Raw genomic sequence first — 51467 nt, 5'->3', positions numbered from 1 at the left:
TTGCCGATGGCGGCGACGACTGGGGTTACGGTCAGCAGCGGGACCGCCGCAAGGTGATCTTGTGGTCGAGGTGGCCACTCACCGACATCGAGCGCATCACCACGGGCGGGGGAGCCGGCCGTGTGATCAGCGCACTCACCGCTGCGGCGAACGGGCCGATACGCATTCTCGCCGTGTGTATTCCGTGGTCGCGAGCCCATGTAAGCACCGGGAGGCGAGACGCCACGACATGGTCGGAGCATCTCGACTGTCTCGACCAGCTCGAGGCCTTTGTCGCCCGCTTCGACGCGACCGTTCCGACCGTTGTGGCCGGGGACTTCAACCAACGTGTCCCTCGAGGGAGGCAGCCGGTCAGTGTCGCCGCACGGCTCGCCGAAGTCCTCGACCGGTGGGTTGTCCACACCGCGGGTGACGTGGAGCACGGCCCGCTGATCGATCACATCGCGTCCGATCTGATGTGTACGGAAATGCGCACCTGGCCGGGGCACTCGGAGGGCCATCGTCTCAGCGATCACTCCGGGGTGGTGTGTCGGCTGGCTCTGTCACCGGACTCGCTGCCCTAGACACGCCGATCGCGCTCCGCGGAGCGCGATCACGCGGCGATCGGAGTTGTCAGTTGACCTTCTCGCCATTCCCAAGCCGCGTAGAGCACTTCGAGGGTGTAGCCGAGATCGAGTCGTCCACCGCCGACGGGCTCGACCGCGTCGGGTGCGATGTGGGCGTCTGGCCGCCAGTTCGCCGGCGCCTGCGTGGCCGGGGCGACCTCGATCAGCGAGCCATCGGTGCGGTGGAACGAGAACTGTTGTGCCCCCAGGGCGCGGATCGAGAACCCCCCGTGGTGCAACGCACGGTGATGCGTCGAGCACAGCATGATGAGGTTGTCGGGATCGGTGGTGCCGCCGTCTCGCCAGAACCGGACGTGGTGTGCATGCAGATGACGCGTCCGACCGCACCCCGGATGTCGACATCCGCGGTCGCGTTCGAACACCACCCGCAGCAGAGCACGCGTGGGCAGACGCCGCTTGCGACCCATCTTGAGGGCGACACCCTTGCGGCCTTTCCTGTGTGTGACCCGCCGGGTCGACCCGCCGCACGAGGCCTCGTCGACCTCAGCGCCGGTGATGGCCGGCCCGGCATCGAGATGCGCCTGAGCAGAATCAGCGTCGGCGTCTGTCTCACTGTGGATCACGACCTCCGCGCCGGGTGCGAACTCGGGCATCGCGATCACGGTCTGGGCGGTGTCGGCCATCGCGACCACCGCGTCAGCGATGTTCGACGGGACGTGGCGCCACAGATCGACCGCTCCACTCGCGCTCCGCGGAGCGCTGTCACCCGAGGTGTCGTCGGAGTCAGGGAGGGGCACATCGGGGTCGTCGGCGGTGCGGGTCCGTTCGTATTCGCTGCGCACCACACCGGCGAGGAATCGCGCTCCGTCGACGGGCGCGAGACGCATCGTGACCGCGAGCGTCCCGTCGTCGTTCCACCGCCATTGAGCAGTCGATTCGATGTGGCCACTACGTGATTCGTCCTCGCTCCGGTCGATGTGTCTGATCGATCGGACGATCTTCTCGACCTGTGCTGCGGTCGCCGACAGCGCCACCGACACCAGTTCCTCTTCGCGGTCCGGGGTCGCCACCCGCGTCAGAGCACGCACCTTCGAGTACGACAGCCGGCCCTCGGCGAACGCCTCGTGCATCTGCGGCAGGTCGTGCAGTGCATGGGCGATACGCAGATGATCCTGCGCCGCGCGCAGCGACAACCCGGTGCGCCACGACAACCAGTGCGCGCACGAATTGATGCCCTCCCCGGACCACACCCCACGGGTGTCGAACTCTCGCAGCAGATCGAGGAACCGGGCGGTCAGGGCCGCGATCTGACTGGCGTATCCCACGACGCGCTCGGTGAGAGCCCCATCTGACAGGCCGCCCGGGCTCGCGTGATCGAAGATGTCGTGAGCGTCGTCCCCGCTCTCCGCGGAGCGTTTCGACGCAATGGCTGTGACCGTCATGTTTTCCCCCGATGACATGCAGTTATGTACTGCGGTGATGGTATCGAGGACCACTGACAACCAGAGTGGCGCGCGCTCCGCGGAGCGCGGCTCCGGCGGGACCGTTCCGATCTACTCCGAGACGAGCCCGTGCCGGTAGGCGTAGGCGACCGCCTGGGCGCGGTCGCGCAGGGCCAGTTTGGCGAACACGTTGTTGATGTGGGTCTTGACGGTGGACTCGCTGACGAACAACGTCGCCGCGATCTCGCGGTTGGTCGATCCGTCCGCCATGTGCGTCAACACCTCTCGTTCACGGGTGGTCAGGGAGTCGAGTCCCGGGTCGTTCGCAGGGGCGGTGGCAGGATCGTCGGCACCGGCGCGGGCACCGCGAAGAAGTCGTTGCTGCACAGTGCGATCGAGCACGGACTGTCCGGCTGCCGCGGATCGGATCGCCGCGGCGAGCTCGTGGCGGTTGGCGTCCTTGGTCAGATAACCGCGCGCGCCGGCGTCGAGCGCACGGAAGACCGACTCGTCGTCATCGAACGTGGTGAGCACGATGACCGGCAACTCCGGGTTCTCGCCCAGCAGCGTGCGGGTGGCGTCGGCGCCGTCCATCACCGGCATCCTCAGGTCGGTCAGGACCACATCGGGTCTGTGTTCGCGCACCGCGTCGACCAGTGCGGCGCCGTCGGCGGCGGTGGCGACGATCGAGAGGTCCGACACCAGATCCAGCATCGCCGCCAGCGCGTCGCGAATGGTGGCCTGGTCATCGGCGATGACCACGCGGATCGGCTCGGTCGGATTCGCGGCTGCGGTCGGACCAGTGGTCACAGGTCGACCTCCACGCGCACGGTCCAGCTGCGCCCGTCGCCCACGACCGTGAGCCGCGCGCCGATCTCGGCCGCCCGCTCGCGCATTCCCGTCACACCGACACCGGCACCGTCGTCGAACACCTGATCTCCCGTCGTCGCGTTGACCACCTCGATGGTCAGTAGATCAGTCCCGAATTCGACGGTCACCGTAGTGGGCGCACCGGGGGCGTGTCTGCGCGCATTCGTCAACGCCTCGCCGACGATGCGTTCGAGGTGTCCGCTGGTCTGGCTGTCGATCGCCCGCGGTCGGCCGGTCACCGTGACCGTCTCGGTGCTGCCCAGCGACATCGCCTCGATGGTCGCGACGAGGTCGCGGCGTTCGTCGCGCAGCGCGTAGACGGCTTTGCGGGCCTCGACGAGCCCGTCGGTCACCAGGGTCTGGGCGACGGCCACCGCCTTCCGTCCGGCGTCGGCCCGACCGTCCTCGAGGAGCGCGTCGGCGAGGTTGAGCTGCATGTTCACCCCCGACAGCGAATGGGCGAGGACGTCGTGGATCTCGCGGGCCACCCGCGCCCGCTCGGCGAGCACCTGGGCTCGACTCTCCGACGCCACGGCACGCTCGGTCTGCTCCACCTTCTCCCTGGCGAGGCGTAGCGCTTCGCTGCGGTCACGGCGCGTCATCCCGATGAGCACGGCGAGTCCCACCATCAGGGCCCAGTAGGGGATGCCGTCGTAGTGGACTGCCGTGGCGAGAAACGCGGTCGCCGAGGTGATCACGGCGATGGTCAGTGCCGGCACCGGGGTGAATCGAAAGCCCGCCGTGCCGGCGATGATCGGCGCGAAGGCCGTTGCGGCACTGGACGAGTCGAACCCGAACAGCAGACCGGCCACCACCGCGCCGATGAGGGTGGCCACGAAGCTCTGCCGGAACGCCAGGACGTTCGACGGCAACAGCCGCAGCGACATCGCGAACGAACCCACGATCATCAGGATCAGCCCGTAGAGACCCGAGCCCGACAAGCCGAGCGGCGAGACGGTGAACCACGCCCAGACAACCACGACAACGTTGATCAGTGGCAGCAGCCGGACCATCGTCGCATCGGTGATCCCCGCGCCCTGGTGACCGTCGGCCGGTACGGGCGGGGCCAGTCGGGACAGGTTCGGAACGCGCATAGGTGAACACGATGCCATCGACCGGGCGCATTCGTCCTCCACCCGCGGGTGGAGGGATTTCTCCACCCGGGCTCCACTGCGGGGTCGATCCGCTTTCGGCCGCGTCGCAGCAGAGTTGATCTCGAGCGACACACCGGTCGCACCGGCCCACCGGGACAACCCAAGGAGTAACGATGTCCGACCTCACGCAGGCAGTCGAGATCAGCGGCGGAATCTTCGCCCTCATGATGGCCACCCAGTACGGCACAAGGCATTTCGGATGGCACAAGATCGCCCTGCCCATCCTGGCCGTGTCCGGATTCGGCTACTCCTACCTCAAGGACGCACCCACCGACCACAACTCGGTGCTGCTCTATCTCGTCGGCGCGGTGATCGGAATCGTGTTCGGTGCGTTGGCCTACGCGTCGACCGCGATGTGGGCCGACCGGACCACCGGGCAGATCATGACCCGCTGCGGCGGCGCGTTCGTCGCCGTCTGGCTCGTCGCGATGGTCGCGCGGATCGGATTCGTCTGGGCCGTGTCCGACATCCCGACGTTCCAGAACTGGGTCGGTGAACACATGATGTCGATGCACCTCACCGCCGAGGCGATCGCACCGTTCTTCGTGATCTGGGCGCTGACCATGGTGGCGGTCCGGGTCGTCGGTCTCGTCTCCCGGTCCCGGGCACTGCGCACGCAGTTGGCCGCCACGCAGGGTGCAGCGGTCTCGCCGGTCACCTCGCCGGTGATGATGACCCGCTGATCAGTGGTCAGATCGTCACGCGCCGCCGCGGTCCTCGACCGCGGCGTTCGCGCGTGGTCGGTCGAACTGGCGGGTGACAAACGATGCCGCGGCCCGGACCGCTCGAGCAGACTCCGGCGCGAACAGCGGGAACATCTGGAACACGTGGGTCTGATCGGGCCAGATCTGCAGCTCGCTGCGTCCGCCCGCCGCGGTCAGGCGGTGGTGGATGTCGCGGGCGTCGTCGGCCATCACCTCGAGAGACCCGGCCTGGATCAGCGTCGGCGGCAGCTCCATGTCCGGTGTGACGGGGATGGTCAGCCGTGGATGATCATCGGCGATGTCCCCGAGATACATCCGGATGACGTTGGCCCCGAGCCGCGCATCGATCATCGGGTCACGGTGTCCGCCGTTCTGCCGGGCCAGCGACAATCCGAAGGTCGGGTCGGACAGCGGCGAGAACAGCACCATGGCGCGGGGTTGGCCGATGCCGAGAGCGTGGTTGTGGGCGAGCAGATCGAGCGCCATGTGACCGCCGGCCGAGTCGCCGGCGACGACGATCTGGTTCTGCGAATAACCCTTGTCGAGCAACCACTGGTACCCCGCGATGGCGTCGTCACCCGCGGCGGGGAACCGGTGCTCGGGCCCGAGCCGGTAGTCGAGGCTGAACGCGGGGAGACCGGTGAGCGTCGACAGGCGTGACACCAGCCCGCGATGTGTGCGGGGAGAGCAGACGACGAAGCCGCTGCCGTGCAGGTAATAGATGATCGTGCCGCCGGGCGTGACGCCCCGACCGTGCACCCATTCGCCCCGCACGCCGTGCCGCTCGCGAACCTGCGAGACCGATGTTCCACGTGGAACCGGACTCAACCGGATCATCGACTGGTTGACGACCGGGCGATACGCCTTGATCATCGCGGGGGAGGGGGCTGTGCGGGCGTCCACCGAACGCAGCCCGAAGCCCGAGCTCAGAGCCGGTATGGCCAGCCCGAGATAGCTGTTGAGGGTGCGGGATCGGCGGGATCCGCGGGTCGAGTGCCAGGGCATGTCGGCGTCCTCGCCGACCGGTTCTCGGCCCGACTCGGGCCCGTGGGCGGTGAAGACCATCGAAGCGAATCCCTCTCGTCGCGCGGGACATCGTTCCCCGGACCCGCGTTTCGACGGTAACGCCGCGGGTCGGTACGTGCGGGCGATCGGCCGATAAAGTGAATCAGACGTCAGATGTCACAGACATCGGGTTGCGGACCTGTCGGGTGTCACGGAATCCCGACAGGGAATCACCGTCGAACACTCTCGCTCATCTGATCGCCTTGTAGGCGGCGGTGACGGCCACCGCCATGCGTTCGGCGGTGGCGCAGTCCGTGCCGTCGACCTTGACCGAGTCGACGAGGTCCTCCGTGTCTTTCTCGCTCACGTCGAAGATCTTCAACGTCGTCCACGACGTGGTCGCGATGCGGGGTTGATCGTCGCCCAGACGGACTTCCACGTTGCACTTGGTGTACTGGTTGATCCCCTCGCTGCCGGGGACACCGAGAACGCGCATCGAGCTGTAGCTGTCGTCGTAGAGGAGGGTGTCGGTGTCGGGTACGAGGCGAATGCCCACTGTCGCCTTGTTGTCCTCGTCCAGCATCGACCCGCCCGTCAGCGAGATCTGACACTGGGTGGTGTTAGTGAACTGGTACTGCGACTCTGCCGTGAGCGAGGTCGCCTTGGGGAACTTGTCCAGCACGCCGGCGATGGCCGTGCAGGGGTCCAGCCGTGCGCCTTTCGAGCGCATCACGCCGGTTGCGGGTGGGGTGGCCATCCGCAGTCGGGGAAGCGATGCGGTGATGACCCCTCGGATGGGGCCGCAGACGTCGACCGCCGGACCGAACAGTTGCGTCTGCCCGGCCTGCGAGGTCCGCAACCCCACGAGGAGACCGGTCGCCGACTTCACGCTGAGAGTGCAGCTGGCGCCCAGGCGGTCCGCGTAGACGCCGGTTCCGGCGATCATCTCGCTTGGTTTCCTGTTCGGCTCCAGGATGGCCCCGGTCTCGACCGTGAAGGAATCGATCCCGAGTGGGGTCTTCGTCGGATTGAGGTTGAACGCGCATCCGACCGGGCCGGTCAGTGAGGTCGGTCCTACGTAGAGCGGTGCCGAGAGGAAACGATTGACCGCTGCCGGATCCACGAAACCGCATGCGTCGATGGTCCGGTACTTGTCCATCAACTCGTAGCGCTGTCGTTGTTCGGCAGGCAGTTTCGCTCGGTAGTCGGGCAGAGCGGGTGCCGCCGCGACCGGCTGCCCGGTCTGCCCGGAGGCGGGGAGCGATCGGCCGTCGGGCGACAGGCCCGAACCCCCGCCACAGGCCGAGGCCATCAGGACAAGGCACACCGAAAGTGTCAGTACCGCGGGTCGCCGGCGCATGGCCCTCCTCATTTCTCGGCCAGTGTCGCGACGATGGGCAGCAGTTGGCGGGCCGTGTCGCACGGGCCGCCGACCACGACGATCGGGTAGTAGAGCGTCGGTTCCGTCGAGCCGCCTCCGGCGAACGATGTCGCTTTCCCGGCTGTGGTCGTGAAGACGCAGCCACCGTTCTGCTCCTGCGAGAAGACGGTGCGGCCCCCGATGTCGGAGGCTGTCAGTCCCTCGCGGTCGCTGGCCATACCGCCCTCGGTCCGCAGGGCGTAGACGACGTTGACGGCCACCGGTGACTTCTCCGTCCCGAGGGTCAGCGCACATTTGTTGACCCCGGTGTCATTGCTCGGCTGCCAAGCTGTCATTGATGTCCCCGCGGGTAGCTTCCTGGTGATCGCGCAGGGATCCCTACCCACGATGGGCGCCACCTGGGGCCCTTGTTTGCGGACGGGGAACTGTTTGCTCGACACCGTCTTGGCGGCCGGCGCCGCCAGCTTGCGTGTCAGATCACAGCCGGGGCGTGAGGCGTCGCTCGTGGACCGCTTGATCTGCAACCACACCGCGGTCGCCGGGCGGGTGATCCCGGGAGTGTCGCCACGCGCGGTGAATCGTGGGTCCGCCGGCGGTTGGATCTCGATCGACGCGGTGCAGTCCAGGCTCCCGTCCTCGAACACGACCGCCTGGTCGGACATGGTCTCGGTGAAGAACTTCGAGTTGGAACTGTCCTCATCCGGCGGCCGCACAGCGAACGAGATGTAGACATCGGCGTCGTACTTCTGGCCGACGTTGATCGACGCCTGACATGTGTTGATGGAATCGGGCTCCAGCGTCGCCGGGGATCCGATCGCGCGTAGCTGCTCCGGCGTGATGAACCCACAGGGGTCGGTGGACCTGATGAACGTCGCCTGCGCGATGCGGGGCAGGTCTCGGAATGCGACCGGTGAACCGTCCACCGTGACGAATCCGGGCTTCTCGGCGATCGGCACGGCGCTGCCACTAACCTGCGGTGACCAGAAGACCGCCAACCCGACACCGGCGGCGACCACGGCCACAACCACCAGGGCCGCGAGCACCACCGGTCCGCGCCTCGGGCGACCGTGGGGCGGGTACATCGTCATCACGACCTCGTTTCCCTGCTGTTGGCGTGGTTCGTCATCGCGTCGGGAAGCTCGAGACCGCCGAGGGGCACGCTTTCCAGGCGCCACCTTCCTTCCGGAAGTACACGGTGATGGGAGCAGCGGAGCCCTGGGAGACGGTCACGGCGGCATCGTCACCCGAGGTGCGAACGCCGGTGACGGTGGTCTTCGGTCGAACTGTGGGGGGTCCACCACGCGCGCCGAGTTCGGCGAACCGTCCGGCGTCTGCCTGACAGGTGGACGAGCGCAGAGCGTTGACGTCACCGGCGGCGAAGGCTGAGGTGTACGTCGTGACGGCCTTGTCGATCGCCCCGTCCTGGGACTCGCCTCCACCGGATGTCGCGGCGACGGTGATGCCGACCGCCCCGCCCACCACCGCGAGGACGACCACGATCAGGATGATCAGACGTCGAGTGCGTCGGCGTCGCGGGGGTCTATGGGGCGACATGGTGGACGGGCCGTACGGGGGTGTCGGTGGCCCACCTGGCTGATCCCACGCGTACGGCGACGGGCCCCACGCCGGACCGGGTGGACCATTCTGGTCACCGGGTCGCCAGGTCATCGGACGGCGTCCAGAGTCGCCTGCAAACCGGGCAGCGCATTGCCCATCGCGGTCGCGAAGTAGTCCCCGTTCGCGTCCGCTCGGTCGATCCAGGACTGCGATCCGCCGCTGAGGCCGGCGATCACCGACGAGGAGCGGATCAACACGCCCTGTGGGGTGGCCCAGGCCAGGTTCGCCCGCGCGGTGAGGATGAAGTACATGTACTGCGGCGGGAGCTTCAGGAACCCGTCGACGTAGAGCAAGCGTGTCGGCGTGGCGTTGAGCATCGGCACCACCGCGGGGCTACCGTCCGCGTTCGCCGGTACGGTCTCGTTCGCCCCGCTGATGGAGGGGTCCAGGGATCCGACCCAAGGTTTTTCGGCCTTGGGCAGCTGCGACGGATTCGACCCATCCGGTATCGCGGCTTGCAACACACCGAGCAACGGGAGCAGCTCACGCGGGGGCGCGAGTATCCCGTCGGGCGTCCGCAACGCGGGCTTGGGTTCGACGTAGTTCGCGGGTATCGCCTCGATCGCCGCGGCGGCACGGGACATGAAGTCATCCGGCGGACGGCGGACATCACCGGGCAGGTCCAGCGCGTTCAGGAAGTCGACACAGTCGTTGAGAGCCTTGATCAGGATGTCCTGGCGCTTACCGATCTCGGTCTTCTCACGGTTGTACCGGTCCGACGCGGCCTGTTGCGCGGGGAGTACGAACACATGCGGAGCGCTGTTGTGGGCATCGACCTCTCGCTTGACCGCAGCCACCGCGATGGCGTGCTCGCCACAGGGCGTGCCCGCGACGGGCACCGGTTTCTGAAGAGGAGGCGTCGGGGTGGGTGCGGCGGACGTGGTGGCCGGGGCGAGGGTGATCAGCAGCGCACCCGCAACGGCCAGACTCATTGCCGCACGGCAGACGAATCGCACCTGGGGTCGTCCTTCACATCCGGCGCAGACCGAAGGGCCGCGATCGGTCAACTTGTCACGCGTACGATAACGGCCCGGCGATCCTTACGCCAGCTCACCATCGCCCATGACATCCGTCATGTGCCATCGGTGACATCTGATCCCGTCGCCCTCGCCCTCGCAGGCGCACTGTCATGACCATGAACATTCCACTCGCACTCCGCGCCGAAGGATTGACGAAGTCCTTCTCCGATCGCCGAGGCGGTGTCGTGCGCGCCGTCGACGGCGTCGACCTCGCCATCCGTCAGGGGGAGGTCGTCGCGTTCCTCGGCCCCAACGGGGCCGGCAAGACCACCACGCTGGACATGATCCTCGGTCTGAGCACCCCCGATTCCGGACGTGTCGAGCTCTTCGGCCGTAGTCCTGCCGACGCCGTTGCTGCCGGCCGCATCTCCGCCGTGACGCAGACCGGCGGTCTGCTCGACGACTTCACCGTCGGCGAGACGGTCGCCATCGTCGCCTCCACGTACGGCGGCTCGGTCGATCCCGCCGAGGTCATGGCCCGCGCGGACATCGCCGGTATCGTCGGCCGGAAGGTCTCCAAATGCTCTGGTGGGGAACGACAGCGGGTGAAGTTCGCGCTGGCATTGTTGGGAGACCCCGACCTCATCGTCCTCGACGAGCCGACGGCGGGGATGGACGTCGAATCCCGCCGGGGTTTCTGGGCCGCGATGCGCGACGACGCCGGCAACGGGCGCACCATCGTCTTCGCGACCCACTACCTCGAGGAGGCCGACGACTTCGCCGACCGCATCGTCATGATCGCCGGCGGACGGGTGGTCGCCGACGGGTCGACCGCACAGATCCGCGCTCGGGCGTCGGGCCGAGTGGTGTCCGCCGCAGCCGACGCCGACCGGATCGACTGGATCATCGCCAACGCCCCGAACGTCACCGCCACGGAGGTGCGCGGCGGTCGCGTCTACCTGACCACCGAGGATTCCGACACCGTCGCCCGGTTCCTCTTCCACCACGACGCCGCCCACGATCTCGAGATCGTCGCCCACAACCTCGAGGACGCATTCGTCGCCCTCACCTCTGCCACCCCGGAGAAGACCCGATGACCACCCTCACCACACCCGCCGCCACGACCCGAGCCCTGCGCGGCTTCTCCCCGACGTACGTGCGGCTCGACGTACGCCGGGTCCTACGCAACCGTCGCGCCATGATCTTCACCCTCGCGATGCCGACGCTGCTCTACATCGTGTTCGGTGCCACCCAGAAGTACGGCTCGGACATGATCGGCCACGCCAACACCGCCGCCTACGTCATGGTGCACATGGCGGTCTACGGCTCGATCCTCGCGACGACGACCAACGCCGCCTCGGTGGCGCTGGAACAGCGGGACGGCTGGACGCGCACGCTGCGGCTGACGCCGTTGTCGCCGCTCGCCTACGTCGCGTCGAAGGCCATGGTCGCCATGTCCATCGCGGCACTGCCGCTGCTGTTGTTGTCGATCGTCGGCGCGTTCACCGGCGCCCGCGCGCCCGTGGCGATCTGGGTCGGCTCGATCCTGCTCGGATGGCTGGGGTCGTCGGTGTTCGCCGCGTTCGGCATGGCCATCGGCAGTGCGCTGAAGTCCGAGGCCGCGATGCAGGTCAGTGGCGGCGTGCTCACCCTGCTGGCGTTCGGCGGCAACGTGTTCGTCCCACTGCAGGGCGCGATGCTGACGTTCTCGATGTTCACCCCGATGTTCGGCATCAACGCGCTCGCCAACTACCCGATGACCGGCGGCGACACCGTCTACGGGGAGCACATCCCGCTGTGGGTCGCCGTCGCCAACATCGGTGTGTGGGCGGCGATCTTCACCGCAGCCGCGGTGTTCTTCTACCGCCGCGGCACCGAACGCCAGTGACCTGCGCTCGCATCGAGACCGAGATCGCACCCGCACCCATAGAGTCGCAGAGGTGAACACCGGCGTCCTGGCCCGCCTGAGGGCCCGCGGCAACGCCCAGCGAGACGTGCGCTGGGCGTTCGCGGCCGTCTGGCTGGTCTTCCTGGGCTATCCGGTCGCCGCACTGCTGTCGTCGGACAAGTCGGCGGGAGCCATCGCCTACGGCCTCGCGATCATCGCGCTGTTCGCGGGGATCTACATCGCGGCCTGCATCCGGGTGATCCCGTTCCGCCTGGACGACCCCGATCACCGCGAAGCCGCGGTGTTCCTCGTCGTACTGGTGATCGTGGTCGCCGCCTCGGTCCCGGTCATCGGCCAGGCGGCGATGGCCATGGCGCCGTACCTGATCGCGCTGTCGGTCTTCGGGCTCGGCCAACGGGCCGGGATCGCGATGGTGGTCGCGATCGTCGTGGTGGCCCTGCTGGGTCCGCAGGTGGTGCCGGGCTGGGACTTCGACGGAGGGATCGTGACGGCGATCCTGGTGTCCGGTGGCGCGATGCTGGTGGCGCGGAACCTGCAGATCCGCGAGCGCGAGCGTGAGTTCGCCGAACACCGCAAACGCGAACTCGACGAGCAGCTCGCCGTGATCGCGGAGCGGGAACGGGTGGCGCGCGACGTCCACGACATCCTCGGACACTCGCTCACGGTGATCACGCTGAAGTCCGAACTCGCCGGACGCCTCGTCGACATCGATCCCGATCGCGCCAAACTCGAGCTCGCCGAACTGCACTCGTTGTCGCGTCACGCGCTCGCCGAGGTGCGGTCCACCGTGGGTGGCCTGCGCACGCCGGATCTACGAACCGAACTCGCGTCGGCGCGCACCGCGCTCACCGCCGCCGAGATCGAGGCCGACCTGCCCACCGACCTCGCCGACATCTCGCCTGCGCGCAGCGCACTGTTCGCCTGGGTGGTGCGCGAATCGGTGACCAACGTGGTGCGTCACAGCGGCGCCCGTCGGTGCGTGGTCGACGTCGCCGACGGACACATCGAGGTCGTCGACGACGGCTGCGGCATCGACGAACACGCCTTCGGCAACGGTCTGCGCGGGCTCACCGAGCGGGTCGACGCGGCGGGCGGAGCGCTGAGCGTCCGGGCGACCGGGACGGGCACCGCGGTGCGGGTGACGCTCGGATGAGCACCCCGATCCGGCTGCTGCTCGCCGACGACCAGGCGTTGGTCCGGGGCGCGTTGGCAGCCCTGCTGGGTCTCGAGTCCGACCTCGTCGTCGTCGCCCAGGTCGGGCGCGGCGACGAGGTGGTCGCCGCCGCCGCCGCGTCGGCGGCCGATGTCTGCCTGCTCGACATCGAGATGCCCGGTGCCGACGGTATCGAGGTGGCGAGGCTGTTGAAAAGCGAACTCCCGCAGACACGGTCGCTGATCGTCACCACCTTCGGCCGCCCCGGCTACCTCCGTCGTGCGGTGGAGGCGGGTGCGTCCGGATTCGTCGTCAAGGACACCCCGGCGGCCGAGCTCGCCGACGCCGTCCGGCGGGTGCACGCCGGGCTGCGCGTCATCGACCCGACGCTGGCGACCGAGAGCCTCACCGACGGCGACAGCCCGTTGACCGACCGGGAGCGAGAGGTGCTGCGCGCCGCGCTGTCCGGGGCGACGGTGGCCACCATCGCCGGCCAGGTCCACCTGTCCGCCGGGACCGTGCGCAACTACCTGTCGAGTGCGATCGGCAAGACCGGTGCGAACACCCGCGCCGAGGCGGCGGCCACCGCGCAGCGTCGCGGCTGGCTCTAGGACGTCTACGCGCCCGACAGCGGCGACGAGAACGAGCAGGGTGCGATCGGAGAGGCCGGATCCAGTGCGTGCAGAACGTAACTGAGCGCCCGTCGGTCGTAGGTGATCGACAGATGGTCGGTGTAGTCCTGGCTGCACGTGCGCTGCAACTCGATGTTCGTCACGTCGGGCCCGGTGAGGAACGCCGAGGTGTACGGCGTGACCACCTCGTCGTAGCGGGTCTCGATGACGGTGTAGCGGACCCCGGGAACGGTGTCGCCGCCGGCGTTGAGCCGCCGCAGGAAGTCCGACCCGACGATCTGCTGGCGGATGGCGGTGCCCAGACCGAGTCGTAGTGTCTCGGGGACACCGGGGATCAGCCCGAGCCCGAGAACCGTCGTCCCGTGGTTCGACGGAGCCAGCCCGATGAGCTGATCGACCGAGGCGGCGCCGCCGAGGTTCTTGAGGTAATACCGCGGCATCATGCCGCCCTGGGAGTGACCGACGATGTCGACCTTCGCCACCCCGGTCGACGCCTTGACCCGGTCGACGAACCGGGCGAGCTGCGCGGCCGACCGCTCGATGGGACCGGTGCCACCGACCTTGCCCGCACCGGGAAAGCCGAGGTAGTCCGACCCGGGCTGTTGCCCGAAGTTGAACGCGTACACGCAATATCCGGCGTTGCGCAGCAACGGCGAGAGCGCCTGCCAGTCAATCGTCATGTTGAACAGCGTCCCGTGACTGAGGACGACCGGCCGGGGGTGCGCCGCTGTGGGTCGGCAGTTCCAGTCGTTGGCGCCCGGCGGCGAGCTGTCGGGCCGGTCGATCGCCACCGCGGTGGCCGCACCGAGCGAGTAGGTGACAGGCAGTGGACGGGCCGATGCCGTGGCGGCGAGCCCGGTCAGGGCCAGGGCTGCGATCACCGCGGTCGTACACAGGGTCACCACTGCGCGCATGCGAGCGCCTTTCTCTTTGCCCGTTGCCAACCGGGTCGATGGATCCTTTGCTCAACGTATGACCGCCCCGCCGCCGCTGTCTCCGGTTCTCGCGGATTGCGCAGTATCGTGGGGTACTCGGCCTCCACCCGCTCATCGCTGCAGCAGACGGCGCAGCAGATGGCGGTTCGTGGCTCGGCCCCGACCTCGACGATTCCTGGCTCCGATTTCAGCTCTGCGGGACCGTCGTGAGAAAATTGACCGATGATCTCGGACCGGGGAGACCCCTCGGCGGTTATCAACGGATGCCATGACCACAGGTGAGTGGATCCGCACATGTCAGCAACGGCGCTGACACTGCAGCGCGATCACCAGCTGATCGGCGTGTACGCGCTGGTCAGAGCCGAATGAGGCAGTCCTAACTGGGGCTCACGACACGCCAGTGCCGTAATCTCAGCCGCAGTGAGGCATGTTCGCGTCAGCGCGATGTAAGGGCGAAACAAATGAAGCAGGCTCCCCGCCCCATAGGGCAGCGTTACCCGAGTCCACAGGGTCTCTACCACCCCGCCAACGAGCATGACTCGTGCGGCGTGGCCTTCGTGGTGGACATGCACGGACGGCGTAGTCGCGACATCGTCGACAAGGCCATCACAGCCCTGGTCAACCTCGAACACCGTGGCGCCGCGGGTGCCGAGCCGAACACCGGTGACGGCGCGGGCATCATGATCCAGGTCCCGGACAGCTTCCTGCGTGCGGTCATCGACACCGAGCTGCCGCCCGAGGGGTCCTACGCCACCGGCATCGCCTTCCTCCCGCAGGGCTCGACCGACGCCAAGACGGCGTGCGAGTCGGTCGAGAAGATCGTCGAGGCCGAGGGTCTGACCGTCATCGGCTGGCGCGACGTCCCGATCGACGACTCGTCGCTCGGTGCCCTCGCCCGCGACGCCATGCCCACCTTCCGTCAGCTGTTCATCACCGGCGCATCCGGCGACGAACTCGAACGGCGAGCATTCGTCGTGCGCAAGCGCGTCGAGACCGAACTCGGCACCAAGGGTGCCGGGCAGGACGGTCCCGGTCGCGAGACCGTGTACTTCCCGAGCCTCTCGGGCCGCACGTTCGTCTACAAGGGCATGCTCACCACGCCGCAGCTGCGTGGGTTCTACCTCGACCTGCAGGACTCCCGGCTCGAGAGCGCCCTGGGCCTGGTCCACTCGCGCTTCTCCACCAACACCTTCCCGTCGTGGCCGCTGGCGCACCCGTTCCGTCGGATCGCGCACAACGGTGAGATCAACACCGTCACCGGCAACGAGAACTGGATGCGCGCCCGCGAGGCGCTGATCGACACCTCCGTCTTCGGCGCCGACACGGCCGAGAAGATCTTCCCGGTCTGTACCGAGGGTGCCTCGGACACAGCACGTTTCGACGAGGTCCTCGAGCTCCTGCACCTGGGTGGTCGGTCGTTGCCGCACGCCGTGCTGATGATGATCCCGGAGGCCTGGGAGCGTCACGAGAGCATGAAGCCCGAGCACCGGGCGTTCTACCAGTACCACTCCACGCTCATGGAGGCGTGGGACGGACCGGCGTCGGTGTGCTTCACCGACGGCACCGTCGTCGGCGCGGTCCTCGACCGTAACGGCCTGCGCCCCAGCCGGATCTGGGTCACCAAGGACGGACTGGTCGTCATGGCGTCGGAGGTCGGTGTCCTCGACATCGATCCCGCCGACGTCGTCCAGAAGCTGCGTCTGCAGCCCGGCCGCATGTTCCTGGTCGACACCGAGCAGGGGCGGATCGTCGACGACGCCGAGATCAAGGACGAGCTCGCGTCGCTGCACCCGTACCAGCAGTGGCTCGACGACGGGTTCCTCGCGCTCGACGATCTACCGGATCGTCCGCACACCCACATGCCGCACGACCGGGTTCGCCTGCGCCAGCAGGTCTTCGGGTACACCACCGAAGAACTCAACCTGCTCGTCACCCCGATGGCCAAGGCCGGCGCCGAGGCGATCGGGTCGATGGGAACCGACACCCCGATCGCAGTGCTCTCGCAGCGTTCGCGCACCCTGTTCGACTACTTCCAGCAGCGTTTCGCCCAGGTGACCAACCCGCCGCTCGACGCGATCCGTGAAGAGGTCGTCACCAGCATCGGCGTCACCATCGGCAAGGAGGGCGACCTCCTCAACCCGACCGCCGAGTCGTGCCGGCAGATCGAGCTCGGTCAGCCCATCCTCGACAACGACGCGCTGGCCAAGCTGGTGCGCATCAACGAGGACGGGAACTACCCGGACTTCCGCAGCGTCCAGATCCGCGGTCTGTACCCCGTGGCCGAGGGCGGCGACGGTCTGCGCGCGGCGCTCGACGACGTCCGGTCGCAGGTCTCGGCCGCGATCGCCGACGGGGTTCGCCTCATCGTGCTGTCCGACCGTGAGTCCGACGAGAAGCTCGCCCCGATCCCGTCCCTGCTGCTGACCTCCGCGGTCCACCACCACCTGGTGCGGGAGAAGACGCGCACCCAGGTCGGTCTGCTCGTCGAGGCGGGTGACGCCCGCGAGGTGCACCACATGGCGTGCCTCGTCGGCTTCGGTGCCGCGGCGATCAACCCGTACATGGCACTCGAGTCCATCGAGGACATGGTCGAGCGCGGTGTGCTCGGCGACATCGACTTCGCGACCGCGCAGAAGAACTACATCAAGGCCGCGGGCAAGGGCGTGCTCAAGGTGATGTCCAAGATGGGCATCTCGACCCTCGCCTCGTACACCGGCGCGCAGCTGTTCCAGGTCATCGGCATCTCGCAGGACACCGTCGACGAGTTCTTCACCGGACTGCAGAGCCACCTCGACGGCATCGGTCTCGACGAGATCGCCGCCGACGTCGCCTCGCGCCACACCCTGGCCTTCCAGGCCCGTCCCGAGGAGCGCGCGCACCGCGAGCTCGAGGTCGGCGGTGAGTACCAGTGGCGCCGTGAGGGTGAGTACCACCTGTTCAACCCGGACACCGTGTTCAAGTTGCAGCACGCGACGCGCACCGGGCAGTACAAGGTGTTCAAGGAGTACACGAAGCTGATCGACGACCAGTCGACGCGGATGGCGTCGCTGCGTGGTCTGTTCGAGTTCAACTTCGGTGACCGCGACCCGATCCCGATCGACAAGGTCGAGCCGGCGTCGGAGATCGTCAAGCGCTTCTCCACCGGTGCGATGAGCTTCGGCTCGATCTCCGCCGAGGCGCACGAGACCCTCGCGATCGCCATGAACCGGCTCGGTGGTCGGTCCAACTCCGGTGAGGGCGGCGAGAGCGTCGACCGCTTCGAGCCCGACGAGAACGGCGACTGGCGACGCAGTGCGATCAAGCAGGTCGCGTCGGGACGTTTCGGCGTCACGTCGCACTACCTGACCAACTGCACCGACATCCAGATCAAGATGGCGCAGGGCGCGAAGCCCGGTGAGGGCGGCCAGCTCCCGCCGCACAAGGTGTACCCCTGGGTCGCCGAGGTCCGTGGCTCGACGCCCGGCGTCGGTCTGATCTCGCCGCCGCCGCACCACGACATCTACTCGATCGAGGACCTGGCGCAGCTGATCCACGACCTCAAGAACGCCAACCCGGCGGCCCGCATCCACGTGAAGCTGGTCTCCGAGGTCGGCGTCGGCACCGTCGCCGCGGGTGTGTCCAAGGCCCACGCCGACGTGGTGCTCATCTCCGGTCACGACGGCGGCACCGGTGCCACCCCGCTGACGTCAGAGAAGCACGCCGGCGCACCGTGGGAGCTCGGCCTCGCCGAGACCCAGCAGACGCTGCTGCTCAACGGTCTCCGCGACCGCATCGTCGTGCAGGTCGACGGTCAGCTCAAGACCGGCCGTGACGTCGTGGTGGCCGCGCTGCTCGGCGGCGAGGAGTTCGGTTTCGCCACCGCGCCGCTGGTGGTGTCGGGCTGCATCATGATGCGGGTCTGCCACCTCGACACCTGCCCCGTCGGTGTCGCCACGCAGAACCCGCTGCTGCGTCAGCGGTTCACCGGCAAGCCGGAATTCGTCGAGAACTTCTTCATGTTCATCGCCGAGGAGGTGCGGGAGTTGCTGGCGCGCCTGGGATTCCGCACCCTGCAGGAGGCGGTCGGTCAGGTCGCCGCCCTCGACACCGCCAAGGCGCTCGCGCACTGGAGTGGTGCGAAGGCGGGCAAGCTCGACCTCTCGCCGATCCTGGCCGAGGCGGACTCGCCGTTCATGAACCAGGACCTGTACTGCTCGGGCCGTCAGGATCACGCGCTCGACAAGGCGCTCGATCAGCAGCTCATCGCGCAGAGCCGCGCGGCCATCGACAAGGGCGAGCGGGTGTCGTTCACGTCGGCGATCTCGAACGTCAACCGCACGGTCGGCACGATGCTCGGCCACGAGGTGACCAAGGTGTACGGGGCATCCGGCCTCCCCGAGGGCACGGTGATCATCGACTTCACCGGGTCGGCGGGCAACAGCTTCGGCGCGTTCCTGCCCAAGGGCATCACGCTGCGGCTCGAGGGTGACGCCAACGACTTCGTCGGCAAGGGACTCTCCGGCGGTCGCATCGTGATCCGTCCGTCGCGCGTCGCGCCCGAGGGGTTCGTCGCCGAGGAGAACATCATCGCCGGCAACGTCATCGGCTTCGGTGCCACCGGCGGGGAGATCCTGCTCCGCGGAGTGGTGGGCGAGCGGTTCTGCGTTCGTAACTCCGGTGCGGTAGCCGTCGTCGAGGGCGTGGGTGACCACGGATGTGAGTACATGACCGGCGGTCGCGTCGTGGTGCTCGGTGACACCGGCCGCAACTTCGCGGCAGGTATGTCCGGCGGCATCGCGTTCGTCTACGACCCGTTCGGCAAGCTGCCCGACAACCTCAACACCGAGCTCGTCGATCCCGACGAGCTGGATTCCGACGATCTGGAATTCCTGCACGGGATCATCGACAAGCACGGCAACGAGACCGATTCACCTGTGGCCGCAGCCATCCTGGCCGATTGGGACAACACCAAGAACAAGTTCATCAAGGTCATGCCGCGCGATTTCAAGAAGGTGCTCGCGGCGATCGAGTCGGCAGAGAAGGACGGCCGCAACGTGGACGAGGCGATCATGGAGGCTGCACGTGGCTGATCAGCGAGGGTTTCTCAAGCACACCGAGCGGGAACTGCCCAAGCGGCGTCCGGTCGACCTGCGTCTGCAGGACTGGCGTGAGGTCTACGAGGATTTCGATCGGACGGTCCTGCGCGAGCAGGCCAGTCGCTGCATGGACTGCGGGATCCCGTTCTGCCACATGGGTTGTCCGCTGGGCAATCTGATCCCGGAGTGGAACGACCTGGTCTACAAGGACCAGTGGGAGGACGGCATCGACCGTCTGCACGCGACGAACAACTTCCCGGAGTTCACCGGTCGGCTCTGCCCGGCCCCGTGTGAGGCGTCGTGCGTGCTCGGCATCAACCAGCCCGCCGTGACCATCAAGCAGGTCGAGGTCGAGCTCATCAACAACGCGTTCGACCAGGGCTGGGTGAAGCCCGTCCTGCCGACGGTGAAGACGGGCAAGTCCGTCGCCGTCGTCGGTTCGGGTCCGGCGGGAATGGCTGCCGCGCAGCAGCTCACACGGGCCGGTCACGACGTGACCGTGCTCGAGCGGGCCGACCGCATCGGCGGTCTGCTGCGGTACGGGATCCCCGAGTTCAAGATGGAGAAGCGCCACATCGATCGTCGGATGGAGCAGATGGAGGCCGAGGGCACGGTGTTCACCACCGGCGTCAACGTCGGTGTCGACATCACCGTCGAGCAGCTCCGCGCCGACTACGACGCGGTGGTGCTGGCCAACGGCGCGACCAACTGGCGCGACCTGCCCATCCCGGGCCGTGAACTCGAGGGCATCTACCAGGCCATGGAGTTCCTGCCGTGGGCCAACCGGGTGCAGCTCGGCGACGACGTCACCGACGCCGACGGCCAGCCGCCCATCACCGCCAAGGGCAAGAAGGTCGTCATCATCGGCGGCGGCGACACCGGCGCTGACTGCCTCGGTACGTCGCTGCGGCAGGGTGCCGAGATCGTGCATCAGTTCGAGATCATGCCGCGTCCGCCGGAGGAGCGTGCCGAGGCCACCCCGTGGCCGACGTACCCGCTGATGTTCCGCGTCTCCTCGGCCCACGAGGAGGGCGGCGAGCGCGTCTTCTCGGTCAACACCGAGAAGTTCGTCGGGTCCGACGGCAAGGTCACCGGACTCTCGGCGCACGAGGTCGTCATGAGCGGCGGCAGGTTCGAGAAGGTCGAGGGCTCGGACTTCGAGCTCGAGTGCGATCTCGTCCTGCTGGCCATGGGCTTCGTCGGACCCGAGCGCGAGGACTTCCTCGACAAGCTGGGCGTGGACTACAACGAGCGCGGCAACGTGGTGCGCGACGACAACTTCGCGACCACCGTCCCCGGCGTGTTCGTCGCCGGTGACGCGGGTCGCGGACAGTCGCTCATCGTGTGGGCCATCGCCGAGGGCCGCTCTGCGGCCGCCGGTGCGGACAAGTACCTCACCGAGCAGACCTTCCTGCCGGCTCCGATCCACCCGACCATGGCGCCGCAGCGCTGACCTGACACAGAGCCGGACACACGAACAGCTCAGACACACGAACAACAGAAGGGCCACCGACAGCATCGCTGTCGGTGGCCCTTCTGGTCGTAGGTGCCGTCTACGGAACGAGGAGATACGCGGTGAAACCGGACCCCTGCGGCACGCGGACGGGGTTGTTTGCCGCATACGGTGCCACGGCAAGCTGTGCCAAACCGGAACCCGTTCGGATGTCGCGGGTCACCGTCTGTCCGCGTTTCGCGCCGAACGCGGCCGGGATGAAGATGTCGCGGTACAGGGCCGTTGCGCTCGTCTGCGACGCGATGACCAGCACCCGACAGGTCGGGTTCTTCTTCCAGCCCGCGCCGTTGCCGATGAACCCGTTCGAGGTCAACGTCAGCCGCGTGATCCCCCGCTTCGGAGACGTGAATCGAGCGGCGACGGTACCGCGGCAGAAGTCGTGGTCGCCGAACGTGGCCAGGGTGCTGTTGTAGATGGTCAGTCCGCGGATGGGTGTCTCCTTCGGCGCGGCTGATGCCGGACCGGCAGCAGCCAATCCTCCGGTGACGACGGCGGCTGCCACCGCTGCCGCCGCTACAAGTGAACGAAAGTACGTGCGCATGAACATCTCCCCGAATCGGTTGGCAAGTCGGGTAGACCGTACTGTACGGATGTTACGCCAGGCGAATGAGGGTGCCGTTCACGTCGTCGCGGGTAGCTGGACCGCCAGGAGCTTGCCATCGCGGGCGACCTTCCGAGCGTGCTCGTCGAAGTCGGGTGCCGCACAGACGAAGAGGGTGCGTCCGTCCTCGCCGCCGAGGCCGCAGGCGAACACGCCGCTGCCGAAGTCGAGCTGGTCCACCACCCCCTGGCCGGCCACCACGTGGGCGATACGTCCGCCGAGCGCGTCGGCGACCCACAGCGATCCGTCGGTGTCGATGGCGCAGCCGTCCGGGGCAAGCCGTATCCCGCCCATCACCGACGCCATGTCGGTCATGTCCGGGAGGTCGCCGAACGTCGCCCAGTCGCGACGCTCGCCGAGGTCGCCGGCGTCGTCGATGGCGAACACGCTGATCCGGTTCGCGAGCGTCTCGTCGACCAGCAGCTCGCCGTCGGGGGTCAACGCCATGCCGTTGGGGAACCAGAGGTCGGTGGCCACGACCGTCGACGAGCCGTCCGGGTCGACGCGGATGACACTCGCGGTGGCCGGGGTGCCCTGATTCATCAGGTCGAAGCCGAAGTTGCCGACGTAGGCGCGTCCGCGGTCATCGACCAGCATGTCGTTGAGGTGGGCCGACACGTGCTCAGACAGATCGGCGTGCACGACGAGCGAGCCGTCCTCCTCGCGTCGCAGGATGGTGTGATCGCGCATCGACACCACGAGCAGACGTCCGTCCGGGAGCCACCCGAGGCCCGACGGCTGCTGAGGCACAGTCGCTTCCACGCGGACGTCAGAGCCGTCGGGTCGCGCCGAGAGCACCTCGAAGGTGTAGAAGTCCGACACCCACACCCGGCCGTCGTGCCACCGGGGGCACTCGAAGTAGGTGTAACCGTCGAGAACGACCGTGGCATCAGGTTTCATGTCTCGATGGAAACACAGTGACCGACCCGCGCGAGGGGCTTCGGCCGCACGATCACGGCCGCGTCTCGTGGGATCGGAACCGCCGAACGGGGCGTGTCGTACGCCGGTGCGGTGGAGTCACACCTGTAACGTGCGTCACACGGACACCAACCGGACACAGGATGTGATCGCACCGTGAAGCTGACGAACGTGAGACCGAACAGCCATCGTCGAACACGGGTCTTCGGACCGATCGGTGGGGGAGTCATCGCCCGCCACCGACTCGCCCGGCTGTGGCCGGAGGACGGTGAGCGGATGGCGACCGCAGCCGAATTACGTGCGCTGAACCTCTAGACCCAACTCATGCGTCGGCGTCGAGAAGACCTGCGCGCCGGGCGAGTCGGGTGATCATGAGTCCCATCGCGGCCGGGTGCTGGGTCACGACGAAGTGGTTCGCGGGACTGATCTCCTCGAACACGCCGCCGAGCATGTCGGCGTAGCGTTCCTGACGCCAGCGCCAGAAGCGCCGCCATCCGCCCGCCTCGGCGAGTGCCGCCACCACCGTGACCGCGGCATCGACGGCGGGCCGTCGGCGACGAAGCTCGATGAGGTCGGCGTTGACCGACGGGAACGCCGCGTTCTCCACCAACGTGGCCCGCAGCATCGTGGTCGTGGTGCACACCGCCCGCGTCCAGAACTGCTGAACTGCGGTGAAACCGCCCGGGGGAGTGGGCAACACCGAATCATGTACGGCGGGACCCATTAGCTGTGGGAGCCGCAGCGCGTCGACCACCCGCACCGCCCGGTGGCAGTTGCGGACCCGGAGCGCGGTGGGCAGGATCCGCCACGGCACCATCACGAACGTCCCGTCGATCATCATCACCGCGGCAGTCCGCTCGGGTCGATCCCGCGCGAACGCCTCGGCGTAGAGCGACGACAGCGAATGGGCGGCGATGAGTACGGGGTCGGTGACCTCTGCCGCGTCGAGAACCGCTGCCATCCGGTCGATCTCGCCGCGCAGCGTGGGGAACCGGTCACGGGGCAGGGATTCGCTGGCCCCGTACCCCGGCCGGTCGTACCGGATGACGGTGAACCGGTCGACGAGTTCGTCGGCGAGCTGGTCGAGGTCGAACCAGTTGCTGCCCAGAGCCGCGAGCAGCAGCACCGGTGGGCCGGATCCCTCGACCAGGACGTGGGTTGTCAGTCCATCGATCTCGACGAGACGACCGGGCAGCGCGACGGGGTCGGTGAGTGCTGTCCGGCGGCTCATCGGGGTTTGGCCAGCGGGAACGCGACGCTCTCGCGGATGGACTGGCCGGTGATCAGCATGATGACGCGGTCGACACCGATGCCGAGACCGCCGGTCGGCGGCATCGCGTACTCGAGCGCGGTGAGGAAGTCCTCGTCGAGTTCCATGGCCTCGGCGTCGCCGCCGGCTGCTCGCTCGGACTGCGCGGTCAGTCGGGATCGCTGCTCGACCGGATCGGTGAGTTCGCTGTAGGCGGTGCCCAGTTCGACACCCCACGCGACGAGATCCCATCGCTGGGCGACGCCGGGGGAATCGGGATCGGACCGCGTCAGCGGCGACACCGACGTCGGGAAGTCCTTGTAGAACGTCGGCATGGTGGTCCGATCCTCGACGAGGTGCTCGTAGAGCTCGAGCACGATCTGGCCGGCATCCCATTCCGGTCGATAGACGATCGCCAGCCTGTCACAGATGGTGTGCAGCTGCTCGATTCCCGTGGAGGCGTCGACGGGCTCGCCGGCCGCCGCCGACACCGCATCGTGCACCGTGACGACGGGCCACTCGCCGGAGATGTCGACCGGCACCGCTCCGTCGGGGCCGGGCCGCATCACGATCGGGCTGCCGTGTGCCGCGGTGGCGGCGTTCTGGATCAGCTCACGGGTCAGATGCAGCATCGTGTCGTAGTCGCCGTGCGCCTGATAGGCCTCCAGGCTGGTGAACTCGGGGTTGTGGCTGAAGTCCACGCCCTCGTTGCGAAAGTTCCGACCGATCTCGAAGACCCGCTCGACCCCGCCCACGCACAACCGCTTGAGGTAGAGCTCGGGTGCGATACGTAGGTACAGGTCGAGGTCATAGGCGTTGATGTGGGTGCGGAACGGCTCGGCGTTGGCCCCGCCGTGGATCCGCTGCAGGATCGGCGTCTCCACTTCGAGGAAGCCGCGGTCGGAGAGGAAGTCGCGCATGGACTTCACCGCCAGACTGCGGGTGCGCAGTCGGTCCCCGGCACGCGGATCGATGGCGAGGTCGACGTAACGCTGTCGGACCCGGGCCTCCGGATCGGTGAGCCCGCTCCACTTGTCGGGCAACGGGTGCAGGCACTTGCCGATCATCCGCCAGTCCGCGGCCAGCACCGACCACTCGCCGCTGCGACTGCGACCCATCGTGCCGGTCACCTCGACCAGGTCGCCGAGGTCCACCGTACGGGCGAAATCGACAGCGCCCGAGACGGTCTCGCCGGCCAAGACCGCGGCATCGAGTACCACCTGGACCGAGCCGGTCCAGTCCCGCACGTCGGCGAAGACGACCTTGCCGAGGTCCCGTAGGCGCAGGACGCGGCCGGCGACGCGGACGTCGGTGCCCTCGGTCTCGGCCAGTGCGTCGGCCATCGCGTGCGACGGGGCCCGCGCGGACGGGTAGGCCTCGACCCCGGCCGTCGACATCGCCGCCAACTTGTCGAGTCGGACCCGGACCTGCTCGGGCCGGCGTACGCCCTCCGAACGGGTCAGGGCGTCCTGGGCGATCTCGGCGACGACGATGTCGGCGTCGAGCCCGTCCGGGATCGCGCACTGCGTGCCGACGTGCGCGCGGGTGTCGCGGCGGAACTGCGGCAGGGTGACGAACCCCTCGGTCACGATCGCGGCGATACCGGCCCGCAGGATCAGTCGCGCGTCCTCGCAGCAGAGGAATCGCGGGGTCCAGGTGGGCAGGTACTTGTCGTTGGACCGGTAGAGCGACTCCATCTGCACGAACCGCGACGCGAAGGTGAGGACACCGTGCGCGCCCTTCATCACCGGTCCGGCGCCGATCTTCTCGCCGTGGGCGAACACCTCGCGGAAGGCCGCGAAGTTCAGCGAGATCCGCGTGATGTTGAACGTCGCCGCGTTGGTGGCCAGTTCGGTGACCATGGTCTCGACGATCCCGTTGATCGAACCGCGGTCGCGACGCATCAGGTCCAGGGAGACGCCGGTGCGGCCCCAGGGGACGAACGACAGCATCCCGACGACCTTCTCGCCGGCGGTGCCCGCGTCCGCGACCGCCTCCACCAGCAGGCAGTCGTCGTCGAGTGGGTCCCCGAGACGGCTCAACGCCATGGCGAACCCGCGCTCCTCGTCGGTGTCCCGCCAGGCGTCGGCGCGCTCGGTCACACCCGCCATCTCGGCGTCGGACAGGTCGCCGTGACGACGTATCCGCACGGTGATGCCCGCACGCAGGCATCGGGTCACGGCTTGACGCACACCGCGCATGTCCGGCCCGGCCAGGCTGTAGGAGCGGGTGTCGACGATGGCCTCGTCGCCGATGTTCAGCGCGGTCATCCCGGCCGCGGAGAATGCGGTGGCGCCGCGTTCGCTGGCCCCCATCGCGGCGGGATGCCAGCCGTAGCGCTCGCACAGTTGGAGGAACTCGGCGATCGCATCCGGCCAGTGTCGGGGGTCGCCGATGGGGTCGCCGCTGGCCAGGCACACACCCACCTCGACGCGATAGGTGATGGCGGCGTGCGCATTCGGCGCGAACACGACCGCTTTGTCGCGCCGGGTGGAGAAGTACGCCAGCGAGTCGTCGTCGTTGTAGGTGTCGATGAGGGCGCGGATGAGTCGTTCGTCGGCGGGGGTCAGCAGGCCCGCGAGTCGCTGCGATCGGAACAGCACGATCGCGGCGAGGATCAGCGCGAGCGCGCCCAGCAGACCGAGGAGCGAGTTGATGACGGTATAGGTGTGGTTGCCGTCGAAGGTGCCCTTGTCCACCGAGGAGAACGTCACCACCCGGTTGAACGCGTAGGCGAGTCGCTGGTCGGCGGTGAGGCTGCGGGGGAAGGCCTCGACCAGACCCCAGCCGACGAGCGTGGCGGCCAGCAGGCCACCGGCGAGCACCGCCAACGCCTTGAGCAGCGCGCCACGGCGCACGCGTGTGTAGAACTGCCGGTAGGTGATCGCCAGGAACACCAGCACGGCGGCGTCGATGCTGAGTCCGATGACCAGGCTGATCCGACCGGCCATGGTGACGTCGTATTCACGACCGATCTCCGGGACCAGCAGCAGCGCGTTGGTGCCGGCGAAGAGCAGCAGGTACAGCGCGGTCAGCCACCACGCCACCCTTTTTCGGGCCGAGATCGCGACGGCCAGCAGGGCCAGCACGAACGCCCAGGCGAAGCTGGTGTCGGGCGCGGAGATGACGTAGCGGTCCACCCAGTCACGCGGTATCGCGATGACGTGGCGAAAGGTCACCGAGACGCTGCTGATCAGGGAGATGGCGGCCAGTGTCCCCACCACGAGGCCCGCGTGGTGCGGAGCCCGGCCGCCGATCCCGCGCGGCGTCCGGATGCGGTCGAGCACGCGTACCGACCGCTCGACCGAGTCGCGGCGGGTGCCGGCGGAGTCGTCGGTGGGGGTGGTGGACCTGGTCGGGATGAGCGAGGTGAGTCCGGCCATGGTAGTAGACAGTAGTGACCACCTGCGTCCCTCACGACCACAACGCCGACGCAGGGGTTCCACGCGCGGAAGAGGTCAACGATGAGTGCGGTGCCCGGGGTCCCGATCCGAGACGACACGATCCGACTCGGCCAGTTCCTGAAGTTGGCCAATCTCATCGAGAGCGGGGCCGAGGCGAAGCTCGTCATCGCCGACGGCGAGGTGAGCGTCAACGGTGAGACCGAGACCCGACGCGGTCGCCAACTCGTGGTCGGCGACATCGTCGAGATCGGTGGGATGGCTGCGCGGGTCGACGGCGACCAACCCTAAGCTGGCGCACATGAGTGATCTCACCTTCACGGCAACCGCAGACCTGGTCGACGAGATCGGCGAGGACGTCCGCAGCTGCGACACCCAGTTCCGCCAGTTCGGGGGCCGACGGGAGTTCGTCGGACCCGTCCGCACGGTTCGATGCCACCAGGACAACGCCCTGCTCAAAAAGGTGCTGGGCACCCCGGGCGACGGTGCGGTCCTGGTCATCGACGGCGGCGGGTCGCTGCACACCGCGCTCGTGGGCGACCTGATCGCCGAACTCGGCCGCAGCAACGGCTGGGCCGGGATCATCGCGCACGGCGCCATCCGTGACTCGGCCGTCATCGCCACGATGGACATCGGCGTCAAGGCGCTGGGCACCAATCCGCGCAAGTCCACCAAGACCGGGGCGGGCGAGGCCGATGTCGATGTCGCGTTCGGTGGCGTCACGTTCCGGGTGGGCGACATCGTCCACAGCGACGACGACGGCATCGTGGTGACCACCGCGTCCTGAGCCACGGGCCGGTGGGGCGTCTGACCGGTCCCGCTTATACTTGAAACAACCGCGTGTCAGATCGGCACGCCTGCCCGAGGAGGGTTCTCCATGGCGAAGCCGACCACAGCAACGTTCGAACGACTCGCGCGTCTGGTCGCGATCGACGATGCCGACGCACGACCCACCCGCCCGGTCCTCGAGGCCTTCTCGGGTGACGAGATGACCACCATCCCGATCGGCACCGCCGACGACCTCAACGTCGCCGTGCAGCGTGCCCGCGCCGCGCAGACCCGCTGGGCGGCACTGGCGCCCAAGGAGCGGGCGAACGTCCTCGTGCGCTTCGCGGCCCTGGTGTTCTCCCACCGCGACGAGCTGATGGACATGGCGCAGGCGGAGACCGGCAAGGCCCGCGCGTACGCGCAGGAAGAGGTCCTCGACGTCGCGCTGACCGCTCGGCACTATGCCAAGGTCGGCCCGAAGGTGTTGTCGGCCAAGCGCGTCAAGGGCATGATCCCCGGCGCGACGGACGTGCGGGTTCGCTACCAGCCCAAGGGTGTCGTCGGCATCATCTCGCCGTGGAACTACCCGGTGACGTTGGCGGCGTCGGACGCCGTGGCCGCGCTGATGGCAGGCAACGCCGTCGTCATCAAGCCGGACAGCCAGACCCCGTACTGTGCGCTCGCCGTCGCCGAACTGCTGTACCAGGCCGGCCTCGAGCCCGAGTTGTTCGCCGTGGTCCCCGGTCCCGGGTCGGTCGTGGGACAGGCGATCGCCGAGACCGCCGACTATCTGATGTTCACCGGGTCCTCGCAGACCGGTGCGACGCTGGCCGAGCAGGCCGGTCGTCGACTCATCGGTTTCTCCGCCGAGCTCGGTGGCAAGAACCCGATGATCGTCACCGAGGGTGCCGACATCGATCGCGCCGTCGAGGGCGCGGCGCGTGCCTGCTACTCGAACTCCGGTCAGCTGTGCATCGCGATCGAGCGTCTCTACGTCGAGAAGCCCGTCGCCGACGAGTTCTCCCGCAAGTTCGCCGCCAAGGTCTCGTCGATGAAGGTGGCCCCCGCCTACGACTTCGGCTCCGACATGGGCTCACTGGCCTCGGCCGCGCAGGTCGACGTCATCGACGAGCACGTCACCGACGCCACCTCGAAGGGTGCGACCGTACTGGCCGGCGGCAAGCGGCTCGACGATCTCGGGCCGTTCTTCTACGCCCCGACCGTGCTGTCCGGGGTCAACGAGCACATGACGTGCTTCGCCACCGAGACGTTCGGTCCGCTGGTGTCGATCTACGAGGTCGACTCGGTCGACGAGGCCATCAAGCTCGCCAACGACACCGACTACGGCCTGAACGCCAGCGTGTTCGCCGGTGACAGCGCGCAGGCACGCGAGATCGGCGCACAGCTGCGTGTCGGCACGGTCAACATCAACGAGGGCTACGCCGCCGCGTGGGGATCGACCGCAGCACCGATGGGCGGCATGGGCATCTCCGGCGTCGGCCGTCGCCACGGCAACGAGGGCATCCTCAAGTACACCGAGCCGCAGACCATCGCGACGCAGCGGGTGATCGGCATCGACGGGATCCGCGGCGTGCCGCGCAAACTGTTCCTCAAGCTGGTGCCGACGTCGATGAAGGCGTTGCGCTTCCTGCCCGGACGCTAGCTCGCAGCTGCTCTGCGCCGCCGGCGACGCACGGCCAGCACGGTGAGGCCGAGTCCGACACCAGCGGCCGCGACGACGTAGGGCACCGGATTGATCGGGTCGGGATCTGACAGGGCCGTCGGTGCCGTGCGGCGCAGCTGTGTGAACTTCGCGTGGGCGGCAGGCACGTCGGGGACGGCGGCGACCGTCGGCGGGCCCGCGGGTGTCGGCGGTGAGGGTTCCGGGACAGACTTCTGCGGTGGCGACTTGGGCGGGGCCGACGACGCGGCCTTCTTCGCGTTGGACCGCTCGCCCGGGCCGCTGGTGCCCTTCTTCGCGGGAGCCTTCTTGGCGGCCGCTTTCGGCGCCGCCTTCTTGGCCGGGACCTTCTTGGCGGGAGCCTTCTTCGCAGGCGTCCGTTTGCCGGGGGTCTTCTTCGCAGGCGGGGTGCCGGATGACTCGGCGGGGTCCGGTCGCGACCGACCCTGATCGTCGGAGCCGGCGTCCGGATGGGTCATCGCTCTCGAGTCTCCTCTGAGTTCGTCTGCGCGTGCGCGGTTCGAGAAGTCATCATGCCTGCCGCGGCTGCGTTTGTCGCCGGACCCGGGAGGAGGCCACCGGACGAAGGCGACCGGCACGGTGCGTTGCGCGCACCGTGCCGGTCTCCACTCAGCTGCGCGCGCGACGCCGGAGCGCGAACACGCCACCGACGGCGACGATCACGACCACGGCGCCGACGATGAACGGCCACGCCGGGGTGCCGCCGTCGTCACCGGACGACGCAGTCGCCGACGGTCCCGGTGTCCCGGTGCCTGCCGTGGACAGGGTGAACTCGACCTGTCCGCGCACCGGGTGGCCGTCGGCCGAGGTGACGCGGTAGTTCACCCGGTAGACACCGGCCGGGCCCAACGACCGCAGCTCGACGCGGATCCTCGAGCCGACGACGCTCGCGTCGCCCTGCTGCCAGTAGTTGCCGTCCGGGCCCACGACGTTGAGCACGTCGTAGGAGTCCTGCAGCGCCTCGTTGAACGTCAGCGTGACGCTGCCCGGTCCCGTCGCCACCGTCGACCCGTTGGCCGGGTCCGACGACTCCAGCACCGAGTGCGCCGACGCCGTCGGGGCGCCGAGGAACGACACCCCGACTGCCAGCAGCACGGTGGCCACCAACGTCGCGGCGGTGCGCAGTCCTGCTGCGCTCCGGATCGACGTCATGGCTTGCGCCGGATGGCGACGCCCGCCGCCGCGATACCGAGGACACCGACGACCAGGCCGGCGCCACCGAGCCACCGCGCGGTGGTGTCGGAGGTGTCCGAGGACGCGGTCGTGGCCGTCGAGTCGCCGTCCTCGTCGTCGGTGGCGGCGGCGAGTTCGATCTCCGGTGCGGGGTGATCGGCCTCGGAGCCGTCGGCGTTGGGCGGCTGGTTCCAGTCCACCGTCTCGCCGTCGGAGTACTTCTGGACGGCCGGGAACTTCACCGTCTCCTCCTTGGGCAGCGGGCCCGCGCTGAGGACGAACTGACCGAACTCCCCGACCGCGATGCCGGGCGATCCCGGGGTCGCGGTCCAGGTGACCGAGGTGGCCTCCTCGGTGGTCGCGTCCTTGGAGACGACGGCCCGCCACCCCGGCATCGGCTCGGTGCGTGCCGACTTCAGGTTGGGCAGGGTCACCGTGACCTCGGTGGTGGCGGCGTTCGTGTCCGACTCGTTGGGCACCCGGAAGGTGATGACGCCGTAACCGCCCTGGGCGAGGCCGGGTGCATTCGCCGAGACGTGCGCGGACGCGACCGCGGGAGCGAGCGCCGAGCCGAGAGCGACGACGCCGGCGGCCGCGACGATGGCGACCGGGATCCGCGCATGGCGGAAGACACTGTTGTGCATGGGGTTTCCTTTGTGGAGAGCTGAACTGATACGGGAAGGACCCGTCGGGCGACCGACGGGTGATTCGGCGACGCGACGCAGACCCGGTCGCGGGCGGCGGTCCGGGTCGGTGTGCGTCATGCGATCAGCAGCGGTGGTCCGCGTTCCCCGGCGCCGGCGGCGCGATCGATCCGATGCCACCGCGTGATGCCCTCGCGGACGACGACGGTGGCAGGGTGGCCGAGCACCGGCGACGGCGAGCGGCGCAGGGCCGCGAGCACGGAGGTGATGACGGCGAACACCGCAACCGCGGCCGCGATGAGCACCGCGCAGAGCGGGATGGCGATGAGGTGGGTCAGCAGCATGGTCGTGCCGTCGGCCCCACCGAGGTGGAACATCTCGGCCAGGTGATCGGAGACCAGTCGCAGCGGACCCGCGTGCGCGTCCGCGGGCATCGACATCCCCGCGTGGTCCATGCCTGCGTGGTCCATGGTGTGGGTCGCGGGCATGGTGTGGGTCGCGGGCATGGTGACCGCCAGCGCGAGGTGGGAGAGGAACTGCGCGGCGGAGAGAACGGTCAGCAGGGCGACGGCACCGCAGCGTCGGCCGGTGCACATGCCGGCGAGCACGCCGATCATCAGGCAGAGCGCGATCCCGCCGAGACCGGGTACCGCGCCGGAGGCGACACCGTGTGCGGCGACCGCGAGCGTGGGCACTGTGACCGCGACCGCGAGACGTCCGACCAGTACGCCGGGCCAACCGTGGTTCAGGGGCGCACTCCGAGTCGGGCCAGCAGATCGGCGTCGATCGCGGTGAGTTCGCGTGCGATCGCCTGGTGTGCGGAACGGCGACGCGTGGCCGGCATGTGCTCGGCAGCGCCGATGGCGGCGGTGAGGTCGGTCAGGCGTGCGGTCATGGTCGAGACGAACTTCGTGGTCTCGGCGTCGTTGCCGCGGGTACCCGCCAGGGTCTGCAGGGACCGCTCGGCACCGGCGACCCGTGCCGAGAGCGCGGCGCCGTGGCCGCTGTACTTGTTCAGCTCGTCGATCGGCACGCCCGCGCGGTTGGCCTGATACGAGGTGATGCTCTCGCGGGCCAGCGTGGAGGCCCGGTAGGCGAGCGGGACGGCGATGGGGGCGACGACCTTGGCCACCGAGAGATAACGCTTGACCTTGCGTGGCGTCAGCGATGTGCCGTTGGCCGCCGCGTCCGCGTTGGCCTTGGCGATCTTCAGATTGGTCTTGTTGGTGTCGGCGACCGTCTTCGCCGCGGTCTTCGTCGCGTTCTGCTCGGCTTTGATGAGCTTTTTGCCCAGCTTGCGTTCCTGGCGGCGACGCTTGCGGCGGTCCTTGCCGATGCCGCGCGAATCGAGCCGGGCTTCGAGCTTGGCCTTGGCCTTGAGCGCCTTGGCGTGGGCTTTCTTCTGCGCACGGGTGGTGCGGCTCGAGGTGAACAGACCCATGTGGGGACCCTCCCGGTCGCTGCGGCCGGCTGCTGCGCGCGGGGCGCGCGGCGGCGACGGATGACGAAAATGTCTGGACATTACGGTAGAAGAAGTAGCTGTACCAGCATTACACAGGCCCGATCGGGCGTGGGCTCGGGCGTCGTAGCGGTGCCGCGGACAAGGCGAGGGATGGTCGTGATCGATGAGCTGCACCCGACGATGACCCTCCCCCTGCTCACGGCCCGCGATCTGGCCGGGTGCGAACACCGGCTCGCCCTCGACCACCTCCACGCGCGCGACGCCGTCGACGCGACCGACGATCCGTCGGTCACCCGGCGCAAGGAAGCGGCCGCCGCACACCGTGCCACGGTCGCCGAGGTGCTGGCCGGCATCCACAGCGACGAGCCGGGAACCTTCGTCCGGATCCCCTCGGGACCGATGTCCGAGAGGGTCGCCGCGACGATGGCCGCCTGCGCCGCCGGTGCGGGCTGGGTGTTCGACGCGGCGCTGCCCGCCGATCGTCGTGCCGGTCGTCGGGGCGGGTCGGAGCTGCTCGTCGAGGTGGGCGACGGGTACGTCCCGGTCATCGTGGTCAACCACCGCGTCAGCGTGCCCGGCGGCGAGGGGACGATCCGGACGAGTCCGCTGTTCACCTGGCTGCCCGCTGACGACCCGACGCGGTCGATGCGCAGTCACCGGCGGGACGTGCTGCGGCTCGCGCATCTGACCCGGCTGCTCGAACACGCCGGACTTGCCACCGACACCGGGTTGGGCGGATCGATCGGGCTCGACGCCGACTGCATCGTGGTGCACGACCTCGCCCCCGCCATGACCGGCTATGACGAGACCCTGGCCCGGCGCCACTCCATCGCCGCGGGTGCGCTGTCCACCGCTCCGAGCCGGATCGGTGAATGCCGGACCTGTCCGTGGTGGGTCCGGTGCGGACCGGAGCTCGTCGCCGCCCGCGACGTGAGCCTGGTGATCAACGGCAACCAGGCCCGGGTGGCCCGCGACGCCGGGCTCCTGACCGTCGACGACCTGGCCGACTACACCGGCCCCGCCCCCGAGGACTGGTCCGGCGGTGACATCGCCGACGCGGTGGTGTTGGCGCGCGCCTGGCGCCGAGGGGTGTCGCTCGTGCGTCGCGTCGAGGTGCCCACCGTGGCGCGCGCCGACATCGAGGTCGACGTCGACATGGAGAGCTACGGCGAGGACGGCGCGTACCTGTGGGGGACGCTGCTCACCGACCGCACCGACCCGACCCGACCCGTTCGATACCGTCCGTTCGCGACCTGGGACCCGCTGCCCACCGTCGACGAGGGACGGTCGTTCGCCGAGTTCTGGGCGTGGTTGAGCGCCGAACGCGAGGCCGCCGCCGCAGCCGGGAAGACGTTCGCCGCCTACTGCTATTCCCAGTCGGCGGAGAACCGCTGGCTGCTCGGATCGGCGACACGCTTCGCCGGTCTGCCCGGTGTGCCGACCCTCGACGAGGTGAAGGCGTTCATCGCCTCGCCGCAGTGGGTGGACGTCTACGAGGCGGTCGGCGCCAACTTCATCTGCCCACAGGGCAAGGGACTCAAGAAGATCGCGCCGGTGGCCGGATTCGGTTGGCGCGACCCGGACGCCGGGGGCGAGGCGTCGATGGAGTGGTATCGGGTCGCGGTCGGTGTCGCCGACGGCACTCCGGACGCCGGGCAGCGCGACCGGATCCTGGCCTACAACGAGGACGACGTGTGGGCGACGAAAGTGCTCCGCGAGTGGATCACCGACGGCGCGGCCGACCAGATCGTCCATCAGGCCGACCTCTGAGCTCCCGGAGAGAAAAGCTTCGACGCTAACGCGCAGGTGGCGGGTCGTATACGCTGCACCCAGGTCGGGTGATCGCGTGGGGGAAACGATCGCGGTCGTCGGGCCCGTGCCGTGTGTGTCTCAGGGGTGAGTCGTTGGAGACGCGCGGCACCGACATCGTCGGAGTCACTAGGGGTGGAGACACACATGTCTGTGGAACGAGAGTCGGCTGTGACCGACAAGGATCTGGAATCGGCCGAGCCCGGCTTGTTCGCACGGCGTCTCGAGGAGTTGTTCCGAACCGTACCCGGACCGAACGGACGGGCCTACAGCGCGAAGGCGATCGCCGCACTGTCCACCGACCACGGGTTCCGGCTGGGCGAGTCGTATCTGAGCCAGCTGCGGTCCGGGAAGGCCAAGTCGCCGTCATTTCGAACCGTGGAGGGCATCGCCGCCGCGTTCGGCGTCGACGTGCACTACTTCCTCGAGGACCACGAAGCGCAGCGCACCCGGGACCAGATCGATCGGATGCGGATGCAGGCCGACACCACGGTCCAGATGGCCGCGTTCGGGCTGGCCGGCCTCTCGAGCGATTCGGTCGTCGTCGTCAGCGAGCTGATCAAGATCCTGCGGGTTCAGCAGGGCCTGCCCGCCGACCCGCCGGACCTGGTCTCGGCGATGACGGAGGGCGCACACAGCGGCCTGCGGGTCGTTCAGCGCTGAGCACCGCGGCGACGGTCGATCAGGAGTCGTGCGTCGGCTTCGAGGTGACCAGCTCGGCCTCGGTGGCTGCCTGTGCGGCGCGCGCCCGCCGCACGGCGACGATGTAGGCCGTCCCGAGGGCCAGGATCACCACGGTGGCGCTGATGGCCGCGATGGTCACCGGGGTGCTGGCTGCGGCGACGATGCCCTCGGTGAGGAGCCAGGCCGCGAAGCAGAAGAACAGCACGGCCGCACCGATCGAGATCGCGCGTTCGGGCAGTTTCCGGCCGAGCGTCGCGCCCACGATGATCGCGAGGGCGTCGGCGGCGACCATCCCGATGGTCGATCCGATCCAGACCCCGACCCAGTTGTTGTCGGTGGACAGCGTGATCGTCGCCAGCATCGTCTTGTCGCCCAGCTCGGCGAGGAAGAACGACGACATCACCGCGAACATGACCGAGGCGCCGGTGCGCTGCGCGCGGGCGGACTCCGACTCGTCGAGTTCGTCGCCACGGATGGTCCACAGACCGAAGACCAGCATCGCGAGCCCGCCGACGATCGAGATCAGGTCGGTCGGGATGGACAGACCGAGGAAGTGTCCGACGAAGACGGAGACCGCATGCACGGCGGTGGTGGCGACGGTGATGGCGAGCAGGACCACCCACCAGCGGTAGCGGATGGCATAGGTCATCGCCATCAGCTGTGACTTGTCGCCGAGTTCGGCCACGAAGATCACGCCGAAGCTGAGGAGCAGGGCGGTGAACATGACGCTGACGCTACGGGCGATCGTGAGCAGGCGCAACAGTTCCTGAACCCGCATAACCGCAGTTCGGAGGCCCTTTTCACCATAGTTTGGGCACCCTTATCCGGGTACTCGGGGTCACCGGCGCGGCGACACGTCAGGCGGCCAGCAGCATCGCCAGCACCGCGGTGTCGGGGTCGGAGTTCGGGTCGACCCCGATCTGGTTGCGCAGGTTGACCACGGTCCCGTCCGCCTCCGCCTCGGCCCAGCCGGCGCGATGTTCGAGGCCGAGCTCGGGCACGCCGGGCAACAGCACACAGCCCGACGCGACGTCGGAACACTCCGGGAGCGAGGCCCGCGTCTGCGACGGCGGGTGCAGCATGACCAGCGCCGGGGCGTGGGCGAGGAACGGGTTGTCACGGACGAAGTCGTCGCTCGAGACGTCGCCGACGGCGAGCATCATCCCGACGGTGTCGGGGTCGCAGTGTTCGGGTCGGTCCTCGATGACGCCGAAGACGGTGGTGGTCCGCAGGAATCCCGGGCGGCACGCGATGCGAACCGACGCCACCAATGTCTGGGTCCACTCGAGGGTGGTGTCCGGCCAGCGCCCGGAGATCAGCATCCCGCGTAACTGACCGTCACGGTGGAACGGGGTGAGCCCGATCGGCACGAGCGAACGCGCGGAGTAGTCCATGGCTCATGATGCTCGTCAGAGCCGCTGGCACACAAGGGGAGTGGAGTGCTAAACGATCGCTTGACGACGGCGTTACGTCTGCATGTCCCGATGGGCGCGCAGAGACGACACCGCCCCCGGACGCGTGGTCCGGGGGCGGTGTCGTGGAAGAGCGAGATCAGGCTCCGACGATGAGGCCCTTGCCCTGGCTCTGCGCCTTGGCGAAACGCTCGCCGGCGTCGGCCCAGTTCACGACGTTCCACCATGCCTTGACGTAGTCCGGCTTGACGTTCTGGTAGTCGAGGTAGAAGGCGTGCTCCCACATGTCCAGCATGACGATCGGCACGAGACCGATCGAGGTGTTGCCGTGCTGGTCGGTGAGCTGCTGGATGACCAGCTTGCCCTCGATGGTGTCGTATCCGAGGATCGCCCAGCCGCTGCCCTGCAGCGTGGTGGCCGCGGCGGTGAAGTGCGCCTGGAACTTGTCGAACCCGCCGAACTGGTCGTCGATGGCGGCTGCGAGGTCACCCTCGGGCTTGTCGCCACCGTTGGGCGACAGGTTCTTCCAGAAGATCGAGTGGTTGGTGTGGCCACCGAGGTGGAACGCGAGGTTCGCCGAGAGCTGGAAGACCTTGTCCGCGATGGTCCCGTCCTCGCGAGCTGCGGCGGCCTTCTCCAGTGCGGTGTTCGCGCCCTTGACGTAGGTGGCGTGGTGCTTGCTGTGGTGCAACTCCATGATCCTGCCGGAGATGTGCGGCTCGAGTGCCGCGTAGTCGTAGTCCAGATCCGGCAAGGTGTAGTCAGACACGTTGTTCCTCTCCTCGGGGGCTCTACCCGTTGTGGTCGCTGTGTACTTGCCCAGCCTACGTAGGGGCGGGGGTAATGCAACAGAGTCGAGCATAGGGACTTCAACCATGGTTGAAGTCAAGCCAGTCCGTCGCTACCCGTGTCTGGGCAGGTGAGCGCGCGGAGCAGGCGGCTCAGAGCAGGATGAGTGCGATCAGCAGCGCGACGAGGGCGAGGACGCTGGCGCCCGTGGTGATGCAGCGGGCGCGGATGTTGAAGTCCTCACGCGTCGCGGGACGGTTGTGTCGACCGAGGGTGCGGATCAGATCGGGGTGGGACTGCGTGGCCACTCACTTCTCCTGTCGTCGTCGACGCGGCCGTGAGAACGGTCACACCAGGGCTGTGATCGCCATCATAGGCACGCCGGGTTCGCGGGCCAAATCGCGGCGGTACGCCGTGCGTAGCATGACTCCCATGACCTGGTTCCATCAGCTTCTCGGACACCGCAAGAGGGAACTGATCTCGGAGGACAAGGCGTTGGCCGGGCGATCGGAGGCGGTCCCCGTGGCCGACCGCCATGTCGTCAACGGCCATCCGATCAGCGGCCCGTTCGACCCGAGGTATTCGACGGTCATCCTCGCCGGCGGTTGTTTCTGGGGTGTCGAGGAGATCTTCTGGCAGGTGCCGGGCGTGTACTCCACCGCTGTCGGTTACGCGGGTGGCTTCACGCCCAACCCGTCCTATGGCGAGGTGTGCAGCGCGCGGACCGGGCACACCGAGGCGGTGCTGGTGGTCTTCGACCCGGCGGTCATCGACCTCGAGGGCATCCTCGCGATCTTCTGGGAGACCCACGACCCGACGCAGGGGATGCGTCAGGGCAACGACGTGGGGACGCAGTACCGATCGGCGATCTACACGTTCGACGACGCCGATGCGGCCGTCGCGCGGACGTCGGCGGAGAAGTTCGCCGGTGTGGTCCGCGCCGCGGGCATCGGCGAGGTCACGACCGAGGTGAAGCCGCTCGCGCAGGCGGGCAGCGGACGGTTCTACTACGCCGAGGACTACCACCAGCAGTACCTCGCGAAGAACCCGCACGGATATCGCTGCCATTCGGCCACCGGGCTGAGATACCCCGCCTGACTCGTCGCCTCTGGCCTCGCTACCTGGCGCCCAGGACGTCGGCGAGCGCGCCTCCGAGATCGGGGTGGGTGAACCGGAAGCCCGCGTCGTGCAGGACCGTCGAGCGGGCCCGCCGACCGGTGAGACCGAGTTGCGCATCCGATCGCAGGAGCACCGCACCCAACCGCAGCAGTGATTCCGGTGTCGGTGGTGCAGGCGGGCGGTGCAACAGTCGTCGCAGGGTGGCCATCAGCTCCGCGTTGCGGACCGGGTGGTCGGTCGCGGCGATCACCACTCCCGACGGCAGCGTGACCTCGGGGTCGAGATCGAGTCCCGCGCGGACCACGGCGAGCCAGTCGTCGATGTGGATCCAGCTGACCCATTGACGTCCGCCGGCTACGCGGCCACCGAGACCGACGCGCACCAGCCTCGTGAGACGTTGCAGTACGGGCGATCCCGAGTCCAACACGATCGAGGTGCGCAGGACGACGACGTGGTCGCACGGCGCGTCGTCGGCGGCGGCCTCCCAGGGCTTCACCACACCGGTCATCTGCGGAAGGCCGTCGGGGACAGGTGTGTTCTCGGTGCACCACGTCTCGCCCGCATCACTCCAGACAGCGGTCGTACTGGCCTGGATCCAGTGCGTCAGGGGCGTCCGCAGTCCGCGCGCCGCCTCGACCAGCGCTCGGGTGGGCTCGACGCGTGACCGGCGCAGCTCGTCGATGTTCGACGCGGTGGGTCGGCAGTCGACCAGTCGGCCGGCCAGGTTGATGACCGCGGTGTCGGTGCCGGTGTCGAGCACGGCGACCCAGTCGCCCTGGCTGCGCCCGTCCCACTGCACCTGACGATGCGGCGACCGCTCGTCGATCGTCCTGGTCAGGATGGCGATGTCGATTCCGCGGCCGGCCAGGTCGTCGGCGATCCGTCGTCCCAGGCCGCCGTTGCCGCCGGCGATGACGACGGTGCGTGGCGGTGTCCGCGGGCGCGAAACGATGTCTGACATGGGCCAACGCTAACGCTGCGACGACCCGATGACGCTGTGCGAAACCTCACGCATCTCGTCTGTCACAGATCTGCGGGTGGCTGCCGGTGGATCGGCCGACCGAGCCGCGGCAACCACTATCCTGTCCAACGGAACCGCGGCGGTGCGCCCGACGTCGAAACGCAGCACACGAGAGACAGAGGTGAGATGGCCCGCAGCAATGAGCGTGACAGTGCTGCGACTCTCTACGCCGCGTTCTCCGAGAACGCCGATGCCGACGTGACGCTGCGGCTGCTGCGGTCGCGCAGCGCGATGGTCTACCTGGCGATGATGGCCGCGCGTCTGTCCGACGGGCAGGTCGACGGCGACCACCTCGCCGACGGCATCGACGCCGACCTGGCCGACCTCGCCGCGCACTGGACCGATCGTGGGCTCAGTGTGCCCGGTCCCGTCGAACTCCTGGACCGGTGGGTCAAGGACGGGTTCGTCGCGCGCAGCCTCGACCCCGACCGTCATGTGGAGCGTTATCAGCTGACCCGTGGTGCCACCACGGCCATCACCCAGGTGCAGGCCGTCCGGCACGACCGATCGGTGGCCACCGAGACGGCCATGGAGATGGTGATCGGCCGACTGTCGAACATCGCGGTCGCGATCAATCCCGATCCGGGGGAACACATCCGGGATCTCGACGCCAAGATCGCCGAGCTCACCCGGCGTCGGTCGGAGCTGGCCGCCGGTGCGGTGCCCGCGGTCGACGCCCGCCGCCTGTTCGACGACATCCGCATGGTCACCTCGCTGGCCGAGCGGATGCCCGCCGACATCATCGGCTACGGCGAGAAGCTGCGGGAGAACTCGCGGGCGCTGATCACCCAGGGTCTCGACGAGCGGGCCGGGGCCTACGCCGATGCCCTGAACCGGATGTTCGACGGCCACGACGAACTGGGAAAAACCGCGGAGGGCAACGCATTCGACGCCTTCTACACGCTGATCTCGGATCATCGCCTCCGCGAGGGCCTCGAGCGGCACATCGACGACATCCTCTCCGGGCTGCCCGATCTCCCGCCGGACCTCGCCGACACCCTCGCCCGGTTCATCGATCGGATGTGGGACGAGGTGCAGCACGTCGACGAGATACGCGGCCAGGTGTACCGACGCATCAACACCTTCGTCAAGGGTGGCGACTTCCTGCACTACCGCGCGCTGCGTGAGCAGATCGGCGAGGCGCAGCGGGCCGCCGCCGTGGCGTTCGAGCACGCAGGCGCAGGTCGGGACATGGGCATCGTGGTCCCGATGGCCGTCGCGGACACCAACTCCGTCGGCGCGCTGTCGATGCACGACGGCGTCATCGACATCCCCGACGGGGTCGAGGTCACCGCGGGTGAGATCGAGATCGACCCGGCCGAGTTGGTCGGATCGGAGACCATCGACTGGCAGGTGCTCACCGACGCGGTCAACGCGGCGGTGCGTTCCGGCACGGCCGACCTCGCCGCGGTGCTCGCGCACATCGGGTCGCCGCGCGTCGGCGACATCGTCGGGGTGTGGTCGCTGGCCCAGCGCCACGGGGAGGTCGACACCGCCGCCGTACGCACTGTGGTGGGCGCGCACACCGCGCGCGGGGTACGCGAGATCCACATCCCCGCAATGACGTTCACGACCGAACTGCCCGCACTCACCGGGGTGCCGATCCCCACCGCGGTCCACCTGCTCGACGACGCGAAGGGAGGTCGTCGATGACCGCCCCAGAAGAGATCGACACCGAAGAGATCGACACAGAAGACGCCGAGCACCCAGAGCAGACCGGCGACGACCTGTTCGTCGACCACCCCGGTGCCGAGGCGGATTCGTCGATCGATTTGTCGCACTTCAGTTTCGACGGGTCGGCGCCGGTCGGCGACGTCTCGGAATCACGCGTCGCACCGCGGTTCGACGGCGACACCTCGGCGCTGCCCGCGCCCGTCTGCTACGCGTTGCAGGAACTCATCTCCGCTGCCCACGTCTCGGCGAAGTCGCGGAACTGGCGCGCGATCGAGGCCAACGAGGAGATCATCCGGTCGCGTCTGTCGGAGCTGAACCTCGGCCTGGAGATCAACGCCGAGCACCGGTACGCCTACACCCGGCAGATCACCGAACCCGAGCCGCGCCAACGCAACATCCTGCGCGCCTCCACCCTCACGCTCGCGGCGTCGGTACTCGCGCTGTTCCTCCGGCAGAAGTACCTCACCGGCGTCGACGAGACCGTGACGGTGGAGCGGTCGGAGATGGTCGATCACATGCTCACGTTCAAGCCCGTCCGCGACACCGACGAGTCCGGCTTCGTCCGCCGGATCGACGCGGCCATCAACGTCCTGGAGAACCGGAAGATCATCCGCGCGCTGCCCGGAACCGACCGGTACGCGATCTACGGGGTGATCGCGTCCCTGCTGACGCCGGAGCAGGTGCAGGCCTACACGACGGCCTACCGCACGCTGGCCGGCGGCGGACCCGACCTCGCCGAGCTCGACGAACCCGTCACCGACGCCGATGCGCTCGACGAGGCGGAACCGGATGAGAACGAGAACGAGGACGACCGATGACCGACACGATCGCAGATACCTTTCCGACGACTCTGCCGTCGGAGAGCGGGCAGCATCGGCGAACGATCAACATCGGACAGTTCCGGTTGACCCGTATCCAGTTGGTCAACTGGGGAACCTTCCACGGCTACAAGAACTTTCCGATCGATGAACGCGGTGTGCTGCTGACCGGCCCGTCCGGGTCGGGCAAGTCCTCGATGATGGACGGGCACTCGGTTGTCCTGCTGCCCACCTACGACCAGGGTTTCAACGCCTCGGCCGACCTCACCGCCAAGGGCGCGAAGCGCGCGGCGCGGTCGATGGCCGACTACGTGCGCGGCGCCTGGGCGGAGAACGACGACGAGTACAACCAGTCGCAGGTGCAGTACCTGCGTGGTACCGGCGCCACCTGGTCGGCGATCGCCGCGACGTACGACAACGGCGCCGGTTCGGTGACCACCGCGATCGCCATCAAGTGGTTCCCCGGGTCCGGCAACGACGGTGCCACCCTGCGGTCGTGGTACCAACTGCACACCGGCGACGTCGAACTGCTGAGCCTCAACGACTGGGCCACCGGCGGTTTCGACATCCGTGCCTACCGCGCCACCCATCCCGACGTCGCATGCTTCGACGTGCAGAGCGCCTATTCCGAGGCGCTGCGCCGGCGCGTGGGCATCGGCAGTTCGTCGGCGGCGCTGTCGCTGATGGGCAAGGCCAAGGCGATGAAGAACGTCGGCGACCTCAACCTCTTCATCCGTACCTACATGCTCGACCGCCCCGACACCTACGCCAAGGCCGAGCGGTTGGTGGAGAACTTCACCCAGCTCGACGAGGCGTACCAGGCGGCGGCGCGGGCGCACGCACAGGAGAAGGTGCTGCGCCCGATCCCGGAGGCGTGGGAGACCTATTGCGGGGCGGAGGAATCCACGACCCGCGCCGGCGAACTGTTGGGTCCGCCGATGCGGGCGTTCATGCGCGAGCACCGGATGACGTTGCTGCGCGAGAAACTCGATCACATCGAGGATGCACGCACCGCCCTCGATAACGAGGTCGCGTCGTGGGAGAACATCGCCGACGAGCGCGAGGACCGGCACACCTCGCTGCGCGACCAGCTCACGGTCGACAAGGGTGAGCTGACGGCGCTGGAGTCGGAACTGAAGTCCTTCGAGGCGCAGGTGACCGCGCGGAACCGCGCCTACGAGCGGTATTCGGCGGTGGTGTCTCGCCTCGGTGAGCGGACCCCGGAGTCGCGGGAGGAGTTCGAGGCGCTGCGTGGTCGCGCACCGCAGATGGCGCGGGCGGCACGGGAGGCGGCGGAGTCGCTGAACGCACGGGCCCATCCGGTGTTCAGCGCCGAGACCGACGCCCGACGAGAACACGAGGCCGTCGCCGAGGAGTTGGCGACGCTCACGGCACGCCGGTCGCTGCTGCCGCGCGAGGCGCTCGCCCAGCGCGACGCCATCGCCACGGCCACCGGTATCCCGGCGCAGGAGCTGCCGTACGCGGCGGAACTCGTCGAGGTCGCCGACGACCAGCGCGCCACGTGGGCCGGTGCGGCCGAACGGGTGCTGCGCGGTCTCGGCATGACCCTGCTGGTGCCGCACGAGCACCGCCGACGGGTCGCGGAGTTCGTCAACAAGACCGATCTCGGCGGCGTGCTCGAGTTCCGCGCCTACGACGAGAACGCGACCCACGAGGTGCCGCGGTCCGGGTCGCTGGCGGCGAAGATGACCGTCGACCGAGCGCATCCCGCCGGCGCCTGGCTGTCGGGGGTCGTGGCCCGCTCGGCCGACCACACCTGCGTCGACAATCCCATCGAACTCGATCGCCACGATCTCGCGGTCACGCCGCAGGGATTGGTCAAGGCGGGTCGTGATCGCTACCGCAAGGACGACCGGCGCCGCGTCGACGACCGCACCCACTGGATATTCGGCACCAACACCGACGGCAAACGGGCCGCGCTGGAGGAGTCGCTGGGCGCGCTCCGGCACCGGTACGAGGAGACCAGGCAGATCTCGCAGGACATGCGGGACCTCTTGGAGGACAACCGCGAACGCGCCAAGGCCGCCGACGCCCTGGCCGGCTATTCGTCGTGGACGGAGCTGAACTGGTGGTCGTCGCGCCGCGACGCCGACGAGCTCAACCGCCGGATCGACGCGGTTCGCGAGAACCGTGTCGACCTCGCCGAGCTGGAGGAACAGGTCGACATCGCGCGCGCCGACTGGCGTGAGGCGGTCGCGCGGGTCGGCGCGATCAACGACCAGTTGCGGCACATCGGCTCCGACTGGGACCGGTGGCTCGCGGAACTCGAACAGAACCCCGAGACCGACGACCTCGCCGACGACGACCGCGAGTACCTCGAGCGGGTGCTGGAGTCGGTGCTCGCCACCGGCCAGAAACACCTCACGTTGGCCACCTACGGCGAGGTGCGCTCGGATCTGCGCAACGCGCTCGAGTCCGTCCAGGCCGACGCCAACGCCGAGCGCGACACCGCGGAGAACCGGATCGTCCGGGCGGCGGAGGCCTTCGTCCGAGAATGGCCGTCCGCGGCGAACAATCTCACCGCGACCATCGAGTGCGCGAGCGACCTCGTCTCGATCCACTCCGGTCTCGTCGAACACGGTCTGGCCACCACCCAGGAACGGTTCCGGCAGCTCATCACCACCGACATCTCGCACTCGGTGTCGAACCTCTACAAGGAGATCGGCGACACCAACAAGCGGATCCGCCGTGGCATCGCCGAGGTCAACTCCGGTCTGCGTCGCGTCGACTTCAACACCGGCACGTACCTGCAGATCGCGGTGCAGCACAACCCGACCGACGAGGCGATGGAGTTCGGCCGCATCGTCGACGCGATGATCCGGGACGCACCCTCGGCGCGCTCGGGTGACGGCGCCGTGTTGGCCCGACAGTTCTACCGGATCAAGAACCTCATCGTGCGGCTCACCGCCACCGACACCGAGGGACGCCGCTGGTGCGACAACGTCCTCGACGTCCGCAACAGCTACTTCTTCTACGGCAAGGAGATGTCGGTGGCCGACGGCGCCGACGCGCCGCCGGTGCACACCTACCGCAACACCGCCACGAACTCCGGTGGTGAGCAGGAAAAACTCGTGGCGTTCTGTCTCGCTGCGGCACTGAGCTTCTCGCTGAGCAGCCCGGACGACCACCGGCCGGGGTTCGCCCCGCTCATGCTCGACGAGGCGTTCAGCAAGTCCGACGAGACGTTCTCCAGTCAGTCGTTGCGCGCGTTCGAACAGTTCGGGTTCCAGCTCATCATCGCCGCCCCCATCCGCATGGCGGGCATCGTGGAACCGTTCATCGGCCAGGTCATCCTCGTCGACAAACGGGTGGACGCCGACGGCGCCCGATCCGACGCGCGCACGGCGACGTTCGGCGAGATCGCATCGGCCCGTTCGACCGGCGGACGCTGACACGATGGCCGCTGATGCGCCGGTGGCGGGCGAGGTCACCCTCGGGCAGTGGAACCGGACGTTGCTCGCACGCCAACACCTGCTGAGTCGGGTCGACGAGGACGCCGTCGAGGTCCTCGACCGGTGCGTCGGCCTCCAGTCGCAGGATCCGCGGGCCGCGTTCTACGGATTGTGGTCGCGGATCGACGGATTCGACCCCGCCGAGCTCGACGACCTGATGACCGACCGCGAGGTCGTGCGGATGGCGTTGCTGCGCAGCACGGTGTTCCTGATGGACTCGCAGGACGCGCGCTGGGTCCGTCCTCTGGCCCAGGCGGCGATGGAGGGCGAGGTCCGCAGTAATCATCTGAGGCGTCTGGTCGACGCGACCGCACCCGAGATCACCGCCCACGCCCGAGAGTTGCTGTCCGGCGGCGCACTCACCGCGCGAGAGCTCGGACAGAAGCTGGTGGCGCGGTGGCCCGACGACGCGCCGTCGACCCTCACCGCGGTCGCGCGGTGCACGCTGCCGCTGGTCCAGGTCCCGCCGCGCGGGCTGTGGAACGGTCATGCCACCGCCACGTACCGACTCTTCGACGACTGGGTCGGTCCCGGCGAGCCCGCGGTCGTCGGCGACGAGGCCCGAAAGGATCTGATCCGGCTCTACCTACGGGGGTTCGGGCCGTCGACGATCAAGGGCATCCAGACCTGGGCGGGCATGACCCGACTCCGCCCACTGGTGGAGGCGATGGAGGCCGACTGGGAGCTCAACCGCTTCCGTGGCCCCGACGGCGTCGAACTGTTCGACCTCGACGGCATCGACATCATCGACGCCGACGAACCCGCCCCGGCACGACTGCTCGCCCCGTTCGACAACGTCGTCACCGCCCAGGCCGACCGGCGCCGCATCATCGACGACGAGGTGTACGCCCAGCTCGTCACCCCGAACGGTCTGATGCCCGGGCTGGGACTGGTCGACGGCCGTGTCGTCGCACGCTGGTCGGCCGACGACACCGGAGCGGTACGGATCGAGCCGCTGGCCGCGGTGAGTGCCTCGGACGCACGGGCATTGGACGACGAGGCGCAACGCCTGACCGAGTTCCACCGAGCCCATCCGGCGGGCTGAGACGCCTCAGCCGAGGGTGCGGGCGAACCCGATCAGGGCCGCGCTCACCTCGCGCGGACACTCGGCCATGATGAAGTGGCCGGCGCCGTCGTAGGTGTGCACCGCGCGCAGACTCGGCATCGTCTCGCGCATGCGGCCCATGGTCTTCTCTCCGGCGATGGTCAGCGCCGGATCGTTCTCGCCGTTGAGGAAGTACGCCGGGACGTCGAGAACCGGATCGTCACCGGCCATCTCGGCCCAGTTGACGTCGGCGGCGCGATACCAGTTCAGTCCACCGGTGAAACCGGTCTCGGAGAACGTGGTCTCGTAGACGGTGAACTCCTCGACGGTCAACCACGGCCACGGCAGCTCGGGGGCCGGGGGCAACGCGTCGAGGTAGCCGACACGGGCGCCGTCGCGAACGCTCGGGTGGTCCCACGTCTGCAGGTAGGGCGCATCGCCGGACAGCGCGTGGAAGACACGCGCGAGGAACTCGCCGGGTGCGGCGTCGAGCTCGGCGTCGGCGACCCCGGGCTCCTGGAAATAGTCGAAATGGAAGAAATGTCTCTGCGCCACATGGGCGTACGCCTGCGTCGGGGGCACCGGGAGCCGATCCGGGGCGTACGGCATGGCCATCAACATCAGTCCGCGCACCCGGTCGCGGTGGTGTCGGGCCAGCGTCCACGCCGTCGGTGAGCCGAAGTCGTGGCCGACCCCGAGCACGTCGTCGATCCCCAATTCGTCGAGCAGGGCGACGATCCGCGCGGCGACCGCGGCGAACGAGTACTGCGCGATCTCGTCCGGACGGTCGGTGCCGCCGTAACCGGGCATGTCCAGGGCGATCGCCCGGTATCCGTCGGCCGACAACGCGCGTACCTGGTGCCGCCAGCTGTAGGCGAGGCCGGGGAAGCCGTGGCACAGCAGGACCGCGGGGCCGGCGCCCTGGTCGATCATCCGCCAGCGAAACCCGTCCACCTCGACGGTCCGGTATGCGAGTGCGTCGGCGGTCATGCGGTGGGGAGTTCGCCCGTGCGCGGATTGCGCGAGGTGATGCAGTAGCGGCGACCGGTCGGGTCGGCCATCACCGTCCAGTTCGGGAACTCGGCGAGCACCTCCGCGCCCCAGTCCTCATGACGGGAGACCTCGTCGGCGGGATGGGTGCTGGCGAGGTCGACATGGCCGCCGATCTCGCCGGAATCGATGCGCTGCAGCAGGATCCGGATGGTGATGTGGTTCGGGCGGTCGAGATGGCGGAACATGGGGCTGTCGTTGTCGGTCAGCTCCCACCCGGTCAGTCGTTGCCAGAACTCGCATTCGGTCTCGAACACGCGGGCCGGGATGTCGATGCTGACCTGGTCGATGATGCTGATCGTGTCGCCCGGCCAGCGGATCGGACGCGACCGGGTCTTCTGCCCCTCCCAGGGCACCAGGCAGAAGACGAAACCGCCCGGCGAGCGCATCGTCACCACGTCCGGGTACCGGTGTACCTCCTCGGCGCCGAGTCGGCCGGCCTCGACCACCGCGGCCTCGAGATCGTCGACGTGCAGGTCGAGATGCACGCCACCGTCGCCTGATTCGAGACGCTGGACGCGGAGGTGCGGGTCGCCGTTGAACGGCTCGAGCGTCGCGAACTGTCGCTTGTCACCGCGCGGCGGTGAGACGGTGCTGCCCGCGATGGCGCGCCAGAACGTGACCTCGCTGCCGAACTCGTCGGCGGGGAAGTCGAGGAATGCGGTCAGCCAGCGAACTTCGAAAGTACTCATCGTCCTCGTATGCGGTGTCGGCTGTGCCAGTTCTCCAACACGGCGGCGTCACCCCGGGCGGTGGTGATGTCACCGCCGCGGTTCCACAACCCGGCGTACAACGCGGCCGCGGCGCCGCTCCACCAGACCTCGGCGTAGTCGTCGAGCTCACGCTCGGCGGTGAGGGCGGATTCGGTGACCCGCAGGGTCCAGGCGTGGTCGGTGTCGTCGGGGGCTATCACGATGCGGAACGGCGCGCCGTCATAGAGCTTGGATCGGCCGCGGGACAGGAAGCTGACGACCAGCTCGTCGAGTCCGTCGGCGGCGAACGCCGGCGTCACGCCCATGGCCGTGGGCGGCGGGATCTCGCCCCGGGCGGCAGAGATGGCGTCGAGTGCGTGGATGGTCGTCTCGTGGGCCTGACGACGGGCCCAGAACTCCAACGGGGTCCGCCCGGTCTCGATGAACACGAAGGCGTCGAGATCGGCAGGCGCCGCCGAGAGTGCGTCGACGAGCTCGTCGGATCCCTCGGCGAGCCACTCCGGTAGTTCGTCGGGATCGACCTCGGCGAGAACGGCGTCCACGTCGGCGAACGGCGGCTCGGTCGCGGTGATGTGGGCGTGTGCCCACCGGTGCACCATGCCCTGGTGGGCGAGGAGGTCGGCGACGGTCCACTCCGGGCACGTCGGCACCGGGGCGTCGGGACCCGCGGCCAGGGCCGCCGCGGTCATGCGACCGGTCGCCGCACCGATCGCCCGCAGATGATCGTCGAAGGCCACCGTGGCTGACATGGGAGTCAGTCTGACATGTCGGGGTCGGCGCCTACAGCTGCGGCAGCACCTCGGAGCCGATGAGTTCGACGTGGGCGAGATCGGACAGGTCGAGCACCTGGAGGTAGGCGCGGGTGGCGCCCACGTCGGCGAATCGGCCGATCTTGTCGACGATCTCCGCAGGCGAACCGGTCAGGCCGTTCTCCCTGAGGTCGGCGACGTCACGTCCGATCGCCTCGGCGCGCCGCGCGACCTCGGCGTCGTCGCGGCCACAGCACACGACCTGCGCGGCGGAATGTCGGATCGGGGTGGAGCGCTCGACGAGCTCGCACGCCTCGTCGACACGTCGGTAGAGCGGTGCGGCGTCGTCGGGTGACATGAACGGCGTGTTGAACTCCGCGGCGTACCGGGCGGCGAGCGCGGGGGTGCGCTTCTTCCCTGCGCCGCCGATGATCACCGGCGGGCCGGGCTGTTGCACGGGCTTGGGCAGCGCGGGGGAGTCGGTGAGCTGGAAATGGCTGCCGTCGAACGTGAACCGGTCCCCGACGGGCGTGGACCACAGCCCCGTGATCACGGCGAGGTACTCCTCGAGTCGGTCGAAGCGCTCGCCGAGACGGGAGAACGGGATCCCGTAGGCGGTGTGCTCGGACTCGTACCAACCGGCACCGATGCCGAACTCGACCCGACCGTTCGACATCGCGTCGACCCCGGCCACCGAGATCGCCAGCGGTCCGGGCAGTCGGAACGTCGCCGAGGTGACCAGGGTGCCCAGCCGGATCCGAGACGTCTCCCGTGCGAGGCCGGCCAGGGTGATCCAGGCGTCCGACGGGCCGACACCGTCGGCGACGTTCATCGCGAGGTAGTGGTCAGAGCGGAAGAAGCCGGTGTAGCCGGCCGCCTCCGACGTCTGCGCGACGGCCAACAGCTCGTCGTAGGTGGCACCCTGCTGCGGCTCGGTGAAAACACAGATCTCCATGACCGCAAGCCTAGAGTGACTTCCATGAGCGACGGACCGTTGACGAGGCTGAAGCACGCGCTGGGCGCACCCCGTCCCGATCGGGTCGCGGTGGTCCGGCTCGAGGGCCACATCGGTGCGGTCGGCGTGGGACGTGGAGGTCTGACGGCCGACGGGGTGGAGAGTGTCCTCAAGCGCGCGTTCACCGGGGAGCGGGTCAAGGCGGTCGTCCTGGTCATCAACTCCCCAGGCGGGTCGCCGGCGCAATCGGAGTACATCGCCGAGCGCGTGCGCCAGCTGGCGTCGGAGAACGGCGTCCGGGTGCTCGCGTTCTGTGAGGACGTCGCGGCGTCGGGTGGTTACTGGATCGCGTGTGCTGCCGACGAGATCTTCGCGGCGCGCACGTCGATGGTCGGATCCATCGGTGTCGTGTCGTCCGGCTTCGGCGCGGCCGAGTTGATCGGCAAGATCGGGCTCGAACGCCGCATCTACAGCGCGGGCAGCAACAAGGCGCGGCTCGACATGTTCTCCGAGGAGAAGCCCGAGGACGTCGAGTGGTTGTCGGGCATCCAGGCCGACCTGCACCAGGCGTTCATCGCGTGGGTACGTCAGCGGCGGGGCGCCAAGCTCTCCGGTGACGACGAGACACTGTTCTCCGGAGACGTCTGGATCGGTCGCCGAGCGGTGGAGGTCGGACTCGTCGACGCCGTCGGCGTGCTGCGATCGGTCATCGCCGAGCGGTACCCCGACGCCCACGTCGACGTGATCTCGCCGTCGAAGCCTCTACTCGCCCGACTCACCGGCGGTCAACTCGAGATGGCGGCCGCGGTGGACGGTGTGGTCACCGGCGCCTGGTCGGCGATGGAGAAGCGTGCCCGGTGGTCGTCCGTCGGTCTGTGAGCAACTGCTGTGACCTTCGAGATCTATCCACAGGGGCGGTGTCGCGCCGCAGGCACAGGGCGTGGCAGCCGACCCTCAACCTGTGGATGAGGCTGTGGAAACTGTGGACAAACCGAGCCGTACGGATCAATTTAGTGAGCCTGGTCACTGAAATTCGTGCAAGTGGGACGGTTTTGTTGAGCGGAGCAAACCATCGTTTGCATACCGCACAGCACGGACGCGGTGCCGAACCTGTGCATAACTTGTGGAGCGATCCGGTCGTGGGACGTCGCGGCCGGTGGCGTGCCACCATGGACGAGTGATGGACTTCTGTCCGCGCTGTCGCATCCAGGCACCGCACGACCCGCGCCGATCGGGATGCCCGCGCTGCGGCGGCCCGTTGATGGTCGTCGACGACCCGTCCCGTATTCCGCCGCCCCCGCAACGGGTCGCGCCCGGCCCTCC

At 68.5% G+C, this 51467-nt stretch carries 47 protein-coding genes; 20 read left to right on the top strand and 27 right to left on the bottom strand.

Annotated elements, in window-relative coordinates; translation table 11 throughout:
• The coding region (locus JHC79_RS06490) for an endonuclease/exonuclease/phosphatase family protein (RefSeq protein ID WP_296389348.1) at positions 1-563 on the top strand (563 nt) is incomplete at its 5' end.
• A gap of 29 nt (positions 564-592) precedes the next feature.
• On the opposite strand, the gene JHC79_RS06485 is transcribed toward JHC79_RS06490, so the two are convergent.
• The 3 genes from JHC79_RS06485 to JHC79_RS06475 form a co-directional block, all read right to left on the bottom strand.
• Positions 593-1891, bottom strand: coding sequence for an HNH endonuclease signature motif containing protein (locus tag JHC79_RS06485; RefSeq protein ID WP_296389347.1), 1299 nt, complete (start codon positions 1889-1891; stop codon positions 593-595).
• A 228-nt stretch (positions 1892-2119) separates the two neighbouring features.
• A complete protein-coding gene (locus JHC79_RS06480) occupies positions 2120-2818 on the bottom strand; it encodes a response regulator transcription factor (protein WP_296389346.1) in 699 nt (232 codons plus the stop codon).
• A complete protein-coding gene (locus JHC79_RS06475; protein WP_296389345.1) occupies positions 2815-3972 on the bottom strand; it encodes a histidine kinase in 1158 nt (385 codons plus the stop codon). Before JHC79_RS06475 ends, JHC79_RS06480 begins: the two co-directional genes overlap by 4 nt.
• Positions 3973-4145: 173 nt before the next feature.
• Between JHC79_RS06475 and JHC79_RS06470 the strand changes: the two genes are divergently transcribed.
• Positions 4146-4715, top strand: coding sequence for a hypothetical protein (locus tag JHC79_RS06470; RefSeq protein ID WP_296389344.1), 570 nt, complete (start codon positions 4146-4148; stop codon positions 4713-4715).
• A gap of 15 nt (positions 4716-4730) precedes the next feature.
• On the opposite strand, the gene JHC79_RS06465 is transcribed toward JHC79_RS06470, so the two are convergent.
• From JHC79_RS06465 to JHC79_RS06445, 5 genes are all read right to left on the bottom strand, one after another.
• Positions 4731-5801: an alpha/beta hydrolase gene (locus tag JHC79_RS06465; RefSeq protein ID WP_296389343.1), complete on the bottom strand. Its 1071-nt coding sequence runs from the start codon at positions 5799-5801 to the stop codon at positions 4731-4733.
• A gap of 190 nt (positions 5802-5991) precedes the next feature.
• The gene (locus JHC79_RS06460; protein ID WP_296389342.1) at positions 5992-7101 is read right to left on the bottom strand and encodes a hypothetical protein; all 1110 of its coding nucleotides are present in this window, start codon (positions 7099-7101) and stop codon (positions 5992-5994) included.
• A gap of 8 nt (positions 7102-7109) precedes the next feature.
• Positions 7110-8210: a hypothetical protein gene (locus tag JHC79_RS06455; protein ID WP_296389341.1), complete on the bottom strand. Its 1101-nt coding sequence runs from the start codon at positions 8208-8210 to the stop codon at positions 7110-7112.
• A gap of 34 nt (positions 8211-8244) precedes the next feature.
• A complete protein-coding gene (locus tag JHC79_RS06450) occupies positions 8245-8619 on the bottom strand; it encodes a hypothetical protein (RefSeq protein WP_296389340.1) in 375 nt (124 codons plus the stop codon).
• Between the two features lie 167 nt (positions 8620-8786).
• On the bottom strand, positions 8787-9671 hold the full coding sequence (locus JHC79_RS06445; protein ID WP_296389339.1) for a hypothetical protein: 885 nt from the start codon (positions 9669-9671) through the stop codon (positions 8787-8789).
• 203 nt (positions 9672-9874) lie between these two features.
• On the opposite strand from JHC79_RS06445, the gene JHC79_RS06440 reads away from it, so the two are divergent.
• Genes JHC79_RS06440 through JHC79_RS06425 form a run of 4 tightly spaced genes read left to right on the top strand, consistent with a single transcriptional unit; the run spans position 9875 to position 13371 of the window.
• Positions 9875-10795, top strand: coding sequence for an ABC transporter ATP-binding protein (locus JHC79_RS06440; RefSeq protein WP_296389338.1), 921 nt, complete (start codon positions 9875-9877; stop codon positions 10793-10795).
• A complete protein-coding gene (locus JHC79_RS06435; RefSeq protein ID WP_296389337.1) occupies positions 10792-11586 on the top strand; it encodes an ABC transporter permease in 795 nt (264 codons plus the stop codon). Before JHC79_RS06440 ends, JHC79_RS06435 begins: the two co-directional genes overlap by 4 nt.
• Before the next feature lie 52 nt (positions 11587-11638).
• A complete protein-coding gene (locus tag JHC79_RS06430) occupies positions 11639-12760 on the top strand; it encodes a sensor histidine kinase (RefSeq protein ID WP_296389336.1) in 1122 nt (373 codons plus the stop codon).
• A complete protein-coding gene (locus JHC79_RS06425) occupies positions 12757-13371 on the top strand; it encodes a response regulator transcription factor (protein WP_296389335.1) in 615 nt (204 codons plus the stop codon). Before JHC79_RS06430 ends, JHC79_RS06425 begins: the two co-directional genes overlap by 4 nt.
• A 5-nt stretch (positions 13372-13376) precedes the next feature.
• Here JHC79_RS06425 and JHC79_RS06420 read toward each other — a convergent pair whose 3' ends face one another.
• On the bottom strand, positions 13377-14306 hold the full coding sequence (locus JHC79_RS06420) for an alpha/beta fold hydrolase (RefSeq protein ID WP_296389334.1): 930 nt from the start codon (positions 14304-14306) through the stop codon (positions 13377-13379).
• A gap of 482 nt (positions 14307-14788) precedes the next feature.
• On the opposite strand from JHC79_RS06420, the gene gltB reads away from it, so the two are divergent.
• The gene (gene gltB / locus JHC79_RS06415) at positions 14789-19396 is read left to right on the top strand and encodes a glutamate synthase large subunit (protein ID WP_296389333.1); all 4608 of its coding nucleotides are present in this window, start codon (positions 14789-14791) and stop codon (positions 19394-19396) included.
• Positions 19389-20855 carry a glutamate synthase subunit beta gene (locus JHC79_RS06410; RefSeq protein ID WP_296389332.1) on the top strand — a complete coding sequence of 489 codons (1467 nt, stop codon included), beginning with the start codon at positions 19389-19391 and terminating at the stop codon, positions 20853-20855. The genes gltB and JHC79_RS06410 overlap by 8 nt, the downstream gene beginning before the upstream one ends.
• A gap of 100 nt (positions 20856-20955) precedes the next feature.
• On the opposite strand, the gene JHC79_RS06405 is transcribed toward JHC79_RS06410, so the two are convergent.
• Both JHC79_RS06405 and JHC79_RS06400 read right to left on the bottom strand, forming a co-directional pair.
• Positions 20956-21417, bottom strand: a complete 462-nt coding sequence (locus JHC79_RS06405; protein WP_296389331.1) for an enoyl-CoA hydratase — start codon at positions 21415-21417, stop codon at positions 20956-20958.
• Between the two features lie 117 nt (positions 21418-21534).
• On the bottom strand, positions 21535-22416 hold the full coding sequence (locus tag JHC79_RS06400) for an SMP-30/gluconolactonase/LRE family protein (RefSeq protein WP_296389330.1): 882 nt from the start codon (positions 22414-22416) through the stop codon (positions 21535-21537).
• A 189-nt stretch (positions 22417-22605) separates the two neighbouring features.
• Between JHC79_RS06400 and JHC79_RS06395 the strand changes: the two genes are divergently transcribed.
• Positions 22606-22749, top strand: coding sequence for a hypothetical protein (locus JHC79_RS06395; protein WP_253661207.1), 144 nt, complete (start codon positions 22606-22608; stop codon positions 22747-22749).
• 7 nt (positions 22750-22756) lie between these two features.
• On the opposite strand, the gene JHC79_RS06390 is transcribed toward JHC79_RS06395, so the two are convergent.
• Positions 22757-23665 carry an alpha/beta hydrolase gene (locus tag JHC79_RS06390; protein ID WP_296389329.1) on the bottom strand — a complete coding sequence of 303 codons (909 nt, stop codon included), beginning with the start codon at positions 23663-23665 and terminating at the stop codon, positions 22757-22759.
• Positions 23662-27066 carry a bifunctional lysylphosphatidylglycerol synthetase/lysine--tRNA ligase LysX gene (gene lysX, locus JHC79_RS06385; RefSeq protein WP_296389328.1) on the bottom strand — a complete coding sequence of 1135 codons (3405 nt, stop codon included), beginning with the start codon at positions 27064-27066 and terminating at the stop codon, positions 23662-23664. The genes JHC79_RS06390 and lysX overlap by 4 nt, the downstream gene beginning before the upstream one ends.
• An 81-nt stretch (positions 27067-27147) precedes the next feature.
• On the opposite strand from lysX, the gene JHC79_RS06380 reads away from it, so the two are divergent.
• From JHC79_RS06380 to JHC79_RS06370, 3 genes are all read left to right on the top strand, one after another.
• Complete coding sequence (locus JHC79_RS06380; protein ID WP_296389327.1) at positions 27148-27375, top strand: RNA-binding S4 domain-containing protein; 228 nt, start codon at positions 27148-27150, stop codon at positions 27373-27375.
• Between the two features lie 10 nt (positions 27376-27385).
• Positions 27386-27871 carry a ribonuclease E activity regulator RraA gene (gene rraA, locus JHC79_RS06375; protein ID WP_296389326.1) on the top strand — a complete coding sequence of 162 codons (486 nt, stop codon included), beginning with the start codon at positions 27386-27388 and terminating at the stop codon, positions 27869-27871.
• Between the two features lie 90 nt (positions 27872-27961).
• Entirely contained in the window at positions 27962-29515 is a 1554-nt protein-coding gene (locus tag JHC79_RS06370; protein ID WP_296389325.1) for a succinic semialdehyde dehydrogenase, read from the top strand.
• On the opposite strand, the gene JHC79_RS06365 is transcribed toward JHC79_RS06370, so the two are convergent.
• The 5 genes from JHC79_RS06365 to JHC79_RS06345 form a co-directional block, all read right to left on the bottom strand.
• A complete protein-coding gene (locus tag JHC79_RS06365) occupies positions 29512-30012 on the bottom strand; it encodes a nucleoid-structuring protein H-NS (protein ID WP_296389324.1) in 501 nt (166 codons plus the stop codon). The two genes, JHC79_RS06370 and JHC79_RS06365, sit on opposite strands and share 4 nt — an antisense overlap.
• 151 nt (positions 30013-30163) lie before the next feature.
• The gene (locus JHC79_RS06360; protein ID WP_296389323.1) at positions 30164-30706 is read right to left on the bottom strand and encodes a copper resistance CopC family protein; all 543 of its coding nucleotides are present in this window, start codon (positions 30704-30706) and stop codon (positions 30164-30166) included.
• Positions 30703-31371: a YcnI family protein gene (locus tag JHC79_RS06355; protein ID WP_296389322.1), complete on the bottom strand. Its 669-nt coding sequence runs from the start codon at positions 31369-31371 to the stop codon at positions 30703-30705. Before JHC79_RS06355 ends, JHC79_RS06360 begins: the two co-directional genes overlap by 4 nt.
• A 116-nt stretch (positions 31372-31487) precedes the next feature.
• Positions 31488-32066: a hypothetical protein gene (locus JHC79_RS06350; protein WP_296389321.1), complete on the bottom strand. Its 579-nt coding sequence runs from the start codon at positions 32064-32066 to the stop codon at positions 31488-31490.
• 50 nt (positions 32067-32116) lie between these two features.
• Positions 32117-32812, bottom strand: coding sequence for a DUF6474 family protein (locus JHC79_RS06345; protein ID WP_296389320.1), 696 nt, complete (start codon positions 32810-32812; stop codon positions 32117-32119).
• 201 nt (positions 32813-33013) lie between these two features.
• Here JHC79_RS06345 and JHC79_RS06340 point away from each other — a divergent pair, with 201 nt between their 5' ends.
• Both JHC79_RS06340 and JHC79_RS06335 read left to right on the top strand, forming a co-directional pair.
• Positions 33014-34603, top strand: a complete 1590-nt coding sequence (locus JHC79_RS06340; protein WP_296389362.1) for a TM0106 family RecB-like putative nuclease — start codon at positions 33014-33016, stop codon at positions 34601-34603.
• Between the two features lie 186 nt (positions 34604-34789).
• Entirely contained in the window at positions 34790-35305 is a 516-nt protein-coding gene (locus tag JHC79_RS06335; RefSeq protein ID WP_296389319.1) for an XRE family transcriptional regulator, read from the top strand.
• Between the two features lie 19 nt (positions 35306-35324).
• Here the strand turns inward: JHC79_RS06335 and JHC79_RS06330 are convergent, their stop codons facing one another.
• The 4 genes from JHC79_RS06330 to JHC79_RS06315 form a co-directional block, all read right to left on the bottom strand.
• Complete coding sequence (locus tag JHC79_RS06330; RefSeq protein WP_296389361.1) at positions 35325-36050, bottom strand: TMEM165/GDT1 family protein; 726 nt, start codon at positions 36048-36050, stop codon at positions 35325-35327.
• A 133-nt stretch (positions 36051-36183) separates the two neighbouring features.
• On the bottom strand, positions 36184-36720 hold the full coding sequence (locus JHC79_RS06325; protein ID WP_296389318.1) for a peptidase: 537 nt from the start codon (positions 36718-36720) through the stop codon (positions 36184-36186).
• Between the two features lie 157 nt (positions 36721-36877).
• A complete protein-coding gene (locus JHC79_RS06320) occupies positions 36878-37507 on the bottom strand; it encodes a superoxide dismutase (RefSeq protein WP_296389317.1) in 630 nt (209 codons plus the stop codon).
• A gap of 172 nt (positions 37508-37679) precedes the next feature.
• Entirely contained in the window at positions 37680-37835 is a 156-nt protein-coding gene (locus tag JHC79_RS06315; protein WP_296389316.1) for a hypothetical protein, read from the bottom strand.
• A gap of 124 nt (positions 37836-37959) precedes the next feature.
• Between JHC79_RS06315 and msrA the strand changes: the two genes are divergently transcribed.
• Positions 37960-38625 carry a peptide-methionine (S)-S-oxide reductase MsrA gene (gene msrA / locus JHC79_RS06310; protein ID WP_296389315.1) on the top strand — a complete coding sequence of 222 codons (666 nt, stop codon included), beginning with the start codon at positions 37960-37962 and terminating at the stop codon, positions 38623-38625.
• Between the two features lie 19 nt (positions 38626-38644).
• On the opposite strand, the gene JHC79_RS06305 is transcribed toward msrA, so the two are convergent.
• Entirely contained in the window at positions 38645-39607 is a 963-nt protein-coding gene (locus JHC79_RS06305) for a DUF1731 domain-containing protein (RefSeq protein ID WP_296389314.1), read from the bottom strand.
• A 186-nt stretch (positions 39608-39793) separates the two neighbouring features.
• On the opposite strand from JHC79_RS06305, the gene JHC79_RS06300 reads away from it, so the two are divergent.
• From JHC79_RS06300 to JHC79_RS06285, 4 genes are read left to right on the top strand one after another with little or no spacing between them, the layout of a single operon-like run.
• On the top strand, positions 39794-41320 hold the full coding sequence (locus JHC79_RS06300) for a DUF3375 domain-containing protein (RefSeq protein ID WP_296389313.1): 1527 nt from the start codon (positions 39794-39796) through the stop codon (positions 41318-41320).
• Complete coding sequence (locus tag JHC79_RS06295; RefSeq protein WP_296389312.1) at positions 41317-42159, top strand: DUF4194 domain-containing protein; 843 nt, start codon at positions 41317-41319, stop codon at positions 42157-42159. The genes JHC79_RS06300 and JHC79_RS06295 overlap by 4 nt, the downstream gene beginning before the upstream one ends.
• The gene (locus JHC79_RS06290; protein WP_296389311.1) at positions 42156-45572 is read left to right on the top strand and encodes an ATP-binding protein; all 3417 of its coding nucleotides are present in this window, start codon (positions 42156-42158) and stop codon (positions 45570-45572) included. The genes JHC79_RS06295 and JHC79_RS06290 overlap by 4 nt, the downstream gene beginning before the upstream one ends.
• A gap of 22 nt (positions 45573-45594) precedes the next feature.
• Entirely contained in the window at positions 45595-46677 is a 1083-nt protein-coding gene (locus JHC79_RS06285) for a winged helix DNA-binding domain-containing protein (RefSeq protein WP_296389360.1), read from the top strand.
• A 6-nt stretch (positions 46678-46683) separates the two neighbouring features.
• Here the strand turns inward: JHC79_RS06285 and JHC79_RS06280 are convergent, their stop codons facing one another.
• From JHC79_RS06280 to JHC79_RS06265, 4 genes are read right to left on the bottom strand one after another with little or no spacing between them, the layout of a single operon-like run.
• Complete coding sequence (locus tag JHC79_RS06280) at positions 46684-47667, bottom strand: alpha/beta hydrolase (RefSeq protein ID WP_296389310.1); 984 nt, start codon at positions 47665-47667, stop codon at positions 46684-46686.
• A complete protein-coding gene (locus tag JHC79_RS06275; protein WP_296389309.1) occupies positions 47664-48419 on the bottom strand; it encodes a VOC family protein in 756 nt (251 codons plus the stop codon). Before JHC79_RS06275 ends, JHC79_RS06280 begins: the two co-directional genes overlap by 4 nt.
• Positions 48416-49189, bottom strand: coding sequence for a maleylpyruvate isomerase family mycothiol-dependent enzyme (locus JHC79_RS06270; protein ID WP_296389308.1), 774 nt, complete (start codon positions 49187-49189; stop codon positions 48416-48418). Before JHC79_RS06270 ends, JHC79_RS06275 begins: the two co-directional genes overlap by 4 nt.
• Positions 49190-49220: 31 nt before the next feature.
• Complete coding sequence (locus tag JHC79_RS06265) at positions 49221-50144, bottom strand: LLM class F420-dependent oxidoreductase (RefSeq protein WP_296389307.1); 924 nt, start codon at positions 50142-50144, stop codon at positions 49221-49223.
• Between the two features lie 24 nt (positions 50145-50168).
• On the opposite strand from JHC79_RS06265, the gene JHC79_RS06260 reads away from it, so the two are divergent.
• On the top strand, positions 50169-51023 hold the full coding sequence (locus JHC79_RS06260; RefSeq protein WP_296389306.1) for a S49 family peptidase: 855 nt from the start codon (positions 50169-50171) through the stop codon (positions 51021-51023).
• Positions 51024-51467: the final 444 nt, after the last annotated feature.

The sequence above is a fragment of the Williamsia sp. genome (genome assembly GCF_016462415.1).
Classification (GTDB): Bacteria; Actinomycetota; Actinomycetes; order Mycobacteriales; family Mycobacteriaceae; genus Williamsia_A.
Note: the sequence above shows the minus strand (reverse complement) of the source record. Positions and strands in the feature narration are given on the sequence as shown.

What these genes read in the sequence shown, in the direction of transcription:
- gltB (WP_296389333.1), top strand. Translation starts at nt 14,789, where the DNA reads ATGAAGCAGGCTCCCCGCCCCATAGGGCAGCGTTACCCGAGTCCACAG.
- JHC79_RS06440 (WP_296389338.1), top strand. Translation starts at nt 9,875, where the DNA reads ATGAACATTCCACTCGCACTCCGCGCCGAAGGATTGACGAAGTCCTTC.
- JHC79_RS06305 (WP_296389314.1), bottom strand. Translation starts at nt 39,607, where the DNA reads ATGTCAGACATCGTTTCGCGCCCGCGGACACCGCCACGCACCGTCGTC.
- JHC79_RS06295 (WP_296389312.1), top strand. Translation starts at nt 41,317, where the DNA reads ATGACCGCCCCAGAAGAGATCGACACCGAAGAGATCGACACAGAAGAC.
- JHC79_RS06460 (WP_296389342.1), bottom strand. Translation starts at nt 7,101, where the DNA reads ATGCGCCGGCGACCCGCGGTACTGACACTTTCGGTGTGCCTTGTCCTG.
- JHC79_RS06325 (WP_296389318.1), bottom strand. Translation starts at nt 36,720, where the DNA reads ATGGACTACTCCGCGCGTTCGCTCGTGCCGATCGGGCTCACCCCGTTC.
- JHC79_RS06360 (WP_296389323.1), bottom strand. Translation starts at nt 30,706, where the DNA reads ATGACGTCGATCCGGAGCGCAGCAGGACTGCGCACCGCCGCGACGTTG.
- JHC79_RS06270 (WP_296389308.1), bottom strand. Translation starts at nt 49,189, where the DNA reads ATGTCAGCCACGGTGGCCTTCGACGATCATCTGCGGGCGATCGGTGCG.
- JHC79_RS06370 (WP_296389325.1), top strand. Translation starts at nt 27,962, where the DNA reads ATGGCGAAGCCGACCACAGCAACGTTCGAACGACTCGCGCGTCTGGTC.
- JHC79_RS06365 (WP_296389324.1), bottom strand. Translation starts at nt 30,012, where the DNA reads ATGACCCATCCGGACGCCGGCTCCGACGATCAGGGTCGGTCGCGACCG.
- JHC79_RS06455 (WP_296389341.1), bottom strand. Translation starts at nt 8,210, where the DNA reads ATGACGATGTACCCGCCCCACGGTCGCCCGAGGCGCGGACCGGTGGTG.
- rraA (WP_296389326.1), top strand. Translation starts at nt 27,386, where the DNA reads ATGAGTGATCTCACCTTCACGGCAACCGCAGACCTGGTCGACGAGATC.
- JHC79_RS06425 (WP_296389335.1), top strand. Translation starts at nt 12,757, where the DNA reads ATGAGCACCCCGATCCGGCTGCTGCTCGCCGACGACCAGGCGTTGGTC.
- JHC79_RS06475 (WP_296389345.1), bottom strand. Translation starts at nt 3,972, where the DNA reads ATGCGCGTTCCGAACCTGTCCCGACTGGCCCCGCCCGTACCGGCCGAC.
- JHC79_RS06470 (WP_296389344.1), top strand. Translation starts at nt 4,146, where the DNA reads ATGTCCGACCTCACGCAGGCAGTCGAGATCAGCGGCGGAATCTTCGCC.
- JHC79_RS06265 (WP_296389307.1), bottom strand. Translation starts at nt 50,144, where the DNA reads ATGGAGATCTGTGTTTTCACCGAGCCGCAGCAGGGTGCCACCTACGAC.
- JHC79_RS06380 (WP_296389327.1), top strand. Translation starts at nt 27,148, where the DNA reads ATGAGTGCGGTGCCCGGGGTCCCGATCCGAGACGACACGATCCGACTC.
- JHC79_RS06420 (WP_296389334.1), bottom strand. Translation starts at nt 14,306, where the DNA reads ATGCGCGCAGTGGTGACCCTGTGTACGACCGCGGTGATCGCAGCCCTG.
- JHC79_RS06390 (WP_296389329.1), bottom strand. Translation starts at nt 23,665, where the DNA reads ATGAGCCGCCGGACAGCACTCACCGACCCCGTCGCGCTGCCCGGTCGT.
- JHC79_RS06345 (WP_296389320.1), bottom strand. Translation starts at nt 32,812, where the DNA reads ATGGGTCTGTTCACCTCGAGCCGCACCACCCGTGCGCAGAAGAAAGCC.
- JHC79_RS06465 (WP_296389343.1), bottom strand. Translation starts at nt 5,801, where the DNA reads ATGGTCTTCACCGCCCACGGGCCCGAGTCGGGCCGAGAACCGGTCGGC.
- JHC79_RS06290 (WP_296389311.1), top strand. Translation starts at nt 42,156, where the DNA reads ATGACCGACACGATCGCAGATACCTTTCCGACGACTCTGCCGTCGGAG.
- JHC79_RS06280 (WP_296389310.1), bottom strand. Translation starts at nt 47,667, where the DNA reads ATGACCGCCGACGCACTCGCATACCGGACCGTCGAGGTGGACGGGTTT.
- lysX (WP_296389328.1), bottom strand. Translation starts at nt 27,066, where the DNA reads ATGGCCGGACTCACCTCGCTCATCCCGACCAGGTCCACCACCCCCACC.
- msrA (WP_296389315.1), top strand. Translation starts at nt 37,960, where the DNA reads ATGACCTGGTTCCATCAGCTTCTCGGACACCGCAAGAGGGAACTGATC.
- JHC79_RS06400 (WP_296389330.1), bottom strand. Translation starts at nt 22,416, where the DNA reads ATGAAACCTGATGCCACGGTCGTTCTCGACGGTTACACCTACTTCGAG.
- JHC79_RS06340 (WP_296389362.1), top strand. Translation starts at nt 33,014, where the DNA reads ATGACCCTCCCCCTGCTCACGGCCCGCGATCTGGCCGGGTGCGAACAC.
- JHC79_RS06445 (WP_296389339.1), bottom strand. Translation starts at nt 9,671, where the DNA reads ATGAGTCTGGCCGTTGCGGGTGCGCTGCTGATCACCCTCGCCCCGGCC.
- JHC79_RS06260 (WP_296389306.1), top strand. Translation starts at nt 50,169, where the DNA reads ATGAGCGACGGACCGTTGACGAGGCTGAAGCACGCGCTGGGCGCACCC.
- JHC79_RS06435 (WP_296389337.1), top strand. Translation starts at nt 10,792, where the DNA reads ATGACCACCCTCACCACACCCGCCGCCACGACCCGAGCCCTGCGCGGC.
- JHC79_RS06300 (WP_296389313.1), top strand. Translation starts at nt 39,794, where the DNA reads ATGGCCCGCAGCAATGAGCGTGACAGTGCTGCGACTCTCTACGCCGCG.
- JHC79_RS06330 (WP_296389361.1), bottom strand. Translation starts at nt 36,050, where the DNA reads ATGTTCACCGCCCTGCTCCTCAGCTTCGGCGTGATCTTCGTGGCCGAA.
- JHC79_RS06275 (WP_296389309.1), bottom strand. Translation starts at nt 48,419, where the DNA reads ATGAGTACTTTCGAAGTTCGCTGGCTGACCGCATTCCTCGACTTCCCC.
- JHC79_RS06355 (WP_296389322.1), bottom strand. Translation starts at nt 31,371, where the DNA reads ATGCACAACAGTGTCTTCCGCCATGCGCGGATCCCGGTCGCCATCGTC.
- JHC79_RS06335 (WP_296389319.1), top strand. Translation starts at nt 34,790, where the DNA reads ATGTCTGTGGAACGAGAGTCGGCTGTGACCGACAAGGATCTGGAATCG.